General features: G+C 66.5%; 50 protein-coding genes and 4 pseudogenes (2 of these 54 cut by a window edge). 19 read left to right on the top strand and 35 right to left on the bottom strand.

Annotated elements, in window-relative coordinates:
- From P3H15_RS17505 to P3H15_RS17485, 5 genes are all read right to left on the bottom strand, one after another.
- Nucleotides 1-167, bottom strand: the 5' end (the start) of a protein-coding gene (locus tag P3H15_RS17505) for a DUF5313 family protein (RefSeq protein WP_276138408.1). The gene continues 241 nt to the left of window position 1, outside the view; only the first 167 of its 408 coding nucleotides appear in the window; its start codon is at nt 165-167; its stop codon lies beyond the left edge, outside the window.
- Complete coding sequence (locus P3H15_RS17500; RefSeq protein ID WP_276138407.1) at nt 164-1,900, bottom strand: SulP family inorganic anion transporter; 1,737 nt, start codon at nt 1,898-1,900, stop codon at nt 164-166. The genes P3H15_RS17505 and P3H15_RS17500 overlap by 4 nt, the downstream gene beginning before the upstream one ends.
- Before the next feature lie 224 nt (nt 1,901-2,124).
- A complete protein-coding gene (locus tag P3H15_RS17495) occupies nt 2,125-4,038 on the bottom strand; it encodes a phosphoenolpyruvate carboxykinase (GTP) (protein ID WP_276138406.1) in 1,914 nt (637 codons plus the stop codon).
- Between the two features lie 59 nt (nt 4,039-4,097).
- Nucleotides 4,098-4,979, bottom strand: coding sequence for a hypothetical protein (locus P3H15_RS17490; RefSeq protein WP_276138405.1), 882 nt, complete (start codon nt 4,977-4,979; stop codon nt 4,098-4,100).
- Between the two features lie 129 nt (nt 4,980-5,108).
- Nucleotides 5,109-5,474: a helix-turn-helix transcriptional regulator gene (locus P3H15_RS17485; protein WP_005263702.1), complete on the bottom strand. Its 366-nt coding sequence runs from the start codon at nt 5,472-5,474 to the stop codon at nt 5,109-5,111.
- Nucleotides 5,475-5,783: 309 nt separating this feature from the next.
- On the opposite strand from P3H15_RS17485, the gene P3H15_RS17480 reads away from it, so the two are divergent.
- Nucleotides 5,784-6,452, top strand: coding sequence for a DUF1275 family protein (locus tag P3H15_RS17480; RefSeq protein WP_276138404.1), 669 nt, complete (start codon nt 5,784-5,786; stop codon nt 6,450-6,452).
- A gap of 373 nt (nt 6,453-6,825) precedes the next feature.
- Here P3H15_RS17480 and P3H15_RS17475 read toward each other — a convergent pair whose 3' ends face one another.
- From P3H15_RS17475 to P3H15_RS17465, 3 genes are all read right to left on the bottom strand, one after another.
- Complete coding sequence (locus P3H15_RS17475) at nt 6,826-7,158, bottom strand: hypothetical protein (protein ID WP_276138403.1); 333 nt, start codon at nt 7,156-7,158, stop codon at nt 6,826-6,828.
- Nucleotides 7,159-7,322: 164 nt separating this feature from the next.
- On the bottom strand, nt 7,323-7,898 hold the full coding sequence (locus P3H15_RS17470) for a hypothetical protein (protein WP_276138402.1): 576 nt from the start codon (nt 7,896-7,898) through the stop codon (nt 7,323-7,325).
- Between the two features lie 154 nt (nt 7,899-8,052).
- Nucleotides 8,053-8,391 (bottom strand): hypothetical protein, encoded by a 339-nt coding sequence (locus P3H15_RS17465; RefSeq protein WP_276138401.1) that lies wholly within the window; start codon nt 8,389-8,391, stop codon nt 8,053-8,055.
- Between the two features lie 355 nt (nt 8,392-8,746).
- On the opposite strand from P3H15_RS17465, the gene P3H15_RS17460 reads away from it, so the two are divergent.
- Complete coding sequence (locus tag P3H15_RS17460; protein ID WP_276138400.1) at nt 8,747-10,144, top strand: NAD-dependent malic enzyme; 1,398 nt, start codon at nt 8,747-8,749, stop codon at nt 10,142-10,144.
- Between the two features lies 1 nt (nt 10,145).
- On the opposite strand, the gene P3H15_RS17455 is transcribed toward P3H15_RS17460, so the two are convergent.
- The 3 genes from P3H15_RS17455 to P3H15_RS17445 form a co-directional block, all read right to left on the bottom strand.
- Nucleotides 10,146-10,853, bottom strand: a complete 708-nt coding sequence (locus P3H15_RS17455) for a carbonic anhydrase (protein WP_276138399.1) — start codon at nt 10,851-10,853, stop codon at nt 10,146-10,148.
- 374 nt (nt 10,854-11,227) lie between these two features.
- Nucleotides 11,228-12,535, bottom strand: a complete 1,308-nt coding sequence (locus P3H15_RS17450) for a hemolysin family protein (RefSeq protein WP_276138398.1) — start codon at nt 12,533-12,535, stop codon at nt 11,228-11,230.
- A 215-nt stretch (nt 12,536-12,750) separates the two neighbouring features.
- Entirely contained in the window at nt 12,751-13,008 is a 258-nt protein-coding gene (locus P3H15_RS17445) for a hypothetical protein (RefSeq protein WP_276138397.1), read from the bottom strand.
- A gap of 532 nt (nt 13,009-13,540) precedes the next feature.
- Here P3H15_RS17445 and P3H15_RS17440 point away from each other — a divergent pair.
- Nucleotides 13,541-16,246 (top strand): cation-transporting P-type ATPase, encoded by a 2,706-nt coding sequence (locus P3H15_RS17440; RefSeq protein WP_276138396.1) that lies wholly within the window; start codon nt 13,541-13,543, stop codon nt 16,244-16,246.
- 126 nt (nt 16,247-16,372) lie between these two features.
- Nucleotides 16,373-17,533 (top strand): PQQ-dependent sugar dehydrogenase, encoded by a 1,161-nt coding sequence (locus P3H15_RS17435; protein ID WP_276138395.1) that lies wholly within the window; start codon nt 16,373-16,375, stop codon nt 17,531-17,533.
- 105 nt (nt 17,534-17,638) lie between these two features.
- Here P3H15_RS17435 and P3H15_RS17430 read toward each other — a convergent pair whose 3' ends face one another.
- A complete protein-coding gene (locus tag P3H15_RS17430; protein ID WP_276138394.1) occupies nt 17,639-18,763 on the bottom strand; it encodes a calcium:proton antiporter in 1,125 nt (374 codons plus the stop codon).
- 526 nt (nt 18,764-19,289) lie between these two features.
- Between P3H15_RS17430 and P3H15_RS17425 the strand changes: the two genes are divergently transcribed.
- Entirely contained in the window at nt 19,290-19,733 is a 444-nt protein-coding gene (locus P3H15_RS17425) for a pyridoxamine 5'-phosphate oxidase family protein (protein WP_276138393.1), read from the top strand.
- A gap of 157 nt (nt 19,734-19,890) precedes the next feature.
- On the opposite strand, the pseudogene P3H15_RS17420 reads toward P3H15_RS17425, so the two are convergent.
- Nucleotides 19,891-20,078: pseudogene (locus tag P3H15_RS17420) on the bottom strand (CNNM domain-containing protein); the annotation flags it as partial.
- A 100-nt stretch (nt 20,079-20,178) separates the two neighbouring features.
- Here P3H15_RS17420 and P3H15_RS17415 point away from each other — a divergent pair.
- On the top strand, nt 20,179-20,460 hold the full coding sequence (locus P3H15_RS17415; protein ID WP_072950245.1) for a PASTA domain-containing protein: 282 nt from the start codon (nt 20,179-20,181) through the stop codon (nt 20,458-20,460).
- A 466-nt stretch (nt 20,461-20,926) separates the two neighbouring features.
- On the opposite strand, the gene P3H15_RS17410 is transcribed toward P3H15_RS17415, so the two are convergent.
- Both P3H15_RS17410 and P3H15_RS17405 read right to left on the bottom strand, forming a co-directional pair.
- Nucleotides 20,927-21,583, bottom strand: coding sequence for a response regulator transcription factor (locus P3H15_RS17410; RefSeq protein WP_276138392.1), 657 nt, complete (start codon nt 21,581-21,583; stop codon nt 20,927-20,929).
- The gene (locus P3H15_RS17405; protein WP_276138391.1) at nt 21,580-22,593 is read right to left on the bottom strand and encodes a histidine kinase; all 1,014 of its coding nucleotides are present in this window, start codon (nt 22,591-22,593) and stop codon (nt 21,580-21,582) included. Before P3H15_RS17405 ends, P3H15_RS17410 begins: the two co-directional genes overlap by 4 nt.
- Before the next feature lie 131 nt (nt 22,594-22,724).
- Here P3H15_RS17405 and P3H15_RS17400 point away from each other — a divergent pair, with 131 nt between their 5' ends.
- Nucleotides 22,725-23,000, top strand: a complete 276-nt coding sequence (locus P3H15_RS17400; RefSeq protein ID WP_276138390.1) for a hypothetical protein — start codon at nt 22,725-22,727, stop codon at nt 22,998-23,000.
- 151 nt (nt 23,001-23,151) lie between these two features.
- Nucleotides 23,152-26,124 (top strand): UPF0182 family protein, encoded by a 2,973-nt coding sequence (locus tag P3H15_RS17395; protein ID WP_276138389.1) that lies wholly within the window; start codon nt 23,152-23,154, stop codon nt 26,122-26,124.
- A 64-nt stretch (nt 26,125-26,188) separates the two neighbouring features.
- On the opposite strand, the pseudogene P3H15_RS17390 reads toward P3H15_RS17395, so the two are convergent.
- Nucleotides 26,189-26,449 (bottom strand): annotated as a pseudogene (locus P3H15_RS17390) (ionic transporter y4hA); the annotation flags it as partial.
- A gap of 654 nt (nt 26,450-27,103) precedes the next feature.
- On the opposite strand from P3H15_RS17390, the gene P3H15_RS17385 reads away from it, so the two are divergent.
- Nucleotides 27,104-27,229, top strand: a complete 126-nt coding sequence (locus tag P3H15_RS17385) for a hypothetical protein (RefSeq protein ID WP_276138437.1) — start codon at nt 27,104-27,106, stop codon at nt 27,227-27,229.
- Between the two features lie 173 nt (nt 27,230-27,402).
- On the opposite strand, the gene P3H15_RS17380 is transcribed toward P3H15_RS17385, so the two are convergent.
- From P3H15_RS17380 to P3H15_RS17330, 11 genes are all read right to left on the bottom strand, one after another.
- Nucleotides 27,403-28,818, bottom strand: coding sequence for an ABC transporter substrate-binding protein (locus P3H15_RS17380; protein WP_276138388.1), 1,416 nt, complete (start codon nt 28,816-28,818; stop codon nt 27,403-27,405).
- Nucleotides 28,819-28,848: 30 nt separating this feature from the next.
- Nucleotides 28,849-29,193 (bottom strand): helix-turn-helix transcriptional regulator, encoded by a 345-nt coding sequence (locus P3H15_RS17375; protein WP_276138387.1) that lies wholly within the window; start codon nt 29,191-29,193, stop codon nt 28,849-28,851.
- A gap of 207 nt (nt 29,194-29,400) precedes the next feature.
- Complete coding sequence (locus P3H15_RS17370; protein WP_276138435.1) at nt 29,401-30,459, bottom strand: phenylacetaldoxime dehydratase family protein; 1,059 nt, start codon at nt 30,457-30,459, stop codon at nt 29,401-29,403.
- A gap of 244 nt (nt 30,460-30,703) precedes the next feature.
- Nucleotides 30,704-31,492: an ABC transporter ATP-binding protein gene (locus tag P3H15_RS17365; protein WP_276138386.1), complete on the bottom strand. Its 789-nt coding sequence runs from the start codon at nt 31,490-31,492 to the stop codon at nt 30,704-30,706.
- A complete protein-coding gene (locus P3H15_RS17360; protein ID WP_276138434.1) occupies nt 31,489-32,493 on the bottom strand; it encodes an iron ABC transporter permease in 1,005 nt (334 codons plus the stop codon). Before P3H15_RS17360 ends, P3H15_RS17365 begins: the two co-directional genes overlap by 4 nt.
- Nucleotides 32,494-32,525: 32 nt before the next feature.
- Nucleotides 32,526-33,575: an ABC transporter substrate-binding protein gene (locus P3H15_RS17355; RefSeq protein WP_276138385.1), complete on the bottom strand. Its 1,050-nt coding sequence runs from the start codon at nt 33,573-33,575 to the stop codon at nt 32,526-32,528.
- Nucleotides 33,576-34,236: 661 nt separating this feature from the next.
- Nucleotides 34,237-34,650 (bottom strand): nitrile hydratase accessory protein, encoded by a 414-nt coding sequence (locus P3H15_RS17350; RefSeq protein WP_276138384.1) that lies wholly within the window; start codon nt 34,648-34,650, stop codon nt 34,237-34,239.
- Nucleotides 34,647-35,258, bottom strand: a complete 612-nt coding sequence (gene nthA / locus P3H15_RS17345; protein WP_276138383.1) for a nitrile hydratase subunit alpha — start codon at nt 35,256-35,258, stop codon at nt 34,647-34,649. The genes P3H15_RS17350 and nthA overlap by 4 nt, the downstream gene beginning before the upstream one ends.
- Nucleotides 35,259-35,260: 2 nt before the next feature.
- Entirely contained in the window at nt 35,261-35,959 is a 699-nt protein-coding gene (gene nthB / locus P3H15_RS17340; RefSeq protein ID WP_276138382.1) for a nitrile hydratase subunit beta, read from the bottom strand.
- Nucleotides 35,956-37,509 carry an amidase gene (locus P3H15_RS17335; protein ID WP_276138381.1) on the bottom strand — a complete coding sequence of 518 codons (1,554 nt, stop codon included), beginning with the start codon at nt 37,507-37,509 and terminating at the stop codon, nt 35,956-35,958. The genes nthB and P3H15_RS17335 overlap by 4 nt, the downstream gene beginning before the upstream one ends.
- Before the next feature lie 19 nt (nt 37,510-37,528).
- Nucleotides 37,529-37,984, bottom strand: a complete 456-nt coding sequence (locus tag P3H15_RS17330; protein WP_276138380.1) for a phenylacetaldoxime dehydratase family protein — start codon at nt 37,982-37,984, stop codon at nt 37,529-37,531.
- Nucleotides 37,985-38,268: 284 nt separating this feature from the next.
- On the opposite strand from P3H15_RS17330, the gene P3H15_RS17325 reads away from it, so the two are divergent.
- From P3H15_RS17325 to P3H15_RS17315, 3 genes are all read left to right on the top strand, one after another.
- Nucleotides 38,269-38,610, top strand: coding sequence for a helix-turn-helix transcriptional regulator (locus P3H15_RS17325; protein WP_276138379.1), 342 nt, complete (start codon nt 38,269-38,271; stop codon nt 38,608-38,610).
- A gap of 129 nt (nt 38,611-38,739) precedes the next feature.
- A complete protein-coding gene (locus tag P3H15_RS17320) occupies nt 38,740-39,786 on the top strand; it encodes a helix-turn-helix domain-containing protein (RefSeq protein WP_276138378.1) in 1,047 nt (348 codons plus the stop codon).
- Nucleotides 39,787-40,198: 412 nt separating this feature from the next.
- Complete coding sequence (locus P3H15_RS17315; protein WP_276138377.1) at nt 40,199-41,293, top strand: HoxN/HupN/NixA family nickel/cobalt transporter; 1,095 nt, start codon at nt 40,199-40,201, stop codon at nt 41,291-41,293.
- 453 nt (nt 41,294-41,746) lie between these two features.
- On the opposite strand, the gene P3H15_RS17310 is transcribed toward P3H15_RS17315, so the two are convergent.
- From P3H15_RS17310 to P3H15_RS17295, 5 genes and pseudogenes are all read right to left on the bottom strand, one after another.
- Entirely contained in the window at nt 41,747-41,953 is a 207-nt protein-coding gene (locus tag P3H15_RS17310) for a hypothetical protein (RefSeq protein WP_276138376.1), read from the bottom strand.
- Between the two features lie 63 nt (nt 41,954-42,016).
- Nucleotides 42,017-42,103 (bottom strand): annotated as a pseudogene (locus tag P3H15_RS55510) (zinc ribbon domain-containing protein); the annotation flags it as partial.
- Nucleotides 42,104-43,021: 918 nt separating this feature from the next.
- Nucleotides 43,022-44,662, bottom strand: coding sequence for an AMP-binding protein (locus P3H15_RS17305; RefSeq protein ID WP_276138433.1), 1,641 nt, complete (start codon nt 44,660-44,662; stop codon nt 43,022-43,024).
- Between the two features lie 965 nt (nt 44,663-45,627).
- Nucleotides 45,628-47,121 (bottom strand): aldehyde dehydrogenase family protein, encoded by a 1,494-nt coding sequence (locus P3H15_RS17300; protein ID WP_276138375.1) that lies wholly within the window; start codon nt 47,119-47,121, stop codon nt 45,628-45,630.
- A 167-nt stretch (nt 47,122-47,288) separates the two neighbouring features.
- Complete coding sequence (locus P3H15_RS17295) at nt 47,289-48,977, bottom strand: sigma-54-dependent Fis family transcriptional regulator (protein ID WP_276138374.1); 1,689 nt, start codon at nt 48,975-48,977, stop codon at nt 47,289-47,291.
- A 447-nt stretch (nt 48,978-49,424) separates the two neighbouring features.
- Between P3H15_RS17295 and P3H15_RS17290 the strand changes: the two genes are divergently transcribed.
- Nucleotides 49,425-50,255, top strand: coding sequence for a helix-turn-helix domain-containing protein (locus tag P3H15_RS17290; RefSeq protein WP_346348785.1), 831 nt, complete (start codon nt 49,425-49,427; stop codon nt 50,253-50,255).
- Here P3H15_RS17290 and P3H15_RS17285 read toward each other — a convergent pair.
- Nucleotides 50,213-51,466 carry an acyl-CoA dehydrogenase family protein gene (locus P3H15_RS17285; protein WP_276138373.1) on the bottom strand — a complete coding sequence of 418 codons (1,254 nt, stop codon included), beginning with the start codon at nt 51,464-51,466 and terminating at the stop codon, nt 50,213-50,215. The two genes, P3H15_RS17290 and P3H15_RS17285, sit on opposite strands and share 43 nt — an antisense overlap.
- A gap of 210 nt (nt 51,467-51,676) precedes the next feature.
- Nucleotides 51,677-52,270 carry a hypothetical protein gene (locus tag P3H15_RS17280; RefSeq protein WP_276138372.1) on the bottom strand — a complete coding sequence of 198 codons (594 nt, stop codon included), beginning with the start codon at nt 52,268-52,270 and terminating at the stop codon, nt 51,677-51,679.
- A 41-nt stretch (nt 52,271-52,311) separates the two neighbouring features.
- On the opposite strand from P3H15_RS17280, the pseudogene P3H15_RS17275 reads away from it, so the two are divergent.
- Nucleotides 52,312-52,473: pseudogene (locus P3H15_RS17275) on the top strand (AMP-dependent synthetase); the annotation flags it as partial.
- Between the two features lie 240 nt (nt 52,474-52,713).
- Here P3H15_RS17275 and P3H15_RS17270 read toward each other — a convergent pair.
- Entirely contained in the window at nt 52,714-53,211 is a 498-nt protein-coding gene (locus P3H15_RS17270; protein WP_276138371.1) for a hypothetical protein, read from the bottom strand.
- A 569-nt stretch (nt 53,212-53,780) separates the two neighbouring features.
- Between P3H15_RS17270 and P3H15_RS17265 the strand changes: the two genes are divergently transcribed.
- From P3H15_RS17265 to P3H15_RS17245, 5 genes are all read left to right on the top strand, one after another.
- Entirely contained in the window at nt 53,781-54,719 is a 939-nt protein-coding gene (locus P3H15_RS17265; RefSeq protein WP_276138370.1) for a helix-turn-helix domain-containing protein, read from the top strand.
- Nucleotides 54,720-55,372: 653 nt separating this feature from the next.
- Nucleotides 55,373-55,888, top strand: a complete 516-nt coding sequence (locus P3H15_RS17260; RefSeq protein ID WP_276138369.1) for an antibiotic biosynthesis monooxygenase — start codon at nt 55,373-55,375, stop codon at nt 55,886-55,888.
- A gap of 64 nt (nt 55,889-55,952) precedes the next feature.
- The gene (locus P3H15_RS17255) at nt 55,953-56,786 is read left to right on the top strand and encodes a cupin domain-containing protein (RefSeq protein WP_276138368.1); all 834 of its coding nucleotides are present in this window, start codon (nt 55,953-55,955) and stop codon (nt 56,784-56,786) included.
- A gap of 175 nt (nt 56,787-56,961) precedes the next feature.
- Entirely contained in the window at nt 56,962-57,297 is a 336-nt protein-coding gene (locus P3H15_RS17250) for a DUF3263 domain-containing protein (protein WP_276138367.1), read from the top strand.
- Nucleotides 57,298-57,651: 354 nt separating this feature from the next.
- Nucleotides 57,652-57,671, top strand: partial view of a hypothetical protein gene (locus P3H15_RS17245; RefSeq protein WP_276138366.1) — the start only. 406 nt of this gene lie beyond the right edge of the window; only the first 20 of its 426 coding nucleotides appear in the window; the start codon lies at nt 57,652-57,654; its stop codon lies off the right edge, out of view.

Below are 57,671 nucleotides of genomic sequence, written 5' to 3'. Positions count from 1 at the left end.
ATCAGGCAGCGGGTGGCGTAGCGGCGGGTGGCGCCGGGGCCGGTGGCGTCTTCGATGACCCAGGGGTGCAACTCGGTGGGCAGTGTTCTGCCCAGGACGTAGCCGAGGCGTTGCCGCGCAGTGGGTTCGGGTGTGGGGGTCGTGTTGTCGGCGGGGTTTTCGGTCATGGTCGGTCCTCGTTCGTGGTGGGGGTGTAGCGGTGTTCGGGTAGGACGAGCATGCGGGCGTAGGCGATGGCGCGCGGGGTGGTGTCGAAGAGGTGGCGGTCTTCGCTGTCGGTGGTGGTGAACACCCCGAGTGCCTTCAGAGGGCGGAGGTGTTCGGGTTTGGCTCCGGAGATCAGGACGGTGATGTGCCGGTGCTCGAGTTTGGTGATGACGTCCTTGAGGACGATCGCGCCAGTCGCGTCGATGGCGGTGATCCGCGACATCCGTAGGATCACCACCTTCACGTCCGAGACGTCGGCGAGTTCGAGCAGGAACCGGTGGGCGGCGGCGAAGAACAGGGCGCCGTCGATCCGGTACGCGACGATGTGCTCGCGGAGCAGGTCGTGTTCCTCAGCGAGGTGGTCGTCGGTTTCGAGCGGGACCTGTTCGAGGCGGGCGGATTTCGCGACCGCGCGGAGCGCGAGGACGGCGGCGAACCCGACCCCGACGGCGACCGCGGTGACCAGGTCGAAGACGACGGTGACCAGGAAGGTGGCGACCATCACGACCGCATCGGCGCGGGTGGCGCGGGTGATCGCCAGGATCGAGGCGGTCTCGACCATCCGCACCGTGGTCGCCAGCAGCACCCCGGCCAGGGCGGCGAGCGGGATCTGCGCGACGAGCCCGGCCGCCGAATACACGATCGCCGCGAGGAGGAGTGCGTGGGTGAGGGCGGCGAGCCGGGTGCGGGCACCGGAGCGCACGTTGACCGCGGTGCGGGCGATCGCCCCGGTGGCCGGCACCCCACCGAATAGCGGTGCGGCGATGTTCGCCAGCCCCTGCCCGAACAGTTCCCGGTCCGGGTTGTGGCGGGTTCCCACGGCCATCGAGTCGGCGGCGGTCGCCGACAGCAGCGACTCGAGCGCCGCCAGCGCGGCGACCGCGAGGGCGGGGGCGATCAGCGAGGTCAGCTCGCCGAGGTGCAGGAAACTCAGGGTGGGTGCGGCGAACCCGGCCGGAATGGCGCCGATCCGGGCGATGTCGAGGTGAAAGAGTTGCGTGATCAGGGTGGCGGCCGCGACCGCGATCAGGGAGAACGGGACGCGGGGGAGGTAGCGGCCACCGAGCAGGATCGCGACGGTCACCGCCAGTGCGGTCGCCGGGGTCAGCAGGGTGGGAGCCTGCACGAACTGGCGGACGGCGTCGGCGGCGCTCTGCCACACCTTCTCCCCGGCGGCGCCGGTGATGCCCAGCGCGGCGGGAAACTGCTGCAACGCGATCACGACGGCGATCCCGGCGGTGAATCCCTCGATCACCGGGGCCGGCATGTACCGCACGGCCCGGCCCACCCCGGCGAACGCGAGGACGACCAGCAACAGTCCGGCGATCAGCCCGACCGCGAGCACCCCGGTCGGCCCGTACTGGGCGACGATCGGCACCAGCACCACGGTCATCGCACCGGTCGGGCCCGACACCTGGGAGCGGGACCCGCCGAACACGGCCGCCACCGCCCCGGCGATGACGGCGGTGGTCAGCCCGGCGGCGGCGCCGAGACCGGAACTGATCCCGAACCCCAACGCCAGCGGCAACGCCACCAGCGCAACGATCAACCCGGCCAGCAGGTCCGCGCCCGGGGCACCGGCCGCGGGTTTCCACTCACCCCAGCGCGGCAGCAGCGCGGCCACCGACCGCGCCGCCCGCACGAGGGTGCTCTCGGCCGCGTCGGCCGGGCCGGTGGGGGTGGGTTCGGTCATCGACGTTCCTCGGTAGTGACGGCCAGCAGGCCATCTCCTCTATAATTGCTAATATTAGCAAGTAGCCATCACGGAAGGTGGAGTGAGACGGGTAACCCCGATCACCGCCCTGCAGGGGGCGGACACTGCACCGACCGCGGGCGGTGGTGCCGGGTGGCGGGGCTGGCGACGACCGCTGCCGGGATGTGGGCACCGGGCGCCCCCGGCGCGTTGCGCGTCGCGGGTCAGAACCGCGGTCGTGACCAGCGCGAATCCTTCTCGGGGGAGGTAGCGTAGGCGCCCCTGCGGTGGAGGGCGTCGCCGAGTTCGAGCTCGGCCAGGCGGAGCTTGAGGGCTCCGAGTTCTTGGCGCAGGATGTCGGGCAGCGTGTTGCCGCCGATCCTCGCGTACCACTCGTCGATCAACCGGGTCTCGGCCACCCATTCGGTCGTGTCGACCCTCAGGGCGGCGGCGATCTTGGTGTGATCGAACTTCAGGCCCGTCAGGTCGAGGGCGTCCGGGGTGGGCACCAGGCCGATCGGGGTGTCGTCGGCGTCGGCGGTGCCCTCGATCCGCCGCAGCGCCCACTCGAGGATCCGGGAGTTCTCGCCGAAGCCCGGCCAGAGGAATTCGTCGTCATCGCCGCGGCGGAACCAGTTGACGTAGAAGATCTTCGGCAACAGCTCCGGGCTGGTCTTCTCGCCGATGTCGAGCCAGTGCTGGAAGTAGTCCCCGACGTGGTAGCCGAGGAACGGCAGCATCGCCATCGGGTCGCGGCGCACCACACCGAGCTGCCCAGCCGCGGCGGCGGTGGTTTCCGAGGACAGAGTGGCGGCCAGGAACACCCCGTGCCGCCAACTCAATGATTCGGTGACCAGTGGGATGGTGGTGGCGCGGCGGCCGCCGAAGAGGATCGCCGAGATCGGCACCCCGGCCGGATCGTCCCATTCGGGGGCGACGGTCGGGCACTGGGAGATCGGGGTGCAGTACCGCGAGTTCGGGTGCGCGGCAGGCTCTCCGGAGGTCGGGGTCCAGTCCCGTCGTTTCCAGTCCGTCAGGTGCGCCGGCGGCGTGTCCGTCAGCCCTTCCCACCAGATGTCGCCGTCGTCGGTGAGGGCGACGTTGGTGAAGATCGAGTTACCCCGCTCGATGGTGGCCATGGCGTGCGGGTTGGTGTGGACGCCGGTGCCGGGGGCGACACCGAAGAACCCGGCCTCCGGGTTGACCGCGTAGAGCCGCCCGTCGTCACCGAACCGGAGCCAGGCGATGTCGTCGCCGATGGTTTCGGCGGTCCACCCGTCGAGGGTGGGTTCGAGCATCGCGAGGTTGGTCTTGCCGCAGGCGGAGGGGAACGCCGCCGCGACATAGCGCACCGTGTGTTGAGGGGAGGTGAGTTTGAGGATGAGCATGTGCTCGGCGAGCCAGCCCTCGTCCCTGCCCATCTTCGACGCGATCCGCAGCGCGTAGCACTTCTTGCCGAGCAGCGCGTTGCCGCCGTAGCCGGAGCCGTAGCTCCAGATGGTGCGCTCCTCGGGGAAGTGGGAGATGTATTTGGTGTGGTCGCACGGCCACGGCACGTCCACCTGACCCGGGTACAGGGGGGCGCCGACCGAGTGCAGGCAGCGGACGAAGTCGGTGCCCGCGGTGAGCCTGTCCCAGACCGGGGTGCCGGAGCGGGTCATGATCTGCATCGAGACCGCCACGTACTCCGAGTCGGTGATCTGGACCCCGAACTTCGGCTCGGCGGCATCGAGGGGGCCCATGCAGAACGCGATGACGTACATCGTGCGGCCGGCCATCGCGCCGCGGTAGTGCTCGGTCATCACCGTCTTCATGTCGACCGGGTCCATCCAGTTGTTCGTCGGACCCGCGTCGGCCTGGAACCGGGAGCAGAGGAAGGTGCGGTCCTCGACCCGGGCAACGTCCTCGGGGTCGGAGGCGCACCAGAAGGAGTTCGGTTTGCGCTCCAGTCGCACGAAGGTGCCCTTGTCCACCAAGTGGGTGGTCAGCCGGTCCCACTCGCCGGCGCTGCCGTCGCACCACACCACCGCGTCCGGTGCGGTGAGGTCGGCGACCTCGCCCACCCAGGACACGACGGCGGGATGCGCGGTCGGGGCAGTGCCGGCGCCGGCGGGGCCGGAGGCGGTGGGGGTGCTCACGGGTGTTCTCCTTCAAAACTATTCGACAGAATGTGCTGCGTGCGGCGCGGTGCGGTCGATCAGCGCTGTGGATCGCGATACGGGACGGGATGGCCGAGGGCCCGGCTCACGTGGCGGGCGATGGCGGAGACCAGCCGCCGGTCATCGAGGGACGGCAGCATCTGGTCGGCGGGGGTGATCAGTGCCAGCGCACGCACGCACGCGGCCACCACCTCGACCGTCACGGTCCGCACGCCGTGTCCACACAGCGCGGCGAGCAGCCCGGGCAGCACCAGCGCGCCATAGACGAAGCCGTCGGCGGGGACCGCCACCGTGCGACCGACTGCGGCACCGTCGGGGGCGCAGCCGGCGAGATCGACCAGGACATCGTTGTGCTCCATCAACCGGCGCAGCGGGAACGCCTCGGCATCACGCTCGTGCCAGCTGCTCAGATCCCCGACCCCGGAGGCGATCAACACCGGCGCCAGCAACGGCGCCCACGACGCGCCGGTGATCACGACCCGGCCGGCGCGTGGCGGGACGCCGCGGCGACGCAGGGTGGTGATCGTCGCGGCCGCCACCGCCGCCGTCAGCACGTCGAGTTCGGTGAGGACCACGGGCCCGCCGCGCTCGGTCACCGCACGCGCCACCGCCGCGGACTCCCGGTGCCCCAACCCGACCACCAACACCGCCGACACCCTCGCCGGCAACCCCAGGATGCGCTCGGTCAGCACGTGCGGATCTGGAGTGGTCACCGGAACGCAGAGCGGGCGAATCGGTGTCCGCTCCCGGATGAGAGCCGCATAGTCCTCCATCGCGACCCAGGGCGACCGGGTCCGCGCCGACCCGGCCGTGCGCGAGCCGGTGGTCGACACCGCAACGACGGCAACGCTGATTCCCGTCAAGACCGGGCCGCCGCCGTCGGGCGGTCCGCTGGCGCCACCGTCGTGATTGTTCGTCACCGTTGACTTCTCTCCCTTTTCCCGATCGAGAGCGACATCTCCCGTACCACCCGATCACACGATGTACGCACTTAAGAAAATTCGCAACCAATCCATGCAGTGAGGGAGTCCTGCCTTGGTGGGCCCCCGTCAGCCCCCGGTCTCACCCACCAAGGCAGGAGGTTCGGAGACGTCCTCGAGTACCTCGGCCTGCCCGGCGACCACCCCGGTCAAGATCCCCCGCGCGACGCGCAGCAGCTCGGCGATGCGGGGGGAGGTCAGCGCGTAGGACACCGATAGGCCCTCGCGGCGGGCGGTGACCAGGCCGGCCCGGCGCAGGATCGACAGCTGCTGGGACAGGTTCGCCGGCTCGATGCCCACCTCGGGCAGCATCTCGGACACGGCGTGTTCGCGTTCGCTGAGCAGCTCGAGGACCCGGATACGCGCCGGGTGCCCCAACGTTTTGAAGAAGTCCGCCTTCATCTGATAAAGCGGTTGGCGCGAGTTCGCGGTCATGGCTCCTCCTGTCGTACCGGTCGAGCCAGCGGCGGCGAGGTGCGTGTCGCGCCCGCCGCGGCACCGGGTCTGCCGTCTCGCCTGCAACCTAAATAACTCCGGCAGGTTGCGTTACTTGCGAATTTTAGCAATTTGCTAGAATTCGCGCTGCAGAGCCCCTTCCAGCCCCGCATCCGAAAAACCGGGCGCCCGTAAAACGCGCGTCGCGGCAGGCACCTCGCCACCGAGGGTAGAGGACCGGGCCGACCGCGCTGGTCCCGATCTCCATCCTGTCCGATGCCCCGCAACCTGCCTGTGGTGAGAGAGCCGATGAGCACAACCGATGCAGAGACGACAGCGCGACCGCGGTCACGGCGACCGGTGGAGACGATCGTCGCAATGCACCTCGGATTCGTCGACGCCTTCGGGTTCGTCCTCCTCGGCGGGTTCTTCGTCTCCTCGATCGAAGCCACCACTACCCGGACCGGCGTCGCCCTCGGCAGCAGTTCGTGGTTCGTCCTCGGACTCGGAGGGGCCATCCTTGCCGGGTTCGTCGTCGGTGTCGTCCTGGCCGCGGTGGTCGGCCGGATGTGGTCTCGCCGGCGGGTACCGCGGGTTCTGCTGCTCACGGCGGGTCTCCTCGCGGCGGCCGGTGCCCTTCACGCGGTCACCACCACCGCACCCCCGATCGGATTCGCCCTCGCCCTGGCCATGGGCGCCGAAGCCACCCTGCTCGAGACCGGCGGCCTGCTCGCCGACGCGGCGCGGTCCCTGACCGACCGCCTCTTCGGCCGCGTACCCCGCCATCGATGGGTTCGATACCTGCGGCTGTGGGGTGCGGTCGCGGTGGGGGCGGCCGCCGGTGCGGCGATGTACCGGGTGCTCGGGTTCGGTGCCCTCTGGGTCGCCGCGGGGGCCGCGACCCTCGCCGCCTACGCTTTCAGAAACAGCCCCACCGATCCGACCGACGCCGCCGGCCCGTATGCCCTGGAAAGCTAGGCGCCCCAAAGCCGATCGATCAGCGCGGGGTCCTGTCGGCCGATCCGGAGCAGACCCCGAAAGTCGCGTACAGGTTCCGTCGAACCGCCGCCTGGCCGCGCAAGGCCCGCGCGGCGTCACCGTGCGGCAGCGGGTCCCGGCACGATGACTCCGCGAGGACCAACGCGACCGATCCCGACCCTCACCAAGGGTATCGGGGGTACCGACAGCCGGACCGGTACCAGAGTCTTCGGGCCCGGTTTCTGTGCGATCGGGCCGCCGTGGTCGGGGCTTCTGTCAGATCGGAGGTGTTGCACGCGCTGTGGACAGCACCGGCGTCGATGGTGGGAATCTCGGCGCACCGGGCGGGCCGTCCCACCGCCCTGGGCGCGGTCTACTTCCGTAGTTCCGTACTCCTCGTTCCCTCGACCTCGAGTTCCTCGCCGTCGCGGAAGACCAACTGTCCTTCATCGAGGAGAACCGCCCAGCGGCGCGGAAGCGCCCAATCACGTCCGTATGACCGGGACACCGCGTCGATCACCTCGCCATGATCTTCGACGATCACCCCGGCTTTCTCGGGCCATTGATCCGCGGCGAGCGCCGGATCGGGCGAATGGTGTGTCGTCACCCGCGCGCCCACCGACCACGAAGGCCGTACAGCGGTCTTCTTCTGGGGCTTCATCGGCCGATCGTTGCGCATCGCGCCGTCGACTGCCACATTTTCCACCGTTCGACGGTGACCGGTTACCGCGAGTTGACCCCTCGCCCGGGACAGCCGCGGCGACGAACCGGCGCTGGTCCGGACTCCGATCGCCGTGCTCCGCCGGGACCCGGAATTTGCGACCGCCTCCCCGGCATTGTCGCCAGCGCTGCTCCGCCGGGAGGGACACGTCAGCGCCGGTATCCGCGGTGGGGATCGCGGGCGCGATGGTCCTCGAACGGGACGAACCAGTCCTCGGGGTCGAGGTTGACCCCGTCGCTGTCCGGTTCGGGGTCGAACAGGGTCAGGACGTCGTAGTTCTCGAACAGGAAGTCCAGTGGACTGATCCAGTCGATGTCGTCCGGATGGGCCGGGACCTCGTGCAGGAGATCGTCGAGGTCGCCGTCGAGATGCCGACCGGCCGCGGTGACGACGACGATGTGCAGCGCCATCTGTTCCCCGGTGCAGGTCGGTTCCGGATCGCTGCCGGCGGCGGCGTCGGCAGCGAGGTCGTCGAATGCCTGCGCCAGGCGCCGCCGCCACCGGCTGCCGCACCCCCAGGTGCACGGCGGCAGTTCGGCCAGCGTCGACCCGCCGGTGGGACTGTCGATCTCCCGCCCGGCCAACAGGGCGGTATCGACCCGCACCGCGTCAGCGATCTGGGTGGCGGTGACCGCGACGGCGCGACGTTGCCGCGCGGTGAGCTCGGGTCCCCGGTCGTCGGCGGGGAATTCGTTATCGGGTGGTCGATCCGGCACCGGGTACATGGCCTCGACCCTACAAACCCAGTGGGTCACGCGCGGGAGCCGCGGGGCGATCGGCCCGCCGCCACGTGGTGGATCACCGCACGTCTGCGATCGAGGGGAGCGTCAGGCCGAACGCCGGTCGGTCCGAGCTGTTGTCGGCGGGTCTCGGCAGCTCTCATTCCGGTGCCGGGCGGGGTGTGGTCTGGCGGCGGCCGGCTGGTCTGCTGGTGGTGCGTGGTACCAGCTGGAACGCGAGACTGTCCTCGGTACAGGGGAACCGGAACGCCAGGGCCTGCGCGTCGAACAGGGCGAACCATTGCTTCCAGGAAATGTGCTCGAGACCCGACCCCGGGCGCAGACCGGCGAAGTCGACCAGCAGCGTTGTCGTCGCCGCCCCGGGGCGGGCTGGGCGGCGGGTGATCGTCGCGGGCGCCCCGTGACGGTGCTGGATCCAGCACCGGATTCGTTCGTGATCGGTGGTGGGATCGATGTGCGGATTGTTGTGTGCCGTCACGAGTGCTCCTGCTCCTTCCCGGTGGTCGGTCGCGGCTCTCCGGCGCCGCAGCGGCGGTGTTCTCGATATGTGTCCCGCCGGGTGGCCGGTCGCCGTGTGTGTCTTCCATCCTGCTCCGCAGCCCGCCGACGCGGGGCATCGTTTCCGGCCCCGGAATCTGCCGGAACCGTGAGGTTCGTGGATGCAGGTCGGCGAGGGACGATCCCCGCCGAGCGGGACTGGATGGGTGTCCTCTTGTCCGGATCGGTGCTGGCCGCGCAGACTGAAGCTGCTGCGAATACCGTCGGTGCGTGCGTGCCGATCAGGGCACGCCGCCGGATGGTATCTGCGGCTCGTCACTCGATCAGGAGCTTCCATGCCCAGTCCCAGCCCCGGCTATTCGATCACCGTCCGCGTCCACGCACCGGTCGGCGCCGGCACCACGTCGACGTTGGCGGCGGCGATCGCGTCGGTGAAGGGGGCGATGACGGCGCTCGACGTGGCCGAGAGCCACCCCGACCACATGGTCATCGACTTGACCTGCGACGCCTCGGACGCCGCGCACGCCGACCAGATCGCGACCGCGATCGCCGAGGTCCCCGGGGTGGTCGTCGGCAAGGTCAGCGACCGCACCTTCCTGCTGCACCTGGGCGGCAAGCTCGAGGTGAACCCCACCGTTCCGCTCACCCACCGCGACGACCTCTCCCGCGCCTACACCCCGGGCGTGGCCCGGGTGTGTACCGCGATCGCCGAACATCCCGAGGATGTGCGCCGCCTGACGATCAAACGCAACACCGTCGCCGTGGTCACCGACGGGTCCGCGGTCCTGGGTTTGGGCAACATCGGTGCCGCGGCGTCGATCCCGGTGATGGAGGGCAAGGCGGCACTGTTCAAGCAATTCGGTGGTGTCGATGCCTGGCCGGTGTGCCTGGACACGCAGGACCCGGATGCGATCGTCGAGATCGTCCGGGCGCTGGCGCCGGTGTACGGCGGCATCAACCTCGAAGACATTTCCGCGCCGCGGTGTTTCGAGATCGAGGCCCGGCTCCGCGGCATGTTGGACATTCCGGTGTTCCACGACGACCAGCACGGCACCGCGATCGTGGTCCTGGCGGCCCTGACCAACGCGCTGCGGGTGGTCGGTAAGTCGCTGGACCGGGTTCGGATCGTGGTGTCGGGTGTGGGCGCCGCCGGGCACGCCGTCATCCGGTTGCTCGTCGCCCAGGGCGCGACGAACGTCATTGGCTGCGGACGGAAGGGGATTCTGTCCCCGGACGACACCGCCGACGAGTTCCGTTCCTGGATCGCCGAGCACACCAACCCGGAGGGTCGGACGGGATCGTTGCGGGACGCGCTGGTCGGGGCGGACGTGTTCATCGGGGTCTCGGCGCCGAACATCGTCACAGGCGAGGACATCGCGGCGATGGCCGGCGAGTCGATCGTGTTCGCGCTGGCCAATCCAGTCCCGGAGGTCGACCCGGTCGCCGCCGGCGAACATGCCGCCGTGGTGGCCACCGGCCGGTCGGACTTTCCGAACCAGATCAACAACGTCCTCGCCTTCCCGGGGGTGTTCCGTGGTCTGCTGGACGCGCACGCGGTCGATATCACCGACGAGATGTTGATCGCCGCGGCCGGCGCGATCGCCGACCGGGTGTCGTCGTCCGAGCTCAATGCCACGTACATCGTGCCGAGCGTGTTCGACGTGGCGGTTGCGCCGGCGGTCGCGGCGGCGGTGCGTCAGGTGGCCGAGCAGGGGCCACAGTCGCAGAAGTGAGCTACTCGATCGTCCTCGTGCGCCGGGCGATCGTCGCAGCGGGCACGAGCTGTCCCGATGCGTCGGCACGTGGGGAATCGATCGCGTCGCAATGCTCGCCGATGTCTCCGGCCCCTCCCTGCAGGTGCATCCGGCCGTCGGACAGCTTGTAGGTGACGCCGGCAATAGCGCAGGCACCACTGCCGACGCGATCGGCGATGATGCGCGAACGCTGCATCAGGAGAGCCCCGGTCTCCACGACGTGGCGGCCTTCGAGTTCGTCGACGGTGGTGAGGCCCTCTGTGCGACCCACCATGATCGACGGCGCCACCCGTTCGACGATGCTGCGGATGAAGCCGTCCGGAACCGTGCCCTTGTCCAGCGCGTCCAGCGTGGACTTCACGGCGCCGCACCCGTCATGACCCAGCACGACGATCAAGGGCGCGTCGAGGATCTGCACCGCGTACTCGAGGGAACCGAGCACGGCATCGTCGAGGACGTGGCCGGCCGTGCGCACGACGAACATGTCACCGAGGCCCTGGTCGAAGATGATTTCCGCAGCGACACGTGAGTCTCCGCATCCGAACACCACCGAGGTGAGGTGCTGTTCGGCGTCGAGGTGCGCGCGGTCGGCGATTCCCTGGCCGGGGTGGATCGAGATGCCGCTGACGAAGCGCTCGTTACCCTGGCGGAGGGTTTTCCACGCGGCAACCGGGTTGGAGTGGGGCATGCGGTTATCGTGCAGCCGCCCTGTTGCGCCTGCTCGGCGGGAACATTACGGCGACGGAAACTCCGGTTCGCGCACCGGCCAAGAGACGTGTGAGGAGCGGGTGGCGGGCGACGCCTCGGCGCCGATCAGCCGGTGCGAGTCCGAGGCATGGAATCTCCCGCGGCGTCGTGAGGGGTGACCGCCTGACACATCCTGTGAGGAAGCTGTCGATTCCAGCACCCACCTTCACTTCCGACGGGTTGACGGTGTTCGGTTGCCACCTCGCCCCGCCCATGCGCGGCGGTCTCATCGTGAGAGTGTCTCCCGGCCGTCGCCGCGCGCCCGGATCGCCCTGATCAGCCCTGACTGTGGTCGAGCGCGGCACCACTTCTCGGCTAGAGCCGGCCGGTGGCGGTGCGCCGACGATCCGATGCCCGGCGGGTGACCCGGATGCGGGAGATCCGGCGACCGTCGATGGCGCTGACGGTGAGAATGTGGCCGTCGAAGGTGATGCTGTCACCGAGCTGGGGGACGCGCTGGAGTCGGTGGAGCAGGAAGCCGGCGACCGTCTCGTAGGGGCCGTCGGGTAGCGCGATGCCGGTCGCCTCCTCGAAATCTTCGACGATCAGTAGCCCGTCGACGGGCCGACGGGGCGGCATCGGTGACGGTTCGGCGCCGGTGGGGTCGTCGTATTCGTCGCCGATCTCGCCGACGATTTCTTCCACGATGTCCTCGAGGGTGGCAATGCCTGCGGTACCGCCGTATTCGTCGACGACGATCGTCATCTGACGATTGTTCTGCCGCATGTCCGCCAGCGCTGCCAGCGCCGGTTTCGAGGCGGGCAGTTGCAGGACCGGCCGGCGCACGTCGGTCACGGTGGTGGCCTCGGACTGGTCGGCGCGGAGCAGGTCGCGGAGGTGGACGAATCCGACGATGTCGTCGAAGGACGACCCGATGACCGGGTATCGGCTGTGGCCCCACTCGAGCGCCTGCTGCCCGGCCTGTGCCACCGGGGTGTCGGCGGACAGGAACCGGACGTCGGTGCGCGGGCGCATGACCTCGGCCAGGGAGCGTTGGCCGGCGTCGAAGACCTCCGAGTGGATGCGGCGTTCGTTCTCGGCGATTGCGGTGTGACCGAGGACGAGGTCGCGCAACTCGTCGTGGGTGATCGCCTCGTTCGTGGTCTTCGGGTCGCTGCCCAGGATGCGGACCAGCAGGTCGGTGGAGGCCGACAGTAGCCAGATGACCGGGCGCATCACCGTGGCGAATCGGTCCAGCGCGGGCGCGGTCAGTAGCGAGACTCCGGTGGCACGTTGCAGGGCAATGCGTTTGGGGACAAGTTCGCCGAGGATCAGGGACAGGTAGGCGATCGTCAGGGTAGTGCCGATCAGCGCGGTGGCCGAGGCGGGCCCGGGCGGCAGCCCCCACGACTCGAGGGTCGGCGCCAGGGCGGGCGCGATGGTGGAGGCGCCGTAGGCGGCCGACAGGAACCCTGCCACCGTGACGCCGATCTGCACCGCGGACAGGAACCGGTTCGGGTTGCGGGCCAGGGCGGCGGTCCGCATCCCGCGGCCACCGCGGCGCTCGAGGCGCCGGATCTGGCCCTCACGCAGCGACACCAACGCGATCTCGGTAGCCGCGAACACGCCACCGACCAGCACGAAGAGCAGCACCAGTCCGGCATTGACCACCGTATCGTTCATCGCAGCCGCCTACCTCGAAGCGGCCGGGGTCTGTGACGGTGACCCATGGTCCTTTCACCTCGGAGGCGACGTGGATCTGCGGTGACCTTCAGTCTAACCAAATCGGACAAATCGGACATCACGGTTCGGTGGTCGGCGCCACGGCACCGAAGGGGGACGCACTCACTACGCGGGCGAGGCCGGCGACGGTCCCTGTAAGGAGTTGGTTCGGCTGGTCAGAGCGAGTCGACCAAGTGGAGTACGGACAGGGGTAATGCCGGGATCGCTAGCCCGGCGCTGACGGATGCTGCCCGTGCACCGGTGCGGCGGTACCGGCTGGTGTGGAAGGCGAGGAGTCCGGCGAAGGTGATGAGCGCCGCGGCAACGAGAACACGGATCGGCGAGATCAGGAGCACCGCGACACATCCGCAGACGAATGCGGCCGCCACCCACCAGGGTTGCAGGTCGCGGATCTCGATGGGCCTGGTCTTCATCGCACTCCTGCCACCCGTTTCAGGCTGGGTCGCACCGAAACCGGGCCGTGTTCACTGTGACCCCTACGGACGGTTGATCGCTCGTCCGATTGAGCACTGTGTGAGCTGAGGATCTGTCCATCGGCCCGCGCCCCGCGTTTCCGGTCCCTTCGGGTGACCGTCGGCTTCCTCTATGGTCAGCCTTGCGCTGGAATCGACCCGGCGTCAATCGGTGGGGGCACCCCTTTGCGCCGGATCGTGGGTGCCGTCGTCATCCCTGCTACATGTTCGGCACCCCGAGAAATGGGTGTCGGACCCGATTGTGCCGCCTGCTCCGTGTGGGTGACGATGAACCCGTCCACCCGCGAGCGGTCGCCGATCAGCCCGGGCCAGTCACCCACAGGAGCGTTGCACAACCCACCAGCGGTGTGAGAGTCGCACGGATTCGACGCGCGGTCGCTGCCACGAATCCGTGAGAGGCGCAGCAGCGCAACAGGAGTGTCTGTGAAGCCGGTATGCGACGGGTCACCCCACCGAAGATGAGGTGCAGGCAATGGATCCCCCATGGCATGCGTTGGAGGCGCCGGGGACGCTGGACCTGCTCGATTCGACACCCACCGGTCTGACCTCGGAGGAAGCCGCCCGGCGCCTGGCCGTCCACGGCCCCAATGCGCTGCCTGCCGGCCGCAGTGACCGGTGGTGGTGGCGGTTGCTGCGGCAGTTCCACAACGTGCTGCTGTACGTCATGATGACGGCCGCGGCAATCACCGCATTCCTCGCGCACTGGGTGGACACGGCGGTGTTGCTCGGGGCGGTGGTGATCAACGCGATCCTCGGCTTCATCCAGGAGGGCCGAGCCGAATCCGCGCTCGATTCGATCCGTGCAATGCTGGCCCCTCGGGCTCGCGTGCACCGGGACGGGCGGATCGTGGAGATCCCCGCCGCCGACCTCGTTCCCGGGGATGTGGTCCGCCTGGTCTCGGGGGACCGGGTCCCGGCCGATGTGCGGTTGATCCGGGTGCGCGAGCTCCGCATCGACGAGGCCGCGCTCACCGGGGAGTCCGCGCCGGTCGACAAGACAGCGGACCCGGTAGACCGCGACACCGACCTGGCCGACCGCCGATCCGCCGCCTACGCGGGAACGGTGGCCGTGTTCGGGCAAGGCGACGGCGTCGTCACCGCCACCGGGATGGGCACCGAACTGGGCCGGATCAACGCGCTGCTCGCGGGCATCGCGAAGACCACCACCCCGCTGTTGCGGCAGATCGACCGATTCGGCCGGTGGCTGGCCGTCGTGATCCTCACCGCCGCCGCAGGCACCTTCCTCCTCGGGATCGTCTGGCGCGGCGAATCACCCTCCGAGATGTTCACCCTCGTCGTCGCTCTCGCCGCCTCCGCCATCCCCGAAGGGCTGCCCGCGATCATGACGGTGACCCTGTCGCTGGGCGTGCTGCGGATGGCGCGGCGCCACGCGGTGATCCGCCGGCTGCCGGCGGTGGAGACCCTCGGGTCGGTGACGGTGATCTGTTCGGACAAGACCGGCACATTGACCCGCAACGAGATGACCGTACAGAAGGTGGTCGTCGCGCACCGCTCCATCGACGTCGGCGGGGTCGGATACGCCCCGGTCGGCGACCTCACCGAAGACGACGGGGTCGCCGTCGACCCGGCCGCCGACCCGGCCCTGCGGCTGGCTGTGCGGGCCGGCGTGCTGTGCAACGACGCCAAACTCCGCGAGACCGACGACTCCTGGGAGATCGACGGCGACCCGACCGAGGCCGCGCTGCTGGTCCTCGGTGTCAAGGCCGGCATCTCCCGGGCGACCGCGACGGCGGCGTGGCCCCGGCTCGACGCGGTCCCGTTCGAATCCGAGCGGCGCTTCATGGCAACCCTGCATCCCGGCGACACCGCGGGGGATGAGCGGATCTACCTCAAGGGCGCCCCCGAGCGGGTACTCGAGGCGTGCACCCACCACCTCGACGCCGGCGAAGCCGTCCGCATCGACCGCACCCACTGGCAGCGCCGCGCCACCGAGACCGCGGCGCAGGGACTGCGGGTTCTGGCCCTCGCCTACCGGGACCGCCCCTCCGCGGACGGGATCCTCGACGTCGCCGACGCCGAGGACGGATTCACCCTGCTTGCGCTGGTGGGAATCATCGACCCCCCGCGGCAGGAAGCGATCGACGCGGTGCGGGACTGCCACCGGGCCGGCATCACCGTCAAGATGATCACCGGCGACCACGCCGACACCGCCGCGGAGATCGGGGCGCAAATGGGCCTCGGCTCCGGTACCCGGCCGGTGACCGGTGCGCAGATCGACGAACTCGACGACCCGGCACTGCGCCGCGTCGTCGCCGAGACCGACGTCTTCGCCCGCGCCAGCCCCGAACACAAACTGCGATTGGTGCGGGCCCTCCAAGACGGTGGACAGGTCGTCGCCATGACCGGGGACGGGGTCAACGACTCCCCGGCCCTGACCCGCGCCGACGTCGGGGTGGCGATGGGCCGCACCGGCACCGAGGCCGCCAAGGAGGCCTCGGACATGGTGCTGGTCGACGACAACTTCGCGACGATCGCCGCCGCGGTCCGCGAAGGACGCGGCGTCTACGACAACCTCAAGAAGTTCGTGCTGTTCATGCTGCCCACCAACGGCGGCGAAGCGCTGGTGGTGATCGCGGCGATCCTGTTCCAACTGACGTTGCCGCTGACCCCGGCGCAGGTGTTGTGGATCAACCTGGCCACGGTCAGCACCCTCGGGTTGGCGTTGGCGTTCGAGCCCACCGAACCCTGCGTGATGCGCCGTCCGCCCCGCCCCCCGACCGAGTCGCTGCTGTCCGGGTTCTTTGTCTGGCGGGTGGCCCTGGTGTCGGTGCTCATGATGTCCGGTGCGCTCGGGTTGTTCCTGTGGGAACTCGAATCCGGCACCACCGTCGAGGTGGCCCGCACCATCGCGGTCAATGCGATCGTGGTGACCGAGATGTTCTACCTGATCAACAGCCGGCACATCAGAGCGTCGGTTCTGAACCGGGAAGGGCTGTTCGGCAACAGATACGTGCTCGGCGCGATCACCGCGTGCATCGTGCTGCAGGTGCTGTTCACCTACGCCCCGTTCATGCAGGCGATCTTCGGCTCGTCCGGGCTGACGGCGACCGAATGGGTCAAGGTCCTCGGCGTGGGACTCGTCGTGTTCTTCGTCGCCGAGGCCGAAAAGTGGGTGATCCGCCGGCGACGCCGGACCACTACCGCCCACGCTGGGTGACGCAATGAAACACCTACATGGGCATGTCGATTCCGCAGTGCATCAAGGATTTACGCAGACAGCCCGCTGGTGGTGTCGCCCGCATGCCGACCGGAGACTCGTTCCGCACGGAAGGGAACACCGCTCATGACGACACACCCACATCGGCGCCTGTCGTGGGCTGCGGGGCTCGCAGTCTGCTGCGCGGCCGCGGCCGCATGCGGCGCACCCTCACCGGGCGGTGCGGTCGACTTTCCAGCACTGGACGTCGTCACCGAAATCGACGATCTCGACCATCCCTGGGACGTGGTAGCCGCGCCGGACGGCACCCTGCTGACCGGCGAGCGCTCCGGACGCTTCGTCGTCAAACACCCGGACGGCTCCACCGGCGTGCTGGCGGCGGATCTGCCCGACCTCGTCGTCCACGCCGAACTGGGCCTGATGGGCATCGCGCTCGCCACCGACTTCGACGTCACTCGCATCCTCTACACCTGTCAGACTCATGCGGCGGGTGAGGTCACCGACATCCGGGTGCAGTCCTGGACCGCGGACGCCCAGTGGACCGCGCTGGCGCCGACCGGTGTGCTGATCGACGGCCTGCCCCTGAGTGACCGCGGCCGGCACGGCGGCTGCCGGCTCCTCCCACACCAGGACGGGACGCTGTGGATCTCCATGGGAGACGCCACCCAAGCGGCGGCGCCACAGGATCTGCATTCCCTCGGCGGCAAGGTGTTACGGATCGAGGCTGCTACCGGGTCGCCCGCGGCGGACAACCCCTTCCCCGGTAGTGCGGTCTACACCCTCGGGCACCGCAACGTCCAAGGGCTGACAGTGCGCCCGGGCACCGGGGAGATCTATTCCGTCGAGCAGGGCACCCACCGCGACGACGAGGTCAACCGACTCGTCGCCGGCGGCAACTACGGATGGAAACCGGACACCGGTGACGGGTTCTACGACGAATCCGTGCCGATGACCGACCTCGACCGGATACCCGAGGCGATCGAGGCGGTCTGGAGTTCCGGACCCGCCACCATCGCCACCGCCAGCGGCACCTTCGTCACCGGACCGGGGTGGGGCGACTGGGACGGAGCCCTCGCCGTCGGCGTCCAGAAGGGCCGCAAAGTGCTGTTTCTGCGACTCGACCCCACCGGCGCGCATGTCGTCGCCGAGGCCGCGCCACCCGAACTGGCCGGCAAATACGGTCGCATTCGCACGGTCGCCGCCCAGCCCGACGGGTCACTGCTCGTCACCACCGACAACGGCGACGGCGACCAGGTGCTCCGCGTGACACCCGCGGCCGGACGGTGACGCTCCCACCCGCCCACCCGAAACGACGGGCGAATTCCCCGATCCCGGCACACTTACCTCGACTCGCCGTCGTGGCAGGCCGGCGGTCGGGCCGCCCGAATTCCATCACATCGGCACCTCCGATCCCGAATACGGGTGAAAGCACAGGACCACATAGGCGGTGAGCAGCGCCAGGTGAAGTCCGCCGTGTAGCCGGGTAGCGCGGCCGGGGACCACCGTCAGGACCGCCACCACCACGGTGAGGGCGAGGAGCACGAGTTGCGTCGGGCCGAGGCCGAGGAGGAGCGGTCCGTCCAGCCAGATCGAGGCGACCGCGACGACGGGAATGGTCAACCCGATGCTGGCCATCGCCGATCCGAAGGCCAGATTCAGGCTGGCCTGAACCTGGTTTCTCTGTGCTGCCCGCACGGCGGCGAGGGTGTTCGGCGCCAGCACGAGGAGGGCGATGACGACGCCGACCAGGGATTGCGGCAGTGCGGCGTCCCTGACTGCGCCCTCGATCCCGCGGGCTCCGACCTTCGCCAACCCCACGGCCGCGCCCCACGCCACCACCAGCATGGTCAGGCTCAGCCCGGCCATGGCGGCCGTCGGTTGGCGGGGACTCGGTCCGATCTCGGTGGGCGGGTTCTCCGCGACGGCCGGGGGGAAGACATGGCGATGGGATCGGGTCTGGGTCAGGGCGAACATCCCGTACAGCAGGAGCGAGGTCACCGCGGCGAAAGCGAGTTGGGCCGGGGGGAATTGGGTCCTGGGCGGGCTGCTGGTGAACGTGGGCAGCACCAGGGAAAGGGTGATGAGCGAGACGACGGTTGCGAGGGCGGCGCCGGTACCCTTGGCGTTGAACAACGCGACCCCGCAGCGCCCTGCGCCGACGAACAGGGCGAGCCCGACGATGCCGTTGAGGGTGATCATCACCGCGGCGAAGACGGTGTCTCGTGCGAGGGACGCCGCCTGGGGGCCACCGGAGATCATCAGGACCACGATCATCCCCACCTGGATGACCGTGACCGCGACGGCAAAGATCAGGGACCCGAACGGCTCGCCGACCCGGCGGGCGAGCACCTGCGCATGATGGACCGCTGCCAGGACCGCGCCGATCAGCGCCAGCGCCACCGCGAGCACCAGTGCGGGGCCGAGGTCGCGTCCCCAGGTGGCGGCGAGCACGGCCATCGCGGCCGGTGGACTCACAAGGGGCCACGTGGTGATGGCCGACCGCCGACGAAGCGCCATGGTTCGACTGTGCCAGCACCTTTCGGGTCCCGGGTGCCGGAATGGCGATTTCCAGGGATTTGTAACCGAAATCCGCTGGTATTACTCTCCGGCGCCCACGTGCAGCTGCAGTCCTCAACCGGCATCCGGCGATGCGCGGTAGTCGCCGACTTGTGACGGTGTCTCGTCTACGACCATCGGGTCCCGGGATGGTCATTAAGCCGTGCTGCGCGGCATTTTCGTGGGCGACGAATGCGTCCCGCCGGTCCCGATCCGTCAGAGCGAGTGGTCGCTGGTGGCAGGGGTGCAACCTCGAGTTGCGTCGCAATGTGTGCCCACGACCTGCCCGCCTCGAGGGCCCGAGCACCGCCCACGGGAATGCTGTCCGGTCTGGTGCGCTCGATGCACGCGGGTTGGGGTGTGCATCCATGCGACTCGCCCACGGTCGGCGTAAACAGTATGAAGGTTGATGACTTTGTCCCCTGCCCCGTCCGGGTGCCGCCGACAATGCTGAAGGGGCGGAACGCGCACCGACGAACAGGACACCATGGACTCTCACCTGGAGCCGGCGAGCGCCCCGATCAACGGGGCGCTCCGGACGGGGGAGTGCCTGAGTCTGTTGCGGTCCGTGGCCGCCGGGCGGCTGATCTACACCGACAATGCCCTGCCGGCCGTGTGGCCGGTGACCTTCGCCGCCCCGGACGGGCAGATCGTCATCCCTACCGGAGGACATCCGTGGTTCGACCGTTTCGACGCCACCGTCGTAGCCCTCGAAGCCGGGGCCATCGCGTCGGTGACGCGCACCGGCTGGACGGTCCTCGTCATCGGGCGATCCCGGTTGGTGATCGGCACCGACGGCCTCCACGGATTCGACGACCCCACCCGCGCGCCCTGGACCGAGGGTCCCGACGAGGGTTACCTCGTCTTCGACATCGAACGCCTCACCGGGCATCGAGCGGCCCTGCTCCGTCCCGCCGGTGACCACCGCTGATAACGCCCGCATAAGCGCAGGCGCACAAGGTTTTTTCCGAGACCATCCCTCTCGGATGTCACCGCGGGCCTGTTTCGAGGACGGTGGTCGCATCGGTGCCCAGCAATACCGTTGCGGCCCGCTCTGTAATGTGTCTGGTCGCTTCGTTTGTCGCTTGCGGGTCCCCACCGAGCAGGCGAACCAGCAGGTCGGTCGAGGCCGACAGCAGCCAGATCGCCGGGCGCGCACCACCGTGGCGAACCGGTCCAGGGTCGGAGCGGTGGGCAGGGACACTTCACTGGAGCGGTGCAGCGCAATAGGTTTGGGAAGCAACTCGCCCAGGATCAAGGACAGGTACGCGATCATCGCACCGACGGATCCGCCGCCGACGGTACGGATGCCGATGCGCGAACGGGACCGCACCAGCCCCGGGCTGACGGTCAACCTGGAGGCTTACAATCGGGTTATGCGGAAGGGCGGTCCGGTGCGCGAGGTGCGCGAGGTGCCCGATGTGGTCGGCTTCGGCGCGGACGATGCCTGCGCCATTGTGCGCGGGGCGGGACTGATCCCGGTCGGGCCGAAAGGCGCCGGGGCCCCGACCGTCGGAGTGATCGTCGCCCAGCGGCCGATCGGAGCTGCCGGAATCGAAAAGGGCGGCGAGGTGATCCTGTGGAATCAGGACAGCGGAGGCGCGCACGGCGCACCGGTACCCCGGGGCCACGAGTCCGCGGCTCTGGATCCGGTATGACACCGGCCACTCCGGCGGACACGCGAGGTGCTGCAAACTGCAGCGAGGTGGTGGGTCGGGGAACGCCAGTGTGTCGATGGCAGTGGCCCGTACGGGTCAATAGTCGCCCGGCACCCGCACCGGCACAATCGGGTCCGACACCCATTTATCGGGGTGGACGACATGTAGCAGCAGGTTCACGGCCTGCGGTGCAGGGAATGGCTGCGCTCACCCATCGACACCGGTTCGATTCCAGCGGAACCGGGGAATAGGTGGAATCCGGCGGTCATCCGCCAGGGCACAGGACACCGAGAAAGGGTCGACCGGAGTCACAAACCGATCGATCCGCTCGCCGACCGCCGCCACCTGACTGAACGAGAATCCCCGGCACACACAAAGATACGGCAACTAAATCCATGTTGACGTCCTAGCTTCCGCCTACAGCACGGTCTGAGAAGCGTCGCCGCGGGGGCGGGGAGTACGACGATTACGGCTCGATCAGTCCGGAACGGATTGCGTATCGGGTCAGGGCGAGTCTGTCTCGTAGTCCGAGTTTCTTCAGGATGTTTGCGCGGTGCCGGTCGACCGTTTTGGCGCTGATACTCAAGGTGTTCCCGATTTCTCGGGTGGTGTCGCCTTCGGCGATCAGTTTCAGTATTTCCTCTTCGCGGGGGGTGAGGATGGTGGCCGGTAATGATTCTCCGTGCCGGGCTCGGTGCAGGTAGTCGCGGATGAGGGCGGTGACCGCGCCGGCGTAGAGGAAGGGTTCGCCGCGCAGGGTTGCCCGGCATGCTTCGAGCAGGTCGCGGTCGGCGACGGATTTGAGGACGTAGCCGGAGGCGCCGGCTTTGAGGGCCTCGAAGAAGTATTGCTCGTTGTCATACATCGACAGGATCAGGATCTTCACGTGGGGATGGGACCGGGTGATTTCGCGGGCCGCTTGTAGCCCGGTCATCCGCGGCATCGCGATGTCGAGGATTGCCAGGTCGGCCGGGGTGTGGGTGAGGGCAGCGATCGCCTCGTATCCGTTGGCTGCCTCGGCGACCACCTGCAGGTCGGGTTCGGCGTCGAGGATCAGCCGCAGGCCGCTGCGCACCATGGCGTGGTCGTCGGCGAGCAGAATGCGGGCAGGTTGCCTGGTCATCGCGGCCTCGATTGCACGTGGACCGGGACGATCAGCCGGATCTGCGTCCCCTCGCTGGACGACGAGTCGATGGTGAGGGTGGCGTCGACCAGCAGGGCGCGTTCGCGCATTCCGGTGATACCGGCACCGGCGGTGACCACTCCGCCCGTGCCGTCGTCGGCGATGCGCAGCGTCAGGTGTTCGTCGGTGGCATGGAGGTCCACCCGAACCTTGTCGGCCTTGGCGTGGCGAGCGACGTTGGTCAGCGCTTCTTGTGCGACGCGGTAACAGACGAGTTCGATGTTCGGGTCCAGCCGGGCGAGGTGGGCGTCGAGGTGTTTGACGACATCGACGCCGGTCGCCTGGGTGAATTCGCTGCACAGGGCGTTGAGCGCGCTGTGCAGTCCGAGGTCCTCGAGAACGTCGGGTCGCAGCCGACGGGCGATGCCACTGACCTCGTCGAGGCTGCCGCGCACGGCATCCTGGGCGTTGTGCAGGTCCCCGCGAAGTCCCGTCGGTGCTTTGTCGACGGCGCGTTTGAGCGCAAGCAGTGCGACGGTGAGGCTTTGGCCGATCTCGTCGTGCAGCTCGCGCGCGATCCGCGCTCGTTCGGCTTCCTGGGCGGCGAGTGCCGACCCGCTCGCCGAGGTTCGCTCGGTCTCGAGCCGGTCCAGCATGGCGTTGAACGAGGCGATGAGATGCCGGAGGTCGCCCGTGCCTCGGTCGTCGATCCGGTCGCTGCGGCGTGGGGGGTCTACTCGGCTCATGGAACTGGCGAGTTGGTCGAGCGGTGCGAGGCTCGACCGCAGCAGAAGGGCGTTCGCGGCGAGGATCGCGGCCAGTCCCACGACGAGCACCGGAATTTCGGTCAGCCGGATATGCGTCGACACTGTCGCCGGTGACAGGGCGAGGGCAAGGGTGCCGATCGTGAATACCAGCCCGTTGATCACGAATACTCGCCAGAACAGCGCGCCGGCAGGTGTTCGCGCTTGTCCTCGGAACCGGTCCACGACCGCTGCGCGACGGTTCATGGGTCCAGCTTGACCGCTGCACATCGCAAATGTCCATACATGTCGTTGCCCAGTGTAAATGGGTGTCGGACCCCATTGTGACAGCATCGATCGCCTGCACAGACTGGGTTCATCTCCAGTAGGGAGCTTCGATGTCCATCGATCGGACGACGGTACCCGGCAAGGGCGTGCTGCACCACGTCGTCGCCCGCGCCGGCGGACACCTCTACCTGCTGGTCGATCCCCGCGGCACCCGGCACATGCTCTGCTATGACGACTCCGATCTCGAGGTTCCCGCCCGGGCGATCGCTCTGGCACCGGACGAGGCCGACCAGGTGGCCGAGATCCTGCACAGTCAGCCGATCGCCGACCGACTCGCTTCGCTGGAACGACAGGTCAGGGACCTGATTCGGGGGCGAGGTAGATGATGACGAAGCGCTGCCCGCTGATCGCCGTGGTCGAACCCGCCCCACCCACCCCCGGAGTGGGCCGAAACGGGCATTCTGTGTGTGTCGTCCGGCCCGTTCACAATACGTCGCCGGCCGTTGCGATAGGCGTGGGGGTCCGCGGGAGGTGAGCATGCAACCGTCGGAGGAGGTGCGGCCGCTGTCGCGGGGGGCGGTCAGATCGATCTGGGTGCTGCTGGGCTTTGTGGCGTTGCTGGTGATCGGGCCGCGGCTGATCACCGTGTATACGGAGTGGTTGTGGTTCGGTGAGGTCGGCTACCGGTCCGTGTGGGGCACGATTCTGCTGACTCGGCTGGTCTTGTTCCTCGTGGTGACCCTGCTCATTGGTGCGCTGATGTTCGGCACCCTGATCTGGGCCTACCGGACGCGGCCCCTGTTCGCGGCCGCGGCCGCGACCAAGGATTCGCTCGAGCAGTACCGGACCGTGGCGATGAGCCGGCCCCGGTTGTTCGGCATCGGGATCCCGCTGCTGCTGGCTCTGCCGTTCGGGCTGAGCGCGCAAGCGAACTGGGCCACCGTGCAACTGTTCCTGCGTGGTGGCGATTTCGGCACGGTGGATGCGGAATTCGGGCACGACATCGGTTTCTATGTCTTCGACCTGCCGCTCTTCCGGCTGATCCTGACCTGGTTGTTCGTTGCGGTATTCCTGGCCTTGTGGCTCAGCCTCGCTGCGCACTATCTGTTCGGTGGGATCCGGGTGACCCCCCAGCGTGGCGGTAACCCCGTCGAGGTCACCGCCGCTGCGCGTGTCCAGCTCGCGGTGCTGGCGGGGTCGTTCGTGGCGCTGAAAGCGGTCGCGTACTGGCTGGATCGGTATGCGTTGCTGTGGGGCAGCCGTAAGGAACCCACCTTTACCGGGGCTGGGTTCACCGACATCAATGCCGTCCTGCCGGCGCGGCTGATCATGTTCTCCATCGCGATCGTGTGCGCGATCGCGTTCTTCGCCGCAATCGTGGTGCGGGATCTGCGGATTCCGGCGATGGCTACCGCGCTGCTGGTGTTGTCCTCGATCCTGGTCGGGGGAATCTTCCCGGCGCTGATGGAACAGTTCTCGGTGCGCCCGAACGCCGCCGACCGGGAACGCCCGTACATCGAACGCAACATCGCCGCGACCCGGCAGGCCTACGGACTGGGCCCGGACCGGGTGCAGTACGAGGCCTATCCGGGTGTGGGCACCCGGTCGCCGCGCGACGTACCGGCCGACGTCACCACCATCGCCAACGCGCGACTTCTGGACCCGAACGTGCTCTCCCGCACCTTCACCCAGCAACAACAATTGAAGAATTTCTACGGTTTCACCCCGACACTGGACATCGACCGATACACCATCGACGGGGAGGTCGCCGACTACATCGTCGCCGCCCGGGAGCTGTCCCCGAACAGCCTCAGCGGCAACCAAACCCAGTGGATCAACCGGCATCTTGTCTACACCCACGGCAACGGGTTCGTCGCGGCCCCCGCCAACCGGGTCAACGCCGCCGTGCGGGACGCCTCCGGGCAGAGCGCCAGCAGCGACAGCGGCTACCCGATCTATACCGTCAGCGATCTCGCGTCCCAAGCCGCCGGTGGGCAACTGATCCCGGTCGATCAACCCCGCATCTATTACGGCGAGGTGATCGCGCAGTCCGAGGGCCCGGATTACGCCATCGTCGGTGCCGAGGCGGGTGCACCGCCGCGTGAGTACGACACCGACGTCTCCACCTACACCTACACCGGCGCCGGGGGAGTGCCCATCGGGAACTGGATCAACCGGTTGGCGTTCGCCGCCAAGTACGCCGAACGCAACATCCTGTTCTCCGGCGCCATCGGGGCGGACTCGAAGATCATCTTCAACCGCGACCCCAAATCTCGGGTCGAGCACGTCGCCCCCTGGCTGACCACCGACACCAACCCCTACCCGGCCGTCGTCGATGGGCGGATCACCTGGATCGTCGACGCCTATACCACCCTCGAGCACTACCCCTACGCACAGTCCGGAGCGCTGACCGAGCCGGCGATCACCGACACCGGGCGCCCGCTGCCCCGGCAGGAGATCTCGTACGTGCGCAACTCGGTCAAGGCCACCGTCGACGCCTACGACGGCACCGTCACCCTCTACCAGATCGACCGGGAGGACCCGGTCCTGGCCGCGTGGATGAGCGTGTTCCCCGGAACCGTCAGGCCCGGCGAAGCGATCTCCGACGAACTGCGCGCTCATCTCCGCTACCCCGAGGACTTGTTCCGGATCCAGCGCCAGCTGCTGGCGAAATACCACGTCAACGATCCGCGGGAATTCTTCACCAACAACGCCTTCTGGTCGGTGCCGTCGGATCCGACCTCGGACAGCACGGGGCAACAACCCCCGTACTACATCCTGGTCGGCGACCCGGAGACGACGCAGCCGTCGTTCCGGCTCGCTAGCGCCATGGTCGGATTCAACCGTGAATTCCTCTCCGCCTACCTGTCGGTGCGCTCGGATCCCGACGGATACGGAACGATCGAAATCCTGCAGCTACCGACCGACACCCTGACCCAAGGCCCGCAACAGATACAGAACTCGATGATCTCCGACACCCGGGTGGCCTCCGAACGCACCTTGCTCGAGCGGTCGAACCGCATCCACTACGGCAACCTGCTCACCTTGCCGATCGCCGACGGCGGCGTCCTCTACATCGAACCGCTGTTCACCGAGCGACTGTCCACCACCGCCGAGGGCTCGACCTTCCCGCAGCTGGCCCGGGTACTGGCCAGCTACCGCGAACCCGGCACCGGCGGTGTCCGGGTCGGGTACGCCCCCACCCTCGCCGAAGCCCTCGACCAGGTCTTCGGTCCCGGCACCGGCCGCGCCGCCACCGCCCCCGGCGGCGACGCCGCCACCGCACCCCCACCAGCGCCCGAGGCCAGCCCCGGACCTCCGATTCCCGAGGTCGTGCCTCCGGAGTCAGTGCCGGAGGAGTTGACCGGCGCGGTCCTCGAACTGAACGCCGCCCTGACCAACCTGCGCGCCGCCCAGCACACCGGCGACTTCACCGCCTACGGCACCGCCCTCGACCGCCTCCAACGCGCCATCGACGGCTACCTCGCCGCCGGCGGCAACCTCAACTGAGGCCGAACACCGTCGCCGACACGCCCGATGTGCGCACCAACGATAGTGTTTCGCCGCTCGGCGATCAGGGAATCAGGGACAGGTAGACAATCGCGGCCAGGAGCACGAGCTGCACTCCGCCGTGGCGAGCGGTGGCGCGGCGGGGAACCACGGTGAGCACCCCGACGGCGACGGTCAGCGCCAGCACCACCAACTGCGCGGGCTCGAGGCCGAGCACCACCGGTCCGTCGAGCCAGACCTGAAGGCGATTTCGTCCGGCCGCCCGCACCGCAGTGAGCGTCGCAGGGAGCAGCACCAGCAGCGCGATCACTCCGCCCACCACCGAGCCGTCCGGCTGTTTGACGGCGAGGTGGCCGGCGCTCGCCGGTCAGCAGGGTGCCATCAGTGGCCGTCACGATATCCCACGGATGATCGAGCGCGCCGATTTCGGTCTCGACATCGAGGGGCGGGGAAAGGGTGCGGGGTCCGGGGGCGGTGCTCCGCACGCCGACCCGGCTGCGCAGCAGACCAGGCCGATCGCCCATTGCGAAAACCTGCGTGGTCTCCTCCGCCCTCGGATGAGGCGCGAGGGTGATGACGGCGATGTGCGCGCTCGGAGCACTACCTGATCATCGCACGACGTGCCGTCACTCGAGAACGATCTGGAAACGAAACAGTCTGACAAATAAGAAGATTGGGGTAAAGGCGCCGGAATGGACCCCACCGGTCCAGGCCGCCCATGGCTGACCGATTGGGTCCATCGCCCGTGTGGCGGCGTCCGACGGAAAATCGATTCGGCGTCGGCGTGCTCCGTACGGGCACACCCGCCCAATCTCGGTTGGGCGGACTCTCGCCTCGGTCTCGAAGGTCTGAGATCGCGATTTGCCGCTGCGTCGTGCGACTGGTTGGACGCTATCGCGATCCAAGGTAGAGCGCAAGCAAGGAGGCTCGGTTTCGGAACGACCGCCCCGCGCCCCGCCGGATCGACGCACCGAACGGAATGCGGGGACGGGCTTCGTCGGGCAACCTCTGGGGCGGCTTGAAGACCAGCGGCACCGGACGCGAACTCGGCTGGGCCGGAATCGAAGCCAACACCGAGGAGAAGGTCGTCACCATCATCCTGTAGCTTGCGGATCCTTCCCAACCGCGGACCGCGCCTCCTACCGAAGAGCAATACCAACACTTTGCAGGATCGTCGCCGGTCCGCCCCTCTTCGCCGACTATTTTCTAGGCGAACACCCAAGGCGCGTCAGATTCTATCGACGCATCGGGACTCGTAGAAGTTGGGCCCGTAGGCGTTCAACGGGAGCGTGGGTGCAGGCGGCCGCCGCGAGACTCGGCCAGCAGGATCGGCCGGTGCACGGTCTGCTGGGTGGCCGTTTCGGATTCGTTGTGCGCGAGGAGCTGTCGACGGATCGAGGCCTGATCTTCGGGGGAGGCGATCGCAGTGGCGCGCGCGTACGCCAGAATCGCTTCGTAGGTCGTCTCCGACAGTGAACTGAGAGGTGGAAGGATTCCCCCGTCCGCACTTGTGCGATAACGCTGTTCGAGGTCTCCGTCGTCTCGGAACCCTTGGAAGTAGCCGAATGCGGCCCATACCCCGTCGGCGTCGGAGTTGCCGATGAGTTGTTGGGTGGCCTCGTCGAGAACGAGGGCGAACGTGCGGGTGGTGGCCCGCAACCCGTGGTGGGAGCACTGCCGTTCGAAGAAGACCTCGTCGTGGCCGACGAGCGAGGACAGGATCAACTCGGTGCCCGAGCGCTCGATCGCTTCGATGACCTGCGCGAAGCCCGTGGTCCCGAGGGGTTGGTAGGTCTCGCCGACGACCGAGCCCCCGGCCTCGGCGACCACGCGCCGCGCAGCCCAATGCGCCCCGTACGACCACGAGTAACGCTGGCCCACGAAAAACCAGTGACAAGAACCTGTCTCGGCCATCAAGGCAGGGACTCCCGCGCGCAGCTGCGCAAGAGGTCGTTCACCCAGTCGGACAACACCCGTGCCGAGTCTGCCGCCTTCGTTGAGGACTGTGTGGACCAACAACACGCCGGTATTCCGCAATGCCGACGCGGCAGCGTTGAACGTCGCGGAGGTCACGCACGCGAACACGACGCGGCACCCGCTGCGCATCAGCCGCATCGCTGCGACGGTACCGACGACCGAGTTCGACGCATCGTCAGCCACAACCAGGTCCACGAGAACCCCACCGATACCGCCGTCAGCGTTGACTTCCTCGACCGCGAGCATTGCCAGCGCCTCGGTTGCCTGGGCAAACACCGCCGCCGACCCCGATTTACTCACAAGCAGACCGATCCGGTGCCGATCAGCACGCGGTCGCTCCGGCGGCGCATACCCGCGCTTGTGCGCGAGCCAGGTCAAGCCATCCTGATCCAGGCTCGACTCGACAACAACCCGGGTCCCGACTCCGTCAGGAAAAAATCGGACCACCAGACGGCCGCGCCATGGCTGGTGGTGAACAATCAGAACCGAACGGTGACGCTTGACGCCGGCGACATGGCCCAACAGGGTGATCGGCGCCCCCGCAAGGCCCTCCTGTCCAGTGTCGCCCACTGGCAACGAGATCGACACCGCCGCCCCAACCGTCAACTGCTCGCACTCGAGCTCGAGCAACCCGCCTGCCTCGAACCTCTCGAAAGTCCGTGCAGGCGGGTCGGGGGTGACAATTTGTGCGGTCACAGATAAACCGGCCACGTGCATTACCGCCTGAGAACGAGGTCGCCGGTCCGATCATGCCCGGCGACGTACCGATCCGCCTTCGGGATCGACCACCGGCGGGGTTGACGAGTCGCCGGTCATTGCGCCAGCGTCCAGAGCACGCTCGAGAACATCACGAAGAAACTGCAGAGCATCATTGGCCGGTCCTGCCGGGTCGATCGAATACAGGCGATGACGTCCCTGGCGCCGCTCGAGCACAACTCCGGACATGCGGAGTGCTCTCAAGTGCGTGGACACCGTGGTGCGTCCCACCGTCGATATCTGGTCGCTGATGAAGCCGGCGCTGCACTCCCCATGAGAGGCGAGTGTGTCCAAGATCTGGCGCCGGACCTGATCGGCCAGCACGGCAAACGCCAACTCTTCGTTCCGCTGAGTAGTCACTGCCTCCGGACCACGCTTTCCTGCAACCAAAAGCCGATATGTCAACAAGGGTCAACATATCGCAGGTGTCCCGGAAAGCAAAGCCTTGGCTCCAGCGGTGCCGATCGGGTATCGCCGATCGGCACCGCATACGGTGGTCAGCGGCCGCATTGCGAGGAACACCAGCCGGAACGTGCAGCGGTCCTAGTTCTTGACTGGGTGGGCGTCGCGCATCATGCCGGTCTGGGGGTGGCAGTTGATGTATTCGTAGAGTTGGTCGCTGGTGTCGAACACCGAGACCTCGTGATAGAGCCGCAGTTTGTCCAGGCCGGCAGCGACCTTGAAGAAGGTGGTGAAGATTCGCAGGTGGGTCGGATGGGATTCTGACCAGCGCTCGAGTTTGTCGAGCGAACTCCAGTGGCCGATGTTGTAGCTCAGATCGAGGAAGTTCCCTTCCATGTCGATGTTGCGGACAAACCGGTTGCTGTAGCAGCCCACCGATTCGCCGTTGTCGCGGAGAAAGTCCATGCCCTGCTGCAGGGTGGGGAGGATCTCGTCGAGATACAGGGCACGTTCTTCGGATTCGGCGTCTTTCCAATCCTGTCCGGACCGGATCAGGGTGATGTTGTCGTGGCCCTGGACGACTACCCGGCCACCCGCGGCAGGATTGCCGCTGATCACCCGCAGTTCGCCCGAGGGCTGCATCCAGTCAGTTTGGGACAGCGGGAAACGTTCGCGCATCGAACCCCAGTAGCCGTGTTCGTTGATGTCGCCGCTGATCCCATCCATGACAGCACCGACACCAGGGAGGCGGTCCTGGAAGGCGTACAGCGTTTCGAATTGCTCGGCCCGCGGGGCTACGATCTCACGGAAGTAGCCGAGTCCCTCCGCTAGTCGTTCGTCCGATGCCCACCAGTCGGCCACAGCCGGGTGTTGGAGCCAACGGGTGTGGGAGGCAATATCTTTCCAGTATCCCACGATCATCAGATTCTGGTAGCCCTGATTGTCCTCGTGATGGGTCAGGTCATGGTGCAGCGGTCCGTCGTCCAGATCGAAGCTGGCCACAATCTCGCGCATGGCCGCAAGCGCGGCCGGGCGCTGCTCCTCCCCGCGGAACTGCACGCCGAAGTACGCCATCGCGACCTGCTGCAAGCTCTCGTCGGCGCGTCCCACCCACATGGGGAATGGAGGTTGGTAGTCATCGGGCACACGCCGGGTCAACGTTCGCGGGCATGTGAGGTGGCTGCTGATTGCAGATTCCATGAGGACTCCTGATTCATCGAGTTGGGGCTTGCCGACAACGTTCGGCAACTCGGATAGATCGAAGCTACCTTTCGGCACCGGTGTGTATTTGACTGCGCGCGACAGATAGTTGGACGATGAGCGACAGTCGGCGAAGGAACCCGTGGGCCTGGCCGGCGAGCGCGCCGAGACGCGCCGCGACGGAGTAGGACCCGAACCACTCATATGGGTTCAGGGTCCCGTTCGTCGGGGAGCGGGGGACGCGTCAGCGGAGCGAGAGGTGCCGCGACGACTGCGGACGGTACGTGACGGTCGGGTAGCCGGTGACAGGATCGACGGTGACCGCCGCCCGCACCCGGTACACCTGCTCGACGAGGGCCTCGGTGATCACCTCGGCGGGACTGCCGGCGGCGACGATGCGGCCGACCTCCAGCACCACCACGCGGTCGCAGAACATCGCGGCCAGGTTGAGGTCGTGCAGGGCAATGTAACTGGTGAGGGGAAGTTCCGCGACCAGGGACAGGATGTCGAGCTGATGCTGGATGTCCAGGTGGTTGGTCGGTTCGTCGAGCAGCAGTTCGTCCGGTTCCTGCGCGAGCGCCCGCGCGATCTGGGCGCGCTGCCGCTCCCCGCCGGACAGGGTGTGCCACAGTCGGTGCGACTTCGACGTCATGCCGGTGTGCTCGAGCGCCCGCTCGACGGCCGAGGCGTCCGCCGACTCGTCGCCGCCGAAGACCCCGCGGTGCGGTATCCGGCCGAGCCGGACCACGTCGAGCACGGTGATGTCGACCTCGGTGTCGGAATGCTGATCGACCATCGCCACCCGGCGAGCGACCTGCCGTCGTCGGAGGGTCCTGACCTCGGCGCCGTCGAGGAGGACACTGCCGGAGCCCGGTTCGGCGATCCCGCTGAGCAGTCGCAGGAGCGAGGACTTGCCCGAGCCGTTGGGGCCGAGCAGTCCGATGGTCTCGCCGACCGCGGGGTCCACGGACACTCCGTCGAGCACGAGGTGTCCGCCGCGGCTCCAGCCGAGGTTCTTCGCGTGCAGCGTCATCGGCTGGTCCTCATGCGGAAGAGGATGACGGCGAAGGCCGGAACGCCGATCAGTGCGGTGACGACGCCGACCGGAACCTCTTGCGGTGCAAACACGGTGCGGGCGATCGCGTCCACCCACACCATGAAGACGGCGCCGACCACGGCGGTGGTGGGGAGCAGCCGGCTGTGCCGGGGACCGACGAGGAACCGTGCGGCGTGCGGCAGGACCAGTCCGACGAATCCGATCGCGCCTGCGGCGCTCACCAGGGCGGCGGTGACGAGTGCGGTGATGGTCAGCAAGAGGATCCGGATCCACCGCACAGACACGCCGAGTGCGGCCGCCGCAGTGTTCCCGAACGTGAAGGCGTCCAGCGCGGACGACTGGGTCAGGCACACCAGCAGTCCTACGAGAGTGACTGCCCCGCAGAGGGTGACGTCGGCCCAATCGGCACCGGAGAGCGAGCCGAGCAGCCAGAACAGCACCCCGCGGGTCTGTTCGGCGTCCGCGGACGAGATCACGATGAACGACGTCAACGCGGAGAACAGCTGGGTCCCGGCCACTCCCGCGAGCACCACTCGGGACGTGCCACCGCCTGCGCCGGCAGCGAGCAGCATCACCAGGACGAACGAGATCACCGCGCCCGCGAACGCTCCCGCCGACAGCGACACCGCGCCGGCGCCGAGACCGAGGACCGCGATCAGCACCGCCCCGGTGGACGCCCCCGACGAGATGCCGAGGACGAACGGGTCGGCGAGCGGATTGCGCAGCAGCGACTGCATGATCGCCCCGCACAGCGCCAGTCCCGCGCCGCAGACGGCGGCGAGGAGGGTGCGGGGCAGTCTCAGTTCCCAGACGATGCCCTCTTTGATGCGGCTGATGTCGGCGTTCCCGAATCCGAGGCGCTCGAACACGACCGCGTAGACGTCACCGACGGACAGGCCGGCGGGTCCGATGGTGATGACGACGGCGATCGACGCCGCCAGCACCGCGAAGCCGCCGAGCAGGCATGCCCCGAGCAGCGGCCGGGAGTCGAACCGTGTGGCCACCACGGTCAGTTCGCCAGTCCCCACTGCTTCAGCGCGGCTGCTGTCTTCTCGACGCCGTCGATGGTGCGGATCGACGGGTTCAGGTCGGCGCCGTTGACGACGATGTACCGCTTGTCGCGGACGGCGTTGAGCCGCTGGGTGACCGGATTCGATTCGAGGAACGCGATCTTGCTGGCGAGGGCGTCGCCGTCGATGCTGCGGCGGCTCAGGTCCGCGAGGACCAGAGCGGTCGGGTCGCGGTCGAGGACGCTCTCCCAGCTGACCTGGGGCCATTCGTTGGTGGTGTCGGCGAAGATGTTCTCGGCGCCGACGGAGTTGGTGATGATGCCGGAGGATCCGCAGCAGCCGGCCATGTACGGGGTGTTGGTGTCGGCGAACCAGTACGCGAGAGACACTCCGGAGGCCTCGACCTCACGCGAGGCGGCGTCGAACCGCTGCTGCAGTTCCGCGACGAACTGCTCGCCGCGGTCGCGGACGTCGAAGATGGCGGCGAGTTCGCGGATCTCCTCGTAGGCGGTGTCGATGCGCAGCGGTTCGGTGCGCGCTCCGTCGGCGTTGACGCTCTCGTCCGTCTTGCCTTCGCAATCGGTCGGCGACAGGTAGGTGGGGACACCCAGTTGGTCGAACTGGTCGCGATCGGCGACACCGCCAGGCCCGAGGGTGCCGCCGAACGAGGCCGTCACGAAGTCGGGTTCGGTGTCGAGGACCACCTCGAAGGACGGTTTGTTGTCGGCGAGTCGGGGAACCTTCGCGTTGTCGGCGGCCAGGTTGTCGCGGACGGGGTCGGTCCAGGTGGCGGTTCCCACCAGGCGGTCCGCCAGGCCGAGGGACAGCAGGATCTCGGTCGAGCCCTGATTGAGCGACACCGCCCGCTGGGGCGGGGCGTCGATGGTAACCGTGTGGCCGCAGTTCTCCAGGGTCATCGGGTAGCGGGAGGAATCCGAGGCGGCGGTCTCCTCGGTGGCGGGGGAGTCGCCGGCCGACGAACAACCGGAGACGAGCAGCACGGATGCCGCGGAAAGGATGGCAGCAGTCTGCCGGAACGAGATGCGCATGGCGCGGGAACTCCTTGGATCAGGGCCCAGGGCCCAGGGGCCAGGGTCCCGGAGGGCCCGTTGCTGTGTCGCGGTGAGTTCGCCAGTGAATCAGACTCAATGTTGGTCATCACAATTCGAGCGATTGCGACCGATCGGACAGGTTATGCAGGCCCATGTCTGCGGCCGCGGTCCACGGTCCGTCCGACCATGGTGATTGATTCGATGCCTTCTTGCAGGACGGGGTGCGGAGTCTGGGCTATCTACACGAGGTAGCTCTGCCGCCGTGATCATCGACGTACCTGCGCTCGTGGTGTGTATCCGCCAACTGTGCGAGCAGTTCCATTGACCGCATCTCGGCCCGTGCCACGGCGATTCTGCTGACAACGTCCTTCAGCCCAGTCGACCAACGGTGGGGACGCAGCAGCATTCCGAAGAGAGCGATGACAGCGTCGAGCAACAAGAACGGCATGATATTTCTCCGCATCCGGGCCCCGGCCGGGCAAGTCCGGACGATGACGATGGACCTCGAGAATCGCCACAAGTGCGAATGAGGGAAATTGCCACCTAGCATGAGGAATCGGTAGGCAGGACTGGACAAAGGGGTGGTTCGGCCCGCACCGATGTGTGATCGACGCGGGCCGAACCGTGATCGTCGAGGCTGCTCGACGGGCCGTGCGGGTCAGCTGGTCAGCGCGGGTGCAATCGCGACTGGTTCCCGGTGTGCCTCGTGGTGATTGGCGTTGCGAGGCGTGGCCAGCACTGTTCTTGTCCGTTCATCGAGGGCGCTGTCCGAGAGTGCACCTTTGTCGGCGAGCACGGCCTCGAGCGCGACGAGCCAGTGTTCGTAGTAGCTCCACGGTTCGGAACCTTGGCCGTTTTCCCATCGCCGGATCGACTCGACGAGCGAGAGCTGGAATTCGGACCACGCGTAGTGACCATTGTCGTAGGCAGCCACGGCCATCGCGAAGGCCCGCAACTCCCAGGGCTGCTCGAACGGCTGATCACCCGCGTCGGGCAGACCACAGACCAGGTCCTCGATGCGGCGCCGGGCCTCGTCGAGTTCGGTGGTGTCCTGGTGCACCGGGGCGCTCATGAGACCGGAGCGGCGACGGGGCCGACGCCGATCATCGAGTCCCGGGTCACCAGTGCCGCGAGCTGGTCGACGCTCAGCCCGTCGGTGCCGGCCGGACGTTGCGGCAGCACCCAGTACCGCAGTTCGGAGCTCGAGTCCCACACCCGGATCTCCACCGAGTCCGGCACCGTGAATCCGAAGTCCTCGGCGAGTAGCTTGCGGGGCTCGCGCACGATCCGCGCCCGGAAGGGCGGTGCCTTGTACCAGTTGGGCGGCAGACCGAGCACCGGCCACGGGTAGCAGGAGCAGAGGGTGCACACGATCACGTTGTGCACGGTGTCGGTGTTCTCGACGACGATCATGTCCTCGCCCTGCAGGCCACCGATGCCCAGTTCGCCGCAGGCAGCGGTGGCGTCGGCGAGCAGGCGAGCCTTGAACTCGGGATCGGCCCATGCCCGCGCCACGACCTTGGCGCCGAGCTGCGGCCCGACCTCGTTCTCGTAGACCTCCGCCAGCCGGTCCACCGCGGCGGTGGTCAGGACGCCCTTCTCGATCAACACCGCTTCGAGGGCCTTGACCCGGGCGGTGATCTCCTCCTGCGTGCGCAGGCGAGTGTCGGTTACGGCCATGTTCACTCCTTGGTTTCGGTGGTGACGAGGGTCAGATACGGCTCCCAGACGTCGAAGTAGACGACGCTGTTGGGATCGCCCGTCTCCTCGCCCCAGAGCTCACGCGCGGTAAAGCGGACGGTGTAAACGTGTTCGGGGGCGTCGGGGCCGCCGTTGCCGGCGCTGTCGGGATAGATGAAGGTGCCGTGTGCGCCGGTGATCACACCGGTGCGGCCACGGACGTAGCGTGCCCGGCGGGTGTGGCCGGTGGGGCTGTCGGCGGCGATGGTGACGGTGTCACCGACCGAGAACGCGGCGACCTTGTCCGATTCCCGGACGGCCGGTGCCCCGCCGGTGACGGCGGCGTCGACGAACGTGAGCAGCTCGGGGTCCTCACGCTGCGGCAGTGGGGCGTTCGGGTTGTCCAGGTAGAACTGGGTGAGCCGGTCGAGTTCGGCCGGGTCGATGACGCCGGCCTTTTCCCCGGCGTGCTCTGCGACGTGCGCCCAGTGCTCGTAGTAGTTGGACAGTAGGTACTCGGCCGGGTCCATCTGCTCGATGCCGTGCCGGAAACTGTCGACGTTGAACAGTCCGGCACGGAAGCAGCTGGCGAAGAGGGAGAACGCGATCTTCTCCCATTCGGCGCGGAAGACCGGTTCGTCGTCCTCGGTCACCACCGGGCCGAGACCGTCCGTGCCGCCGAGATCGAATACTCCGTTCATGCGAAACTCCTTGCGGTCGCGGCGACCGGTGGCGTGGGGAACGCGCCGACCGCCTGTTCGTAGGTGTGTGCCACGCGTAGAACCGTGGCGTCGTCGAAACGCTTGCCGATGATCATCAGACCGGTCGGCAAGCCGCCGACCAGATCGGCAGGGACCGAGCACGCCGGGTGCCCGGTGACGTCGAAGGGGGCGGTGTTGCCCACCATCGACAGCGCGACGTGCAGGTAGTCACCCAGGCTGGCATCGGCCGGAGGGATCTCTTGAGCGGTGTAGGGGACGGTGGGCATGACCAGGACGTCGTAGCGGGCGAGCGCGGCGTCGTAGGCGGCGCGCAACTCGGGCACGAGCTGGCGGGCCATTGCGTAGTACTTCCCGCCGCCGACCTCGAAGGTGTAGCGGCCCGACAACCCGACCAGCTTGACGGTCTTGGACAGCTCGTGGCCGCGCTCGAGGCGCTGGGCGGCGAAGTGCGCGACCAACTCGGGGTCGTAGAAGCCGTCGGTGTTCATCCCGTAGGCGTTGCCGTCGAGCATCTGGTAGGCCGCGCCCTCGGTCGCGATCACGTTCCACACGTGCATGGCATCGAGATGCCAGGGAATCGACACCTCCTCCGCCGCGAGTCCGGCACCGCGCAGGACATCGACCGCGGCCCGGACGGCGGCATCGACGTCCGGATCGGACACGGGCGTGCCGAAGCCTTCGGCCACGACACCCACCCGTAGCCCGGACGCCGGTTCGGCGATCGCGGACACGTAGTCCACGACCTCGATCCCGGTGGGCTGGCGGGGATCGGCTCCGTCGGGACCGGCCAACACACCCAGCATGAGGGCCGCATCGGCGACGGTGCGGGTGATCGGGCCGAGATGATCGATGGTCCGTTCGATGGGAAACGCCCCGGTGTAGGGCACCAGCCCATGCGTCGGCTTGTGCCCAACGATCCCGCAGAACGCCGCAGGAATGCGGATGGAGCCACCCTGGTCCCCGCCGACCGCCAGATCGACTTCGCCACTGGCGACGAGTGCGCCACTACCACTGGAGGATCCACCGGAATTGCGCGTCGGATCCCACGGGTTGCGGACCGGCCCCGGCTGCGACGTGAAACTCGCCCCGGAGAAACACAGGTCCTCACACACCGACTTGCCGGCGATCGTCGCACCGGCATCGAGCAGACGGCTCACCACCGTCGCATCGTGACGGGGGACGAAACCCTCCACGGTGCGGGATCCGTTCATCATCGGCACGCCGGCGACGGCGACGTTGTCCTTGACCGCCACCGTTTTGCCGGCCAGCGGGCCGTCCGGCGCGCCGGTGGTCTCGGTGGTGACGTACCAGGCGCCCAGTCGGTTGCGTTCCGGGGTGGGCACGTTCCAGGTCCGCTGCGGCGCCGGTGATACCGAGCGTAGATAGAGCTCTTCGACCGCATGAGATGCGGCGAGGGTGGCCTCGACCGCGGGAGCGAACTCCTCGAGATCCGCAGCGGACAGGCCGAACCGGCAATGCTGGTCAAGCTCGGCCAGGCGTGCGGAGTCGGGTGGGGGCAATGTGGACATGTACCGATGTCTCCTTCGGTTAGACCGCGGCGCCCGCGGGGACGCGGTCGAGCACGGTCAAGAACCCAGTGCGGTTGTGGCAGTTGATGTACTCGGCGGTGGAATGGTCCCGGCTTATTACCGCGGTCTCGCGGTAGTAGCCGACCGGCCCGGTCGACAGCCGTGAAGCCCAGAACATCTCGACGCTCTCCTGTGCGGCCCACCGGTGATAGTCGTCCGGACAGAACCAGTACGCCCTCAGCGTGGCGTTGGCGAATCCGAAGGTATCGATGAATTGGCCTCGATCGAGAACCGTCGGACGCGGATCATGGTCGAACAGCCCCAGCATGTCGTCGGCCGCTGCGTTCGCCTGTTCCAGGCTTGCTGCCTGCACACCGAACTGGGCGAACAGAACCTCCGTTACACCCTCGGGATAGGTGATCGACCACCTATCGAACCGCGGCGCGTTGGCGGTGATGCGGATATCACGTGGCATCGCAGCGCAGCCTCCAACACAGATCGTCAATCAGTCAGGGAGGTCCCCTGGACCGTCCGGAGATTCCGGCGTACTCGAACGGTAGGCGCTTCCAACGCGCCGTGTTTGACGCTCAGCGACAGCACTCTTTGCACTCTGCGACAGGGTCATCGCGGGGTGTTGCCGTCACCTGATAATCGAAGAGAAGAGCCGGTGTGAGGCGCGAGGGCGGGCGCTGTTGACCACCCCGCCTCGCCAGCGCTCTCGCTAGGCTGGGCGGCACTGAGATGGGAATGGAGGGCCCAATGTCTGCGCAAAAGGCGTTCGATGCGATCGCGGACCCGGTGCGCCGCGAAATTCTCCGCCTTCTCGTCGACCACGACGAATGCAGCGTGAGTCAACTCGCCGGGAGTATTCGCAGTGTCGGGCGCACCGGCGTGTCCACCCATCTGCGGGTGTTGCGTACAGCGGGCCTGGTCACGGAACGGAAGGCGGGCCGATTCCGGCTCTATTCGGTCGATGCGACCGGACCCGCGCGGGACGTGCTCGTGGAGATGCACGACTTGTTCCGGGACTTTCCCGCCGGCTCCGGACGGAGCACCACGGACCGTGTGCCCGCCGGTTCCCGTCGAGTCCGGTCCGAATGAGTCACCCCCCCAACGTCTCCACACCACGACGTGGCCATACTGTTTCGTGCACGTAAATAAGTCAGTACTCATTGACATGTCGTTCCTGTCCTCCTAGCGTGGGGTTCACGCGAGGAGAAGGAGCTGTTCATGTCGTTGTTGCCGCCGCCCGATGGTGACCTCGTGGACAGTGCCTGTCCGGATTGCCGCTCCGCGGACACGCACGCGCTGCCGCCTTTCCCGCAGCCCGCGACGGCGACACCGCAACATCGCTGCGAGATAGTGCGGACCACCGCGCTCGGCACCTGGATCGACACGATCCGCGACACGTTCGTGGCACTGGACATCGCGCCAGCCGAGCAGGAGCGCTTCACCGGCACGGTGCACACCCGTCACTTCGCGCACCTCGTGGCGGCCGACGTTACGGCGACATCCCAATCCTTCCGCAGAACGTCGAGGCTGACCAACCTGCACCCACTCGAGTTGATGCAGATCGGCATGGTGGTCGCCGGCGAGGGACAGCTCATCCAGGACGGACGCACCTGCACCCTCGGCCCCGGAGATTTCGCCCTCTACGAGAGTTCGCGACCGTTCACATGGAATCTGCGTCCAGAGTGGCATCTGCGTGTGTTCACCTGGCCGCGCGCCGCGGTGTCGCTCACCGAGAGCCAGTCGCAGGAGTTGACCGCCCGGACCGTCAGGTCCACTTCGCCTGTGGGGCAATTGCTGTCACCGATGCTGTCGAAGCTCCTGGCCGCAGAAGGAGGCGTTTCGTCGGCGGGTGCCGCAGGCCTGGCCGGTGGCCTCGCGGATCTCGCCATCACGGCGGCGCAAGAGGAATATCACTCCGAAGATCCGGATGCCGGTGCGCGGGACCTGTATCTGAGCATGGTCAGGTACATCGGACAGCACCTGGACGACCCGGACCTGTCCCCATCCGGCATCGCGCAGGCATTTTTCGTCTCCACCAGAACCGTGCACCGAGTGTTCGCACGCTTCGACGCGACTGCCGCTGCCACAATCCGTGAACACCGGCTCGAGGCCTGCCGCCAGGCGATGGTGGCCCCACGTAACACGCCCCGATCCTTGACCGACATTGTTACCCACTTCGGGTTCGTCGATCTGTCGGTCTTCAGTAGGGCGTTCACGGCGACCTACGGCATCAGTCCTAGCCGGTACCGCGAACAACACCGATGATCGAGGCCCGATAGTCGATTCGCCGAGCGCCGGCACGTCAGCAGTCACACCGATGCTTCTGATGGGCGTTGCACATTCACCGCATCCGTTCACGCTTCGCGGATCGTGCCGAACGGTGGCTGGACGAGTCGCTGATCGCCCGTGAAGCGGACGATGGCGCGGAAAGCAAAAGTGACTGTCGCTGAGGGCCAAGCACAATGCATCGGCGGCTTCTATCCTTCGATGACGCCCGAAGATCGAAATGGTTCAGCGCCTGCCCTGAATCACCAGCGGACTGCAAAGTAGTCCGAAGTGCCACAACATATCCGATCCGTCGATGCGATTCAGGCTGAGAGGCACCCGGGACCAGACGCCGACAGCCGTATCCACCCTCGCGGCCAGCGAACTATCGCTGTAGAGACAAAGGACAACCATGGCGTCCGTAGCCCACTCGTTCACCACCCGATGGACCAGCGCCGAGCGATCGCGCCTCGCCGCGATCGTTGCGGCCATCGCCGTCCTGCACGTCCTTGGGTGGAGTCTCTACCTCTGGCAGAGTGAAAGCCTCGCGGCCGCCAGTGGCTTCGCCGGAGCAGGGACCCTCGCCTACATCCTCGGCATGCGGCACGCCTTCGACGCCGATCACATCGCCGCGATCGACGACACCACACGGCTGATGCTCGTGCGCGGACGACGGCCCGTCGGTGTCGGTTTCTTCTTCGCGATGGGCCACAGCGCCGTCGTGCTGGTGCTCGCCGTTCTCGTCGCCGTCGCCGGGGCCAACCTCAGCGATACCAGCCTCGATGGGATACGCAGCGTCGGCGGCACCATATCGATCCTGGTCGCGATCGGCTTCATCGCCCTTGTTGCCGTGCTCAACGCCGTCGTGTTGACCGGGCTGACCCGCCTGTGGCGCCAATATCGCCTCGGCGCTCTTCGCGCCGAACAGATCGACCTGCAACTGCTGAACCGAGGTCTGGTCAACCGTGTTCTCGGCTCCCGCGCACGCAACCTGATCAGGTCTTCCTGGCACATGGCGCCACTCGGCTTCCTCTTCGGGCTCGGTCTCGAGACCGCCAGCGAAGTCACCCTGCTGGCACTGTCTGCGACGACCGCGGTCAACGGCGGCATGTCGTTTGCCGCTGTCCTGACCCTGCCGCTGCTGTTCGCGGCCGGCATGTCGATGATGGACACAGCCGACAGCCTGCTCATGACCCGGGCATATTCGTGGGCCTACCGCAGCCCTGGCCGCCGCTTGTACTACAACCTGGCCACCACCGCGATGACCGTCGTCATCGGACTGTTCGTGGCCTCGGTCTACCTCGCCGGAGCACTCACCGACCACTTCGGAGTAACCATCGGCTGGATCGGCTGGTACGGCGCCCTCGCCGATCACTTCGAACTGTTCGGATACGTCATTGTCGGTCTCTTTGTTGCGTCCTGGCTGGGCGCGGTGCTGCTCTGGAAGCTGCACTACCACAAAGCCGAAGCCGAGCGCGCTCCCGATCCAACCGTGTCAGCCTTCTGACAAGGAGCGCACCGGACCACCACTGAGAGTGCCGCTGACCGCACGATGCCCACCCATCGGACCAACCAAACTTCCCACGGGATCGAGAGTTGCTGTACACCCATAAAGACATCCTGGGCGCCCAGGTCATCGGGGTGCCGGGGCGCGAACCGCCCGCCTCGTCGCAGCCGATCCCTCACTCACGGCGCCCAACCCCGATTCCCGGGGTCCGGCGCCGAATGGTCCGAGATGACCTGGCGGAGAGCGCAGGATCGCCGACCGGCGAGATGCTGGCCTGGCGATGTGGACCGGCCACCGCCGCCACCGTTCGGTAGCGCCTGCGTGACAACTCCCGACGTCTGCGACGTCCACGCGATCAGACTCAGTCATGCGGTACCCAATCTGCCCCAAGGATCTTGCCACCGCCGTCGTGATCGGCGCTGCGGATGCAGAATTACCCGCTGCGGATGAGAATCACGGACCGTGGTCAGACTGAACCGCGAACAGTGGCAGTCGTTCGTCCATTGCAGACGGTTGGAACTCGACGCGTGCCGGCTGCCCGGAATGGGTCGGAATATGCCCGGCGATCCACGAGTACACCCAGGGGCCGTCGTCGAGGGCGACGATGGCGATGGTGCGCGAGACGAGACTGTTCTGGGGGCCGTCCAGCTCGCGATGCATCACCTTGGACGACACGATGGACCCGATGCCACTGGAGGGCACCGATTCGAGATCGACGCCGTGGCAGGCCGTACACGCGGCAATCAAGGGCGCCAGTAATGTGCCACAGTTCCTGCATCGTTGGATCGACAGGGTGCCATCGCGGGTCATCGCGCCCGCCCCGCGCCGAGGCCGGTGCGCACAGACCTCATCGGCCCGAAATGGAGCGGATGGTCGAGAGGCCAACTGTCCGCATCCGCCACAGTGAATCGACAAGAAATCGGGTGGTGTGGGCGGACGTTGGCGGGCGGCGGGTCTGGTGCTGTTCTGCGCCAGGGTAGTTCCGCGGCATGTGCTGCTTGGAGCGGCGAAGTAGTTGGGCTGGGGTGTGTTCTGGTGGTGGGGGACATCGGACGCCTACATTGCGATGGTGATAGTGGGGTGTCCCGCTGATGAAGATGTCGGGCGGGACTGCTCGAGCGGCCGACGAGTACTTGGCTCGGTCCTCGGATATTGCGGCATTCCCCCGTGGATATGCCGCGGCGCGTTGTGAGGGTTCAGCTTCTATATTGCGCGAAAGTCTCCTTTCGGTCGGTCCCGCGTGACTAGCTGGTGGTTGAAGTGGTGGGTGTGGAATCGGCACGACCGGTCATCGGGGATGGCCGCCAGCGCCTGAGCTCATCGCTTCCCACCGGGCGGCCCCCATCGCATCGACGCGAACTACTCAACTTCGCACGGGGAGCACCGACTCACCTCGAGTTGCCCACTCGTCGCGAAACCTGACCACCAGTGAGCGGCTCCTCAGCCGCCGGATCCGTCTGTGACAGGGCCTCGTGTGCGGAGGGCGACCACCCTAGGTAGGAGCGGGTGAGCGCTGATGTGAGAAGGAAGTTGCCAAGCGCCCGCTTACCTACACCGGGCATAAGGATGCGGAGTACTGCGAGGAACGCATATACGAGAAGAGTGGGCATTTAGGTTTAGGGGCCTCGAGTTCAGGCAAATTTTCGGCGAGATTCCGAACTGGGGGATCTGGTCGTATCGATGTTCAGGTGGTGGTCGGTGGCCGGGTGCGGCGTCAGATCTTCGTGGTCATTGCCGTGCGCTTTCCTGTTTGCGGAGCAGGAAACGTTGTACCTTTCCGCTGGGTGTCTTGGGGAGGCTCGGCACGAAATGCACCCGCCGCGGGTAGGCGTGCGCGGCGAACTTTCGTTTGACGAGCGTCTGCAGCTCGGCCTCGAGTTCGTCGCCGCCGACCACGTCATGGCGGAGTACCACGAACGCCTCGAGCACCTCACCACGAAGCTCGTCGGGCAGTCCGACCACGGCGGCTTCGATGACGTCGTCGTGAAGCACCAGTACGCTTTCGACGTCGAACGGGCCGATTCGGTAGCCGGCCATGATGATGACGTCGTCGTCGCGAGAGGAGAAGAAGTAGTTCCCGTCTGAGTCGACCATCCCCGCGTCGCCGGTCAGGTACCAGCGGCCATCTTCTGTGTATCGCTGCGCCGTTTTCTCCGGGGCGTCGATGTAGCCGGGGAACCACAGCAGCGGGCTGTTGACGGTGTCGATCACCACGCGTCCCATCGTCCCCGAGGGAGCGAATTCGTCGGCGTCGTCGGCGAGAACCGCACAAACGAATCCCGGCAATGGCTTGCCCATTGACCCTGCCGGCACCTCGGTGGCGAGCGCATCGTGCCACGCGTTGGAGATGAACATGCCGTGTTCGGTTTGCCCGTAGTGATCGTGTACCTCGACTCCGAGAACCTCCTTCGACCAGCCCACCACGTCGGGGGTGAGCGGTTCGCCCGCGGACGATGCGCGCCGCAGACTGATTCCTGTGGGAACCGGCGTCGGGTCTGCGCGAAGGCTACGGTACACAGTGGGCGCGGCCGCGAAGTTCGTCACACCGAGTCGTTCGATGATCTGCCAGGTCAGCGGTGCGGAGAAGCCGGCATGCAGCAGGACGCTGCGCGTCCCGGATGCCAGGGGCGCCAGGATCGCGTAGTACAAGCCGTAGGCCCAGCCAGGGTCGGCGGCGTTCCAGAAGACGTCGTCCGGCCGGGCATCGAGCCCGAATTCCAGGTAGGCGTGGAACGACGCCAGGGCGCGCACCGGGACGGGCACACCCTTCGGAGTGCCCGTGGTTCCGCTGGTGAACAGTTGCACGAGCGGACCCTGGCCGCCCACGGCGACGGGGTTGCCGCGGGGGTCGTCCGGGGTGTACCCGGCGAGAAGGTCGTCCAGGCGTAACTGCGCCGGGTTCTCGGTGCTGTCGGCAGCGATTACCAACCATGGTGCGTCGGCGGGAATGTCGTCGCCGGGTTGGAGTTTGTCGAGCTGGTTGGCGTCGCTGATAACGATCTTCGCTTCGCTCGATTCCAATCGGAATCCGATGGCGGGCGGTGCGAAGGCGGTGAACAGCGGAACGTGAACCGCACCTCGTCGCCAGATGCCGAGCAATACGACCACCAGCTGGGCGGACTTGCTCATCAACGTTGCGATGCGATCGCCCGGTTCGATGCCCAGTTCGGCCAGGGCGGCAGCGAACTGCGCCGACTTCCGCCTCAAATCACCGTACGTCAGATCCGTTGTTGTCAGATCACTCTCGACGACGGTGAAGGCCACCTTGTCGTCGGGATGGCGGTCACACAGCAGCTCAGCGGCGCACGCCGCGGGAGTGTCGTACTGCGCCAGCAGTTGCTGGATGCGTTCGTCGGTGTCACTGGAAATGATTGTCTCTCCTTGATCGTCTTGTTCGTGCGCAGTGTGAGGGCCGAGCCCGAGACCATGTGCAGTCCTGGAAAGGGCCCGCACCACTCTGTAATCCCGGGTGGAACACCGCTCATGGACCCGACGTCACGCGACCTCTCGACTGGTTGGCCGGTCGGTAGTCGGCCACGGCGAACGCGGTTGCGGGATCCAACTGTGCAGACACGGATATCACCGGCGCGCCGTCCACGCACGTCCCGAGTGAATGTTCAACTCGCGTTTGAGGTCCCGGATGCGGGGCAGATCGGCTGGTGCAGGCCCCAGCGTAATCCGAAGCAGCTCCAGGTATCTCTGGCGCGTGGTGTTCGAGAAGTTCCGTGGCAGTGGAACCGCCGTAGGGCGACCACCGTATCGCGAATTCGGTCATCCACCTGCCCTCAGCTGTCAACGTTCCCGTCTTCAGCAGGATTTCGTATAGCTCACGGCAGCGCGCCAGCGTCCCCGGACCGAACACCTCTCCTATGGGCAAGCGCCTTTGCCGACCGTGTTTCTCGGCAAGGCATGGACGCTGGATGGTCGGCATCTGCCACCGGCGATCGGCCGTGTCAGCGGAAGTGCTGATCGCACCCGAAACGGCAGGAGCGGCACCCGTGGTCGTCGTGTTGTCGATGAGTTCCCTCTCGTCTCACGCTCCTCCACACAGAAGGGCGTCTCGGTGGAAAGCATTCGGTCCTTGGGAGCCGACTGAGTTTGCAATCCGTGCTCTGTCGATTCTTCCAGCGCGCCGTCGGCGTGTCTTGGCGCACAGCGACAGACGTTTTGGCATCGAGCGACATGTGCGGCAGGGGGAAGCGTGATCTGTCGATGGACTCCCGAGATGCGGCGCGGTCGAGCGGTGCCTCGGCTGCCTCGGCCGATTTCCTCGCGTTCGGCCGGTGCACCGGGCAGATGCCGTGGTCGACGACGTATGGCATCTGCCCGGGCGGTTACTTCTTGAGGATCACGGTTTTGGTTTCGGTGTATGCGTCGAGGACAGCGGTGCCGTGTTCGCGGCCCCACCCGGACTGCTTGTAACCGCCGAAGGGTAGGGCCGGGTCGAGGACGTGGTAGCTATTTATCCACACGGTGCCGGCCTTGAGTTGTGCGGCGACGTTGTGGGCCTTGGATACATCCGAGGTCCAGATACCGGCGGCGAGCCCGTAGTGGGTGTCGTTCGCGGTGCGGACGATGTCGTCGACCTCGTCGAACGGGGACACGGTGACCACGGGTCCGAAGATCTCCTCCTTGACCACTCGCATGGTCGGTGTGGTGTCGACCAGGACGGTGGGTTCGACGAAGTAGCCGACGTCACCCTTGCGGCCGCCACCGGTCACTGCGGTGGCCCCCTCATCCCTGCCGCTGTCGAGGTAGCCGAGGACGGTGTCGAGTTGCTTCTGTGACACCAGTGGGCCCATCTGGCTTTCGGGGTCGAGGCTGTCGCCCACCTTCAGAGTGGACGCGATCTTGGCGACCCCGTCGACGACTCGGTCATACACCTTCGACTGCACGAACAGCCGGGATCCCGCCTCACAGGCCTCACCCTGATTGAAGAAGATGGCCATCGCCGCCCCTTCGATGGCGGCGTCGATGTCGGCGTCCTCGAAGACGATATTGGGGGATTTGCCGCCGAGTTCGAGGGTCACCTTCTTCAGGTTGCCGCGGGCCGATGAGATGATCTCGCGTCCCACCGCGGTGGAACCGGTGAAGGAGACCTTGTCGACTCCGGGGTGGGCGGTGAGTGCGGTGCCGACGTTCTTTCCGTCTCCTTGCACGATGTTCACCACGCCGTCGGGCACTCCGGCATCACGAAGGACCTCACCGAGAAGGGCCGCGCTGAGCGGGGTCTGCTCGGCAGGCTTGAGGATGACAGTGTTGCCGGTGGCGAGCGCCGGACTGAGCTTCCACGCCGCCAGCAGCAGCGGGAAGTTCCAGGCGACGATCGCCGCGACGACGCCGACAGGCTCGCGCACGGTGTAGGCGAAGTAGTCGCCGGGTGCCGCTGTGGAGGTGACGGGGATCGTGCTGCCCTCGAGCTTGGTGGGCCAGCCGGCCATGTACCGGAACCAGTCGGCGGACAGCGGCACGTCGACCAGGCTCGCGTAGGTCAGCGGCTTTCCGCTGTCGAGTGCCTCGAGGAGGGCGAACTCTTCGACGCGTTCTTCCAGCAGGTCGCCGACCCGCCACAGGATCTTGCTGCGTTGCGCAGGGGTCATGCGGCCCCAGGGCCCGTCGAGGGCACGTCGAGCCGCTGCGACCGCGCGGTCGACATCCTCTTCGCCGCCGAATGCCACCTGGGCAAGGGATTGACCGTTGCTCGGGTTGAACGTGGCGAACGTTTCGCCAGAAGCTGCCGGCACCTGTTTGCCGTCGATCAGGTGCAGGATCGGATTGCCCAGGAAAGCCGATACCTGGGGTGAGAGTGCAGCTGAAGTAGCCGTCATTACATGCTCCTCGAAGTTGTGTTGGCGTGGCGAATCGAGTCGTCGTGGTGGTACGTGCCCTGCTGGGAAAGGCCGGATATCGCTTCGTGCTCTCCCGTGCGGCGAGACTTCGACGTCCGCTCTTAAATTTCGTTGTGTGGTCGAACGGTAGTTCCGGGAGCGATGCGTCAACTGTGCAAAAAGTGGACGGTGTCATCTGTGATCTTCAGGGCGCGTAGCCGGTTGTAGAGGGTGGTCCGGGTGATCCCGAGGAACTGTGCCGCTCGCGTCTTGTTGCCGTCGAAGCGGCGCAGGGCTTCGATGATCGCGTGCCGCTCGGCCGTCTCCCGGCCGGCGAGTGCGGGCACCGGGCGTAAACGATAGGCAGCGGGCAGATCGACTATCTCGATCGGACCGAATGGTCTGTGAGCGAGAGCGTGGCGCAGGACCTCACGCAGTTCTGGGATATTTCCCGGCCAGGGCTGGGCCGTCAGCAGGCGGGCCGCTGCGGGAGACAACCGAGGGGTCCGACCCGGCTCGAGAGCATTTATGACCGACTGTGCCAGCAGCGGAATTTCGTTGCGCCGCTCCCGCAACGGCTTTAGTGCGACGATCTGGCGACAGCGCCGGACCAAGGGCTGAATGTGAGCGGGCAGCCATGTCTGCGGATTTCCAGTGAGAACAATGGGCATGCTGTGGTGATCGGTGCTGAGCGTGCGAGCCAGAAGGTCGACCAGTTCACCGGGCAGGACATGGACATTGTCGATGACGAGTCCGTCTGCGCGCCCGTCTATCGTGGCTGCAAGCCGCCCGGCCCAGGCGGTGGAATCCTCGGTGAGGCAGTCGAGTGCGTCGATGACGCTGACCGATGCCCCTTCGAGGAGTGAGCGGGCTACGGTGCTTCTTCCGCTCCCGGGTTCGCCCTCGACGAACACGCTGGCGGGTGCTGTGAATGTGGTTTCCTCTGCGCTCGCGAGGTGACCACAATTCGCAGACTCTGCACCCGGTGCAGCTCTCGGGCCGGAGCGCGTTCGAAGCCGGAACACTGCGCCGTGCGATAAGTCCTGCAGTCTGTCTATCCGGGCCGTGACCATTGCTCCGGACAGGAGACGCACCGGTTCGACCGTTGACGCCCCGCGGTGGGCGGCTGAGCGGGCGATCTCGCGCATCGTCTCGAGGTCGAGGTCCTCGACCATCGCCAACGCGGTGTTGCTGGCCAGCATGACGTGGTCGTTGAGCGCGACAATGGCCCGGCCGGTCCTGCAGGCTTCTCGGAAGGCCCGGAACAGCCGCGAATCGGCCGGCCGCGACGCGTCGATCAATCGCTGTTCGATGTCATCGACGGCCCGGCCGAGGGTAGGCGGAAACAGGGGGTGGGCGTCATTCGGATGCACCGTGACGTTGAGAACACCCTCGACCCTTCGGGTGAGGGGGTGCAGGATCGGCAGGCCGTAGCAGGTGAAGCCACTCAGGACGGTCGCAAAGTGCTCGGCGCCGTGCACCCACATCCCGCTTCGAACTTCAGCCGGAGTCCCCAGCCCGTTGGTTCCGACGTCGGATTCCCTCCACCTCGAGCCCGTCACGGCGCCGGCGCGCTGGAGTGTGTCGTCGATCGTCGGCCGGTCGAACCAGCGTCCGACGATTCGACAGTCCGCATCGGCGAGAAGCAGGCTGTACGTCAGACCAGTCAGATCACGGGCCACGCCGTCGAGCACCGGTACGGCTGCGGTCAACAGCTGACTCGACGACTCGAAGTCTCCGATCTGCAGTCGCTCGAGGACCATCTCGTGAGTGAGTCCCGCGATCTCCGACCGCTTCCACGACGCGGCAATCTCCGGGCGCAGCAGCTTGTCGTGGACTCCGGACGAGTCCGTCATGGTTCACTCCTTCGTTCGACGTGACATCTCGGCCCACCCGAGGTGACACCGGACCTTCTTCGGGCCGATTTGTTCCTGCGCCTGTCGTCGAACTCATGTGGGCGCACGCGCTGTCCGCGCAGGTGCCCGATGTCTGGACGATCGCTCCACTTGACAGAGATGTCCGAATGCGCAGAATCTGATGGCATACGTGCTGGTCCTCGGCACACTGGTCGCGCTCGGAACAGGAGGGATACCGTGCCTTACTGGTCCACCTCCGGCTTGAGTGTGCAGGATCAAGCCAGGTACTGGGGTGATGTCGTCTGTGAGGCCTTCACTCCACTCTCTCCCCGGCGTGGGCGGGCACATATCGATCACAGTGCCACTGCCGAGGGGATACCGGGGTGGGTGCGGTCGGAACCACTGGCGAGCACGAACGGAGCCGAAATCGCCTCTTGCACTCAGCTCTTGACGCACGGAGCCGCGGAGGTCCGGCGAGCGCCGCAGGAGGTGCTCTTCGTCAATTTGCAGCTGTCCGGGACGTGCTTCGGCGAGCAAGACGGCCGCCGGTGCATCGTTCGTCCGGGCAGTTTCGCCATCTTCGACACCACACGTCCCTACACGCTCGAGTTCCGGGAGCCGTCGAACGAACCCAACTGGCGGGTCTTGTCCTTCCGGATACCCCGTGATCATTGGCGCTCCACGGTTCGTGTCGATGACGCAACTTCGTACGCCATCGACACGAACACCGGCTCGGGCCGAGTTGTGGGAGCGATGATGTCATCCCTGTGGAGCGAACAGCCGAACATGGATCACATCACGCTGAAGGCACTCGAACGGTCGTTTACCGACGTACTCACCGCGGCAACCTCCTCCCGGGTCGGTGCATTCGCGATATCCGACGACGAACGACGTGATGCGGCGTTACGCCGGATTGTGCAGCACTACGTTCGCTCGGCCGTCCCCCTCGGGCGGGTCAGTGCTGACGGGGCCGCACGGGAGGCCGCGATCTCGGTGCGAACCCTGCACCGATTGTTTCAGGCGGTTGGCACCACGTTCTCGGCGTGTGTCCGAGACGAGCGGCTCCGAGGAGCGATGAGTGACCTCGAGGCGGCACCGGATTCGGTGATGTTGAGTGAGATCGCCACCCGCTGGGGATTTTGCGACAGCTCCCATCTGACCCGCACATTCCAGCGTCATCTCGAATGCACGCCCACCCAGTACCGAGAAGCTCACCGGATCGCAGCCGTGCCGGCTCAGATAGCTGTGACGCCTGCTGAGGACTCCATCGGGTCGTAGTCCGCGCTCTTGAGCAACGCGTGCAGCTGGCGGCGCCGTACACCCATGTTGCCTCCGTCATAGACGGGGAAGCACAGGACGTCCTCCATGATCGCCGCGATTGGTGTCTGGTCGCCGTACGAGTTCACCCCCACCACCCGCATCGTGTCGTAGACCACCTGAACGGACAGCTCGGACGCGAAGACCTTGACCATGTGGCCGAGTTCTTCGTCCGCACCGTTGGTCTTGTCATAGAGATCGCAGGCCTTCCAGGTGAAGTACCGTGCGGCTTCGATCCGAGTCTTGATGTCAACGAGCATGTAGCCGACATTCTGGTAGTCGATGATCGGCACCGGGCCGGATCGCTTGTCAGTCTTGGCGAACTCGAATGCGTAGTCGAATGCGGCTCGCATCCGGCCGACGCACGCCGCTCCGATGAGGGATGAGGTCCAGTTGAAGGTCTTCCGCGCGATCTCGATGCCGTCCCCGGGCGCTCCGACGAGGTTACCGGCGGGCACGCGAACATCGGTGAAGGTAATGCGGGGAGAGATGGTCGCTCGGTGGCCCATCGTGTCGATGTATGACTCGACCTTGATGCCCGGCGCGTCTCCCGGGACGACGATCACCGCCAGTGATTCTTGCGGAGGCAGGGTGGGGTCAGTTCGACACAGGACGCTGATCAAGGCAGCACCGTTCCCGTCCCATCCGGAACCGTTGGTGGTGAAGTGCTTGTCACCGTTGATCACCCATTCGTCACCGTCCAATCGGGCGAAGGTCTGCACACCGGCCGAGGTGTCGTCGGTGTCGAAGTTGGCGCCGCCCGCGGTTTCGGTGAACGCCCACGCTGCGAGCAGTGGTTCACTGCCAGCGAAGGGTGGAAGGAACTGCGCCTTCTGTTCCGCGGTTCCGAAGTGGATGATCGGCTGGAGTCCCAGTCCGGTGCCCAGGAGCGCAGTCGGAACATTGATATCGACGCGTGTGAGTTCCTCAGCAGCTAAGGCGAAGTCGAGTGAAGGCATGGCCGTTCCGCCGTACTCCACGGGCACGAGTGCCTTCAAGAAGCCCGCATCCACCATGTCCTGATAGAACGGCTTGATCGCCGCAAACCGGGCCTCGGGGGTCGGCAGAGGAGCGATCACACCCTCGACGAGACTGAGCCGGTCGTCGGCAAACGATCGTGCCGCCTTCTGCAGACCGGCCTGTTCCGGGCTCAGATCAAAGTTGATGGCCATTGCTATCAGCTCCTCCATGTTTGGAATATTGCGAACGTGTGAACCCGAACACACTCGGGCGTCGACAACAATGGTGTCCGGTTACGGACCACCGTGCTTGGATCACCGCGCCAACTAGCTTGGATGACTGCGCCAGGCAGCGGACTGCACTACGCGGGCAGGCTCGATCAATTCGTAGGCCAGCATCGCCATGCAGGGACGGCACAGTCTTCACCGGCACCCACCCATAGGCGTGCCCGTAAGGAAGGGGATAGCGATCGCTGCTGCAACACGGGCGATCCGGTCGCGGCCTCGCCGCGTGGGATGCGGCCGACACACTGGGTGCACGGTTGCAGCCTGCGCGAGATCACATCGATCGTTGGGAAAAAATATGAGCATCAAATGTTTTCGAGGGTTTGTTCTTGAGATGCGCTGTTGCATACTGCAGGTGCGCCACGCCTGAAACAGGCTTATACCGCCGAGCAGGATGAGCGCGATGCCCGACCCCATACCGTGTGGTGACGTCTGGCTACTTCTGCCACGTGAAGTCCTGGAACTGGGTGAGTCCATCTTCAAGGAAGTCCACAAGGCCGGGGCGGTCTGGGTTTGCAGCGGGTGGGACATCATGGCGATGAAGGTCATGTCCGAGCGCACGGCAGCGACCACGGAGTCGGTGAACACGGGCCCGAACGCGGCGGGAATATCGGCGACGGCGTTGGCGGCAGATCCAACGAAGACCAGACCGACGACGACACTGACCACCCGCAAGTGCGGCATGAGAAAGTCCGGTTTCGGCGCGTCCGCGGCCAAGTGCCAGAGCGCCACCTGCGAGCAGGATCCGCACCGCTCCGGGAACGAGGAACTGAATGGCCGGCTATCGAATCGGCCCGTTCGACGTCGAAAGCGTACTGGTGCTCCAGGGTGACATCATCGAAGCAGTGCCCGACGAGGTTCGTGGCGAGGTGTTCGAAGGATTCGCGGTTCTCCGCACTGGTGCGGTCGGCGACGACGAACTCGAGGCCGAGCTGCACAACGCGCGTCAAAGATCGCCCCGCTAACGCGTTAACGCACAAACACATAGGGCGCATCGCAGTCCCGGATGTCGAAGGCCCAGGCTTACGCCAGAGCCTTCGACATCCGAGGGTCATCGTGAAGCATCCACAGTCTCGTCGACCGGCTGCCCTAGACGACGGGCGCCACGACGACCACGCAACCAGGGCAGGACTACCGGACAACGTGGTACCCCATCTGGTCGGACTTTCGCCTGTTTACCTGGTCTTGGACAAGTATGAAGACACGGCGCCATGGACGATGATCACGAGAAGACCGATGATGATCAGATAGCCGCCGATGCGTAATGTCGGGACAGCGGCGACAAAACCGCCCCAGCTCAGGGGACCCTTCAACGCAAGTGCGGTCACGACCAGGGCGATAAGACCTGTCAGCAGTTCAGCAACCGACAGAAGCCGCCGCGGAAGTAGCAATGCGGCGACCGAAACGGCAACGGCGAGAATCACCAGCGTCCACCCCAGCCACCCGAAGTACGCAGCTTGAAGTGCGGACGGGCTTTCGGCAGTTGCGGTGGCGAGGTCGGAGAAGCTGAGGTTCGCACCCGGGGTTCCGGTATCCGGTTGAGCAGGGCTGTACATCCAGGTTGGTCCAATCATGCTGGCCAGCAGCAGGATCGCGGCGAACGCGACTACCGCTGCGCCGGGCACGAGCTTTGTGATGGTTCGGACACTGGTGTCTTGGGCTTCTGTTGCCATTGGATCTCCTTGGTTCGTACTTGATCGGTGTCGCTGATGTGTGCGCTGAGCTGCGACGTACATATCCGGTACTGATCTCCCCGACGAAGGACAGCGGGAAGCGGTCTCCGCTGGGGCGACTGAGCGCGACAAAACTCAAATGGAGTCGAGCGCGCGGCCGCCGGAAGAGAATGGGCCCCGACCTACGGATGCGCCCTGATGGACCATCCGTAGGTCAGGCACTCCGAACAGGTGCTCGGCAACTTGCCGTTTCAATCAGGGCCGCCGAGCCCTGGCCGCCCCCGAGCTGTGTTCAACCGGGCGGGGTTCGCCGGTGATGGCCCAAGAACGTCTTCACGAGAGGGGACGTCGAGGTCCAGCTGATGTTCAGTCCCGTGGTCGTTCCTCACTGACAGGTGATTGGATGGGATGTGCCGACGGTAGGCACCTCGGAGCGGGTTTTGTGTTCTGCCGGTGCCGGCTAGTTGTCGGAGAGTGCCACCCTGAAAATGGGGCCGATTCGGTGGTGCTCTGGTCGTGGCGCGCTGCGCGTCGTACTCTGCACCGCATGGCAGGCGCGGAGTCCGGGGTTGTCGTCGAGACGGCGACGTCGCTGCGGTCGTGGACAAGAGGTCATCCGGGACCGGTTCATCGCGCTGCAGGTCGCCCAGCAGGACGCCTCGCCGTTGTCCGGGTCGGTGCGGTCACGGCAGATCGGTCACCTGCAGGCATCGGTGGTCACCTCGACCCCGCAGATCTTCACCCGGACCCAAAAATTGGCCTCGGCCGCCGACCGCGATCTTCTGGCTGTCGGACTGGTCGACCGCGGGAGCGGATACCTTGCTCAGGATGGCCGCGACTGCTTCGTGTCCGGCGGTGATTTCGCGGTCTACGACACCTCGCGGCCCTTCACCTGGGCGATGTCGGGGGATTGGCGACTGCGGGTGTATACGTGGCCCCGTGAGAGCATTGCGATCAGCGAGGCGGAGTTGCAGCAGTTGACAGCGACCCCAGTGCGCACAAACGCCGGGGTCGGGTTCTTCATGTCGCCGATGCTCGACCGCCTGACGCAGTCCGGCGCCGGCATGTCCGGGGAGGGAGCGGTCCGACTGGCATGTGAGGTCGCCGAACTGACCGTCACCGCGGCGGGTGAGGCGAGCGGCCGCTGGCGAGCGGCGGAGTGCGGCGCTGAGCGGCTACGGGAGATCCAGGCCTTCATCGAGGCGCACCTCACGGAGACGGCTCTGACCCACGACCGCATTGCGCAGGAGTTCTTCATTTCGCCCCGGACACTGCATCGACTCTTCGCGCAGGGCGGGTACACGGTGGCCGCCTGGATCAAGACTCGACGGCTGGAGGCGTGCCGGCGAGCACTCGGTTCCTCGGCAACGCGGAACCTGACCATCAATGAGATCGGGTCCCGGTTCGGGTTCTCGACACCTGCCTTCTTCAGCCGGGAGTTCACCGCGCGGTTCGGGGTCAGCCCGCGGCGGTATCGCCTGGAAAACGGTTGTACCCGCCTGGACTGACGGCACCGCGCCCACGCAGGATTCGGGGGAGGGCGGCTATGCCGTCCCGATGCTGCGTTGCAGGGTGGCCGCGGCAGCGGATTCGCCCTTCGCCGGATCGAGTTCGTTCGCGACGGGCAGCACTTCCTTGCTGTCGTAGTCGTCTTCGGCGTCCAGGCCCCGGTCCGGTCGAAGAGTGCGAGTCGGCGCTCGAGGGCGAGGTGACCCCCGAGTGGGAACTGGTACCTGGTCGTCGTTGCCTCCACACCGCGCCGAAGCCGACCTGCCACCTGCGTCAGGATGGCGAGATTGGCGGTGGGTTCGCGTTCGATGCCGGCGGGCACGTCGATGCCTTTGCGATCCGGATACGACGACGTAGTCTGCGGTGCAGCGGAGTCCGCGTGCAAGGCACCGGGTGTTCGTACAGGCGGCAGTACGTGGGCGCGGGGTGAATCCGGCCCTTCTGGATTGTTACTGACAGGTGACATACCGGTACCTCTCATTCCCTCGGAATTGGATCTGTTGGACCGGCCGGATCAGGTCAACTATAGGAACCACACACACCGTCAGTGTGAACACGATCACAGAGCGCATCGGTGCGCGTGCTGGAGTCGACGCCCGCAGCCCGGGCGCCCCGAGCGCACTGTCCTAGAGAAGGAAGGTTCCACCCCATCATGGCTATCTATCTGAGCATGCAGCGCGTGCGGTTCTCCAGCCCGGACGCGTACGAGAAGTTCAAAGTGGTCTTCGCCGACACCCGGCACCACCTGATGAAGCTGCCGGGATTTCTGCATCTGACCTGGTGGGAGCACCCGGACGACCGGATGTGGTTCAACGAATGCAGCTTCTGGGCGAGCAAGGAAGCGCTCTACGACTGGCACACCGACACCTATCACAAGCACGCGAAGGTGTGGGCGGCGAACGGCGCGATCATGGAGGACATCATCACCAACTTCGAGTTGGTGGGAACCCGCCTGTTGCGTATCTGTCCGTGCTGCAACGAACTTCAGGACAAGGTTTACGACCTCGGGCAGGAGCAGGCGGTGCTGCGGGAGCAGTGCCCGAACTGCGGGTTCCACTTCCCGTACATGACCGAGCAGGAGTCGAGCTTCGGGGTCTTCAAGGACCTGGCCCCCGATTTTGTCTCCACCAACGGCAAGGAGCCGGCCGCCGCCCAGGCGAACGCCTGATCCCCGCCGCTTCTCTGTTTCACCCCACCGAGCCCACTGGGGCACCCACTGAAAGGGATTTGAAATGACCACATCACTCGTCCGGAAGATCGAGTTCGGAAGCCGGAGCACCAACCCGGACCAGTGGACCCCGTTCGAGTGGGTCGAGCCCAAGCTCGGCCCCCAGGTCAAGGGCGAGGTCGTCATCATCCGGACCGGCAGCACCTCCGGCGCCCAACAGGCCGGCCTGTGGCGCACCGGGGTCGGCATCGCCGGTTGCGAAGCGGACGGATCCTGTCACGTCGACTACTCCGCCCCCGACGCCGACGAAACCGTGGTGATCCTCGAGGGCGAGGCCCTCGTGACGGTCAACGCCACCGGCAAGCAGTACAAGCTCGAGCCCGGAACGATCATGAGCCACCCCAAGGGACTCGAGATCACCTGGGACATCAAGGCCCCGTTCCTGAAGAAGTTCTGGGTGCTGTGGGACAGCCCCCAGGCGGCCACCAAGGGCGACGACCTCTACGTCGGCAACATCAGCGACAACCCCGAGTCATGGGAGCCCTACGAGTGGGTCGAACCCGGGCACGGCTCCCAGGTCTGCGGCGAACTCTTCGCGCTGCGGTCCACGGGTTCGACCGGCACCCTGATGTGCGGCCTGTGGCGTACCGGCGTCGGGATCGCCGGCTGCGAACCAGACGGCTCGTCAACCGTCCCGTACACGGCACCGATCGGCGACGAGACCATGCTGCTGCTCGAAGGACAGGCGCACCTGGTCAACGAGGAAACCGGCGAGGAATACGACTTCAAGGCCGGCGACATCATCGCGCTGCCGTCGGGTCTGAACGTCACATGGACCTCGAAGGCCCCGTTCGTGAAGAAATTCTGGGTCATCACCAACGAAAACCTGCCAGCGTGAACACAGCTCGCCAATAGCAGCGCCCGGACAGCCACCGGCATGCTGATCGCACGCTGATCTCGGAGAACAGCATGAGACAGGGGTGTCGCTGCCTGGTCGGCGGCTGCACGCCACGACGGGTAGATGCCGCGGATACTGCTGTCGCAGCATCTACCCGTTGACGTAAGGAGAGGCAATGAGTGAGCCAGGAATTGCCAGACATCCACTCGCGGAACGCCGGTCCCGGACCATCGTCACACAGTCGGCGAACGGGAACCTTCCGGACGACGATCAGGCGATGCTCGCTCTGGCCGTCGAATGGATTCCGCTCGGTGGACCGAAAGAGGACGATATCTGGGCGCGATTCGGGTTCGGCCCCATGCCATTCTGGCATCGAATCTGCTACCTGCTCACCCGTCCGAAATGGCTGCAACTACTCAATGCCACCACCATCACCGAACTCCAAGACCAAGCCATGACCCAGTTCAATCCCCCGAGACGATTGACATCACCCCACCAGACTCTGTGGTAACAGCGATGCGTTTCTGCGGGTGTCGGGGTTCAAGCCGTGAAGTGTCGCTCATTGCCGATCCGTGCGTCCGGTCGACGGTGGTGTGCGCACAAGGACGATGATCCAGCGTTTTGGAAAGGGCCTGAAGGGAAGCGCAGGAGAGCCGATGGGAAGTGCACGCAGCCAGGACATGAATGATGATCGGTGCGCCGAATTCGGAAACTGGTCGAATTCGCCGAACATGCCCACAGTTTCGCTGCGGCGAAGTCGACCTACGATGAGCCAGCCCTGTGGTGACCGCATCAGGACTCATGGCATCTGAGGTCGAACCGAGTTCACACCGTGCGGAAAAGCCGTGGTTGATGGGAGAGGGATTTGACCGTTGCGATGGCATT

Origin of the sequence: Rhodococcus sp. T2V (assembly GCF_029269925.1) — a bacterium.
Taxonomy (GTDB): Bacteria; Actinomycetota; Actinomycetes; order Mycobacteriales; family Mycobacteriaceae; genus Rhodococcus_F; species Rhodococcus_F koreensis.
This window is presented reverse-complemented; position numbering and strand designations above follow the sequence as displayed.

Excerpts from the sequence above, each read along its gene's own strand:
- P3H15_RS17425 (WP_276138393.1), top strand. The coding sequence starts at position 19,290 with ATGGACTCTCACCTGGAGCCGGCGAGCGCCCCGATCAACGGGGCGCTC.
- nthB (WP_276138382.1), bottom strand. The coding sequence starts at position 35,959 with ATGAACGGAGTATTCGATCTCGGCGGCACGGACGGTCTCGGCCCGGTG.
- P3H15_RS17260 (WP_276138369.1), top strand. The coding sequence starts at position 55,373 with ATGGCTATCTATCTGAGCATGCAGCGCGTGCGGTTCTCCAGCCCGGAC.
- P3H15_RS17405 (WP_276138391.1), bottom strand. The coding sequence starts at position 22,593 with ATGAACCGTCGCGCAGCGGTCGTGGACCGGTTCCGAGGACAAGCGCGA.
- P3H15_RS17320 (WP_276138378.1), top strand. The coding sequence starts at position 38,740 with ATGTCGTTGTTGCCGCCGCCCGATGGTGACCTCGTGGACAGTGCCTGT.
- P3H15_RS17450 (WP_276138398.1), bottom strand. The coding sequence starts at position 12,535 with ATGAACGATACGGTGGTCAATGCCGGACTGGTGCTGCTCTTCGTGCTG.
- P3H15_RS17395 (WP_276138389.1), top strand. The coding sequence starts at position 23,152 with ATGCAACCGTCGGAGGAGGTGCGGCCGCTGTCGCGGGGGGCGGTCAGA.
- P3H15_RS17355 (WP_276138385.1), bottom strand. The coding sequence starts at position 33,575 with ATGCGCATCTCGTTCCGGCAGACTGCTGCCATCCTTTCCGCGGCATCC.
- P3H15_RS17330 (WP_276138380.1), bottom strand. The coding sequence starts at position 37,984 with ATGCCACGTGATATCCGCATCACCGCCAACGCGCCGCGGTTCGATAGG.
- P3H15_RS17455 (WP_276138399.1), bottom strand. The coding sequence starts at position 10,853 with ATGCCCCACTCCAACCCGGTTGCCGCGTGGAAAACCCTCCGCCAGGGT.
- P3H15_RS17470 (WP_276138402.1), bottom strand. The coding sequence starts at position 7,898 with ATGTACCCGGTGCCGGATCGACCACCCGATAACGAATTCCCCGCCGAC.
- P3H15_RS17295 (WP_276138374.1), bottom strand. The coding sequence starts at position 48,977 with ATGACGGACTCGTCCGGAGTCCACGACAAGCTGCTGCGCCCGGAGATT.
- P3H15_RS17365 (WP_276138386.1), bottom strand. The coding sequence starts at position 31,492 with ATGACGCTGCACGCGAAGAACCTCGGCTGGAGCCGCGGCGGACACCTC.
- P3H15_RS17485 (WP_005263702.1), bottom strand. The coding sequence starts at position 5,474 with ATGACCGCGAACTCGCGCCAACCGCTTTATCAGATGAAGGCGGACTTC.
- P3H15_RS17460 (WP_276138400.1), top strand. The coding sequence starts at position 8,747 with ATGCCCAGTCCCAGCCCCGGCTATTCGATCACCGTCCGCGTCCACGCA.
- P3H15_RS17310 (WP_276138376.1), bottom strand. The coding sequence starts at position 41,953 with ATGCATCGCGAGCTGGACGGCCCCCAGAACAGTCTCGTCTCGCGCACC.
- P3H15_RS17435 (WP_276138395.1), top strand. The coding sequence starts at position 16,373 with ATGACGACACACCCACATCGGCGCCTGTCGTGGGCTGCGGGGCTCGCA.
- P3H15_RS17370 (WP_276138435.1), bottom strand. The coding sequence starts at position 30,459 with ATGGAATCTGCAATCAGCAGCCACCTCACATGCCCGCGAACGTTGACC.
- P3H15_RS17415 (WP_072950245.1), top strand. The coding sequence starts at position 20,179 with ATGCGGAAGGGCGGTCCGGTGCGCGAGGTGCGCGAGGTGCCCGATGTG.
- P3H15_RS17380 (WP_276138388.1), bottom strand. The coding sequence starts at position 28,818 with ATGCACGTGGCCGGTTTATCTGTGACCGCACAAATTGTCACCCCCGAC.
- P3H15_RS17440 (WP_276138396.1), top strand. The coding sequence starts at position 13,541 with ATGGATCCCCCATGGCATGCGTTGGAGGCGCCGGGGACGCTGGACCTG.
- P3H15_RS17350 (WP_276138384.1), bottom strand. The coding sequence starts at position 34,650 with ATGAGCGCCCCGGTGCACCAGGACACCACCGAACTCGACGAGGCCCGG.
- P3H15_RS17325 (WP_276138379.1), top strand. The coding sequence starts at position 38,269 with ATGTCTGCGCAAAAGGCGTTCGATGCGATCGCGGACCCGGTGCGCCGC.
- P3H15_RS17430 (WP_276138394.1), bottom strand. The coding sequence starts at position 18,763 with ATGGCGCTTCGTCGGCGGTCGGCCATCACCACGTGGCCCCTTGTGAGT.
- P3H15_RS17410 (WP_276138392.1), bottom strand. The coding sequence starts at position 21,583 with ATGACCAGGCAACCTGCCCGCATTCTGCTCGCCGACGACCACGCCATG.
- P3H15_RS17270 (WP_276138371.1), bottom strand. The coding sequence starts at position 53,211 with ATGGCAACAGAAGCCCAAGACACCAGTGTCCGAACCATCACAAAGCTC.
- P3H15_RS17480 (WP_276138404.1), top strand. The coding sequence starts at position 5,784 with ATGAGCACAACCGATGCAGAGACGACAGCGCGACCGCGGTCACGGCGA.
- P3H15_RS17385 (WP_276138437.1), top strand. The coding sequence starts at position 27,104 with ATGCGGGGACGGGCTTCGTCGGGCAACCTCTGGGGCGGCTTGAAGACC.
- nthA (WP_276138383.1), bottom strand. The coding sequence starts at position 35,258 with ATGGCCGTAACCGACACTCGCCTGCGCACGCAGGAGGAGATCACCGCC.
- P3H15_RS17315 (WP_276138377.1), top strand. The coding sequence starts at position 40,199 with ATGGCGTCCGTAGCCCACTCGTTCACCACCCGATGGACCAGCGCCGAG.
- P3H15_RS17400 (WP_276138390.1), top strand. The coding sequence starts at position 22,725 with ATGTCCATCGATCGGACGACGGTACCCGGCAAGGGCGTGCTGCACCAC.
- P3H15_RS17285 (WP_276138373.1), bottom strand. The coding sequence starts at position 51,466 with ATGGCCATCAACTTTGATCTGAGCCCGGAACAGGCCGGTCTGCAGAAG.
- P3H15_RS17335 (WP_276138381.1), bottom strand. The coding sequence starts at position 37,509 with ATGTCCACATTGCCCCCACCCGACTCCGCACGCCTGGCCGAGCTTGAC.
- P3H15_RS17500 (WP_276138407.1), bottom strand. The coding sequence starts at position 1,900 with ATGACCGAACCCACCCCCACCGGCCCGGCCGACGCGGCCGAGAGCACC.
- P3H15_RS17300 (WP_276138375.1), bottom strand. The coding sequence starts at position 47,121 with ATGACGGCTACTTCAGCTGCACTCTCACCCCAGGTATCGGCTTTCCTG.
- P3H15_RS17445 (WP_276138397.1), bottom strand. The coding sequence starts at position 13,008 with ATGAAGACCAGGCCCATCGAGATCCGCGACCTGCAACCCTGGTGGGTG.
- P3H15_RS17255 (WP_276138368.1), top strand. The coding sequence starts at position 55,953 with ATGACCACATCACTCGTCCGGAAGATCGAGTTCGGAAGCCGGAGCACC.
- P3H15_RS17250 (WP_276138367.1), top strand. The coding sequence starts at position 56,962 with ATGAGTGAGCCAGGAATTGCCAGACATCCACTCGCGGAACGCCGGTCC.